The organism is Priestia sp. 40 (assembly GCF_049368575.1).
GTDB classification, from domain to species: domain Bacteria; phylum Bacillota; class Bacilli; order Bacillales; family Bacillaceae_H; genus Priestia; species Priestia zanthoxyli.
Map to the genome: position 1 here is coordinate 115,130 of NZ_JBMPZA010000025.1, position 57,671 is coordinate 172,800.

The 57,671-nt window shown below is 37.6% G+C and carries 47 protein-coding genes and 1 riboswitch (2 of these 48 running past the window's edge); of the genes, 14 read left to right on the forward strand and 33 right to left on the reverse strand.

Translation table 11 applies throughout. From position 1 onward, the window contains the following. The 3 genes from ACO1DI_RS25300 to ACO1DI_RS25310 all read right to left on the reverse strand — a co-directional run. Positions 1-592: the 5' portion of a sugar transferase gene (locus ACO1DI_RS25300; protein WP_208733498.1), read on the reverse strand. It extends 62 nt beyond the left edge of the window; only the first 592 of its 654 coding nucleotides appear in the window; it begins with the start codon at positions 590-592; the stop codon falls past the left edge of the window. Between the two features lie 56 nt (positions 593-648). After that, positions 649-1,542: a UTP--glucose-1-phosphate uridylyltransferase GalU gene (gene galU, locus ACO1DI_RS25305; protein ID WP_208732638.1), complete on the reverse strand. Its 894-nt coding sequence runs from the start codon at positions 1,540-1,542 to the stop codon at positions 649-651. An 883-nt stretch (positions 1,543-2,425) separates the two neighbouring features. Then, positions 2,426-3,820, reverse strand: a complete 1,395-nt coding sequence (locus ACO1DI_RS25310) for a glycosyl hydrolase family 28-related protein (protein ID WP_208732639.1) — start codon at positions 3,818-3,820, stop codon at positions 2,426-2,428. 987 nt (positions 3,821-4,807) lie between these two features. Here ACO1DI_RS25310 and ACO1DI_RS25315 point away from each other — a divergent pair. Beyond that, complete coding sequence (locus ACO1DI_RS25315; protein WP_244303091.1) at positions 4,808-5,257, forward strand: VanZ family protein; 450 nt, start codon at positions 4,808-4,810, stop codon at positions 5,255-5,257. Here the strand turns inward: ACO1DI_RS25315 and ACO1DI_RS25320 are convergent. Next, the gene (locus tag ACO1DI_RS25320) at positions 5,254-6,285 is read right to left on the reverse strand and encodes a serine O-acetyltransferase (protein ID WP_423145701.1); all 1,032 of its coding nucleotides are present in this window, start codon (positions 6,283-6,285) and stop codon (positions 5,254-5,256) included. The genes ACO1DI_RS25315 and ACO1DI_RS25320 overlap by 4 nt on opposite strands. A 310-nt stretch (positions 6,286-6,595) precedes the next feature. Here ACO1DI_RS25320 and ACO1DI_RS25325 point away from each other — a divergent pair, with 310 nt between their 5' ends. Then, on the forward strand, positions 6,596-8,578 hold the full coding sequence (locus ACO1DI_RS25325; protein ID WP_423145702.1) for an NPCBM/NEW2 domain-containing protein: 1,983 nt from the start codon (positions 6,596-6,598) through the stop codon (positions 8,576-8,578). Between the two features lie 45 nt (positions 8,579-8,623). On the opposite strand, the gene ACO1DI_RS25330 is transcribed toward ACO1DI_RS25325, so the two are convergent. The 5 genes from ACO1DI_RS25330 to ACO1DI_RS25350 all read right to left on the reverse strand — a co-directional run bounded on the left by ACO1DI_RS25330 (position 8,624) and on the right by ACO1DI_RS25350 (position 19,144). After that, positions 8,624-11,164: an Ig-like domain-containing protein gene (locus tag ACO1DI_RS25330; protein ID WP_208732641.1), complete on the reverse strand. Its 2,541-nt coding sequence runs from the start codon at positions 11,162-11,164 to the stop codon at positions 8,624-8,626. A gap of 289 nt (positions 11,165-11,453) precedes the next feature. Then, positions 11,454-14,492, reverse strand: a complete 3,039-nt coding sequence (locus ACO1DI_RS25335; RefSeq protein WP_208732642.1) for an Ig-like domain-containing protein — start codon at positions 14,490-14,492, stop codon at positions 11,454-11,456. 260 nt (positions 14,493-14,752) lie between these two features. Continuing rightward, a complete protein-coding gene (locus tag ACO1DI_RS25340) occupies positions 14,753-16,579 on the reverse strand; it encodes a hypothetical protein (RefSeq protein ID WP_208732643.1) in 1,827 nt (608 codons plus the stop codon). Positions 16,580-16,866: 287 nt separating this feature from the next. Further along, positions 16,867-18,579 (reverse strand): methyl-accepting chemotaxis protein, encoded by a 1,713-nt coding sequence (locus ACO1DI_RS25345; protein ID WP_423145703.1) that lies wholly within the window; start codon positions 18,577-18,579, stop codon positions 16,867-16,869. Between the two features lie 142 nt (positions 18,580-18,721). Further along, complete coding sequence (locus tag ACO1DI_RS25350) at positions 18,722-19,144, reverse strand: hypothetical protein (RefSeq protein WP_423145704.1); 423 nt, start codon at positions 19,142-19,144, stop codon at positions 18,722-18,724. 335 nt (positions 19,145-19,479) lie between these two features. On the opposite strand from ACO1DI_RS25350, the gene ACO1DI_RS25355 reads away from it, so the two are divergent. Both ACO1DI_RS25355 and ACO1DI_RS25360 read left to right on the forward strand, forming a co-directional pair. Further along, the gene (locus tag ACO1DI_RS25355) at positions 19,480-19,830 is read left to right on the forward strand and encodes a helix-turn-helix domain-containing protein (protein ID WP_423145705.1); all 351 of its coding nucleotides are present in this window, start codon (positions 19,480-19,482) and stop codon (positions 19,828-19,830) included. Between the two features lie 100 nt (positions 19,831-19,930). After that, a riboswitch (cyclic di-GMP riboswitch) is annotated at positions 19,931-20,017 on the forward strand. A gap of 20 nt (positions 20,018-20,037) precedes the next feature. Continuing rightward, entirely contained in the window at positions 20,038-20,160 is a 123-nt protein-coding gene (locus tag ACO1DI_RS25360) for an anti-repressor SinI family protein (RefSeq protein ID WP_080968635.1), read from the forward strand. A gap of 123 nt (positions 20,161-20,283) precedes the next feature. On the opposite strand, the gene ACO1DI_RS25365 is transcribed toward ACO1DI_RS25360, so the two are convergent. After that, positions 20,284-21,075, reverse strand: a complete 792-nt coding sequence (locus tag ACO1DI_RS25365) for a histidinol-phosphatase HisJ family protein (RefSeq protein WP_208732647.1) — start codon at positions 21,073-21,075, stop codon at positions 20,284-20,286. A 292-nt stretch (positions 21,076-21,367) separates the two neighbouring features. Between ACO1DI_RS25365 and ACO1DI_RS25370 the strand changes: the two genes are divergently transcribed. Next, a complete protein-coding gene (locus tag ACO1DI_RS25370; RefSeq protein ID WP_225519218.1) occupies positions 21,368-21,853 on the forward strand; it encodes an HPP family protein in 486 nt (161 codons plus the stop codon). A gap of 104 nt (positions 21,854-21,957) precedes the next feature. On the opposite strand, the gene ACO1DI_RS25375 is transcribed toward ACO1DI_RS25370, so the two are convergent. The 3 genes from ACO1DI_RS25375 to ACO1DI_RS25385 form a co-directional block, all read right to left on the reverse strand. Beyond that, positions 21,958-22,881 (reverse strand): TcaA NTF2-like domain-containing protein, encoded by a 924-nt coding sequence (locus ACO1DI_RS25375; protein ID WP_423145747.1) that lies wholly within the window; start codon positions 22,879-22,881, stop codon positions 21,958-21,960. After that, positions 22,854-23,414 (reverse strand): TcaA second domain-containing protein, encoded by a 561-nt coding sequence (locus ACO1DI_RS25380; RefSeq protein ID WP_423145706.1) that lies wholly within the window; start codon positions 23,412-23,414, stop codon positions 22,854-22,856. Before ACO1DI_RS25380 ends, ACO1DI_RS25375 begins: the two co-directional genes overlap by 28 nt. 61 nt (positions 23,415-23,475) lie before the next feature. Continuing rightward, positions 23,476-24,381: a zinc ribbon domain-containing protein gene (locus ACO1DI_RS25385; protein ID WP_423145707.1), complete on the reverse strand. Its 906-nt coding sequence runs from the start codon at positions 24,379-24,381 to the stop codon at positions 23,476-23,478. Between the two features lie 376 nt (positions 24,382-24,757). Between ACO1DI_RS25385 and ACO1DI_RS25390 the strand changes: the two genes are divergently transcribed. Genes ACO1DI_RS25390 through pcp form a run of 3 tightly spaced genes read left to right on the forward strand, consistent with a single transcriptional unit; the run spans position 24,758 to position 27,084 of the window. After that, positions 24,758-25,462 (forward strand): DUF969 domain-containing protein, encoded by a 705-nt coding sequence (locus ACO1DI_RS25390; RefSeq protein ID WP_423145708.1) that lies wholly within the window; start codon positions 24,758-24,760, stop codon positions 25,460-25,462. Further along, entirely contained in the window at positions 25,463-26,428 is a 966-nt protein-coding gene (locus ACO1DI_RS25395) for a DUF979 domain-containing protein (protein WP_328153214.1), read from the forward strand. Between the two features lie 14 nt (positions 26,429-26,442). Beyond that, entirely contained in the window at positions 26,443-27,084 is a 642-nt protein-coding gene (gene pcp / locus ACO1DI_RS25400) for a pyroglutamyl-peptidase I (RefSeq protein WP_423145710.1), read from the forward strand. A 116-nt stretch (positions 27,085-27,200) separates the two neighbouring features. Here pcp and ACO1DI_RS25405 read toward each other — a convergent pair whose 3' ends face one another. The 3 genes from ACO1DI_RS25405 to ACO1DI_RS25415 all read right to left on the reverse strand — a co-directional run bounded on the left by ACO1DI_RS25405 (position 27,201) and on the right by ACO1DI_RS25415 (position 29,569). Continuing rightward, entirely contained in the window at positions 27,201-28,205 is a 1,005-nt protein-coding gene (locus ACO1DI_RS25405) for an endonuclease (RefSeq protein ID WP_423145711.1), read from the reverse strand. 178 nt (positions 28,206-28,383) lie between these two features. Beyond that, on the reverse strand, positions 28,384-28,617 hold the full coding sequence (locus ACO1DI_RS25410) for a flagellin (RefSeq protein ID WP_423145712.1): 234 nt from the start codon (positions 28,615-28,617) through the stop codon (positions 28,384-28,386). 223 nt (positions 28,618-28,840) lie between these two features. Then, positions 28,841-29,569 carry a flagellin gene (locus ACO1DI_RS25415; protein WP_423145713.1) on the reverse strand — a complete coding sequence of 243 codons (729 nt, stop codon included), beginning with the start codon at positions 29,567-29,569 and terminating at the stop codon, positions 28,841-28,843. 301 nt (positions 29,570-29,870) lie between these two features. Here ACO1DI_RS25415 and ACO1DI_RS25420 point away from each other — a divergent pair, with 301 nt between their 5' ends. Continuing rightward, the gene (locus ACO1DI_RS25420) at positions 29,871-30,176 is read left to right on the forward strand and encodes a hypothetical protein (RefSeq protein WP_423145714.1); all 306 of its coding nucleotides are present in this window, start codon (positions 29,871-29,873) and stop codon (positions 30,174-30,176) included. A gap of 295 nt (positions 30,177-30,471) precedes the next feature. Here the strand turns inward: ACO1DI_RS25420 and ACO1DI_RS25425 are convergent, their stop codons facing one another. The 8 genes from ACO1DI_RS25425 to ACO1DI_RS25460 form a co-directional block, all read right to left on the reverse strand. After that, complete coding sequence (locus tag ACO1DI_RS25425; protein ID WP_423145715.1) at positions 30,472-31,593, reverse strand: class II histone deacetylase; 1,122 nt, start codon at positions 31,591-31,593, stop codon at positions 30,472-30,474. A gap of 38 nt (positions 31,594-31,631) precedes the next feature. Continuing rightward, complete coding sequence (locus ACO1DI_RS25430) at positions 31,632-32,504, reverse strand: carbon-nitrogen hydrolase (protein ID WP_423145716.1); 873 nt, start codon at positions 32,502-32,504, stop codon at positions 31,632-31,634. Between the two features lie 51 nt (positions 32,505-32,555). Continuing rightward, positions 32,556-33,935 carry an APC family permease gene (locus tag ACO1DI_RS25435; RefSeq protein WP_301858878.1) on the reverse strand — a complete coding sequence of 460 codons (1,380 nt, stop codon included), beginning with the start codon at positions 33,933-33,935 and terminating at the stop codon, positions 32,556-32,558. Positions 33,936-34,444: 509 nt separating this feature from the next. Further along, entirely contained in the window at positions 34,445-36,889 is a 2,445-nt protein-coding gene (locus ACO1DI_RS25440; RefSeq protein ID WP_243557366.1) for a sensor domain-containing protein, read from the reverse strand. 531 nt (positions 36,890-37,420) lie between these two features. Continuing rightward, complete coding sequence (locus ACO1DI_RS25445; RefSeq protein ID WP_115653236.1) at positions 37,421-38,350, reverse strand: NAD(P)/FAD-dependent oxidoreductase; 930 nt, start codon at positions 38,348-38,350, stop codon at positions 37,421-37,423. A gap of 48 nt (positions 38,351-38,398) precedes the next feature. Further along, a complete protein-coding gene (gene folE, locus ACO1DI_RS25450) occupies positions 38,399-39,043 on the reverse strand; it encodes a GTP cyclohydrolase I FolE (protein ID WP_045294699.1) in 645 nt (214 codons plus the stop codon). 57 nt (positions 39,044-39,100) lie between these two features. Then, the gene (locus ACO1DI_RS25455; protein ID WP_423145717.1) at positions 39,101-41,632 is read right to left on the reverse strand and encodes an EAL domain-containing protein; all 2,532 of its coding nucleotides are present in this window, start codon (positions 41,630-41,632) and stop codon (positions 39,101-39,103) included. Between the two features lie 290 nt (positions 41,633-41,922). Further along, entirely contained in the window at positions 41,923-42,684 is a 762-nt protein-coding gene (locus ACO1DI_RS25460) for an alpha/beta fold hydrolase (RefSeq protein ID WP_115653234.1), read from the reverse strand. A 535-nt stretch (positions 42,685-43,219) separates the two neighbouring features. Between ACO1DI_RS25460 and ACO1DI_RS25465 the strand changes: the two genes are divergently transcribed. Together ACO1DI_RS25465 and ACO1DI_RS25470 are read left to right on the forward strand one after the other, a co-directional pair. Beyond that, complete coding sequence (locus ACO1DI_RS25465) at positions 43,220-43,735, forward strand: cupin domain-containing protein (RefSeq protein ID WP_228307541.1); 516 nt, start codon at positions 43,220-43,222, stop codon at positions 43,733-43,735. Between the two features lie 152 nt (positions 43,736-43,887). Next, a complete protein-coding gene (locus tag ACO1DI_RS25470; protein WP_155010369.1) occupies positions 43,888-44,880 on the forward strand; it encodes a DUF3231 family protein in 993 nt (330 codons plus the stop codon). 154 nt (positions 44,881-45,034) lie between these two features. On the opposite strand, the gene ACO1DI_RS25475 is transcribed toward ACO1DI_RS25470, so the two are convergent. From ACO1DI_RS25475 to ACO1DI_RS25515, 9 genes are all read right to left on the reverse strand, one after another. Next, the gene (locus ACO1DI_RS25475) at positions 45,035-45,673 is read right to left on the reverse strand and encodes an SdpI family protein (RefSeq protein WP_328170553.1); all 639 of its coding nucleotides are present in this window, start codon (positions 45,671-45,673) and stop codon (positions 45,035-45,037) included. Then, entirely contained in the window at positions 45,674-45,937 is a 264-nt protein-coding gene (locus tag ACO1DI_RS25480; RefSeq protein ID WP_028407742.1) for an autorepressor SdpR family transcription factor, read from the reverse strand. It lies immediately after the preceding gene. A gap of 101 nt (positions 45,938-46,038) precedes the next feature. Beyond that, positions 46,039-46,212, reverse strand: coding sequence for a Fe3+ hydroxamate ABC transporter substrate-binding protein (locus tag ACO1DI_RS25485; protein ID WP_098966277.1), 174 nt, complete (start codon positions 46,210-46,212; stop codon positions 46,039-46,041). Positions 46,213-46,304: 92 nt separating this feature from the next. Continuing rightward, positions 46,305-46,478, reverse strand: coding sequence for a hypothetical protein (locus tag ACO1DI_RS25490; RefSeq protein WP_182028386.1), 174 nt, complete (start codon positions 46,476-46,478; stop codon positions 46,305-46,307). A gap of 166 nt (positions 46,479-46,644) precedes the next feature. Continuing rightward, on the reverse strand, positions 46,645-49,674 hold the full coding sequence (locus tag ACO1DI_RS25495; RefSeq protein WP_423145718.1) for an efflux RND transporter permease subunit: 3,030 nt from the start codon (positions 49,672-49,674) through the stop codon (positions 46,645-46,647). 332 nt (positions 49,675-50,006) lie between these two features. After that, positions 50,007-51,344 carry an MFS transporter gene (locus ACO1DI_RS25500; protein WP_098113785.1) on the reverse strand — a complete coding sequence of 446 codons (1,338 nt, stop codon included), beginning with the start codon at positions 51,342-51,344 and terminating at the stop codon, positions 50,007-50,009. A 130-nt stretch (positions 51,345-51,474) separates the two neighbouring features. Then, complete coding sequence (locus tag ACO1DI_RS25505) at positions 51,475-52,881, reverse strand: sodium:solute symporter (protein ID WP_186807043.1); 1,407 nt, start codon at positions 52,879-52,881, stop codon at positions 51,475-51,477. Positions 52,882-52,944: 63 nt separating this feature from the next. After that, positions 52,945-54,261 (reverse strand): aspartate aminotransferase family protein, encoded by a 1,317-nt coding sequence (locus ACO1DI_RS25510; RefSeq protein WP_209368400.1) that lies wholly within the window; start codon positions 54,259-54,261, stop codon positions 52,945-52,947. 73 nt (positions 54,262-54,334) lie between these two features. After that, positions 54,335-55,705, reverse strand: coding sequence for a sigma-54 interaction domain-containing protein (locus tag ACO1DI_RS25515; protein WP_098113783.1), 1,371 nt, complete (start codon positions 55,703-55,705; stop codon positions 54,335-54,337). Positions 55,706-55,895: 190 nt separating this feature from the next. Here ACO1DI_RS25515 and ACO1DI_RS25520 point away from each other — a divergent pair, with 190 nt between their 5' ends. The 3 genes in view from ACO1DI_RS25520 to menC are tightly spaced (at most 26 nt apart) and all read left to right on the forward strand, a layout consistent with a single transcriptional unit that may run on beyond the window. Beyond that, a complete protein-coding gene (locus tag ACO1DI_RS25520) occupies positions 55,896-56,702 on the forward strand; it encodes a MurR/RpiR family transcriptional regulator (RefSeq protein WP_243557374.1) in 807 nt (268 codons plus the stop codon). 26 nt (positions 56,703-56,728) lie between these two features. Then, positions 56,729-57,556: a GNAT family N-acetyltransferase gene (locus ACO1DI_RS25525; RefSeq protein ID WP_209368390.1), complete on the forward strand. Its 828-nt coding sequence runs from the start codon at positions 56,729-56,731 to the stop codon at positions 57,554-57,556. Beyond that, a protein-coding gene (menC, locus tag ACO1DI_RS25530; protein ID WP_014461249.1) for an o-succinylbenzoate synthase crosses the window boundary here: on the forward strand, positions 57,553-57,671 show its 5' portion. 991 nt of this gene lie beyond the right edge of the window; the window shows 119 of its 1,110 coding nt (coding positions 1-119); it begins with the start codon at positions 57,553-57,555; its stop codon lies off the right edge, out of view. Before ACO1DI_RS25525 ends, menC begins: the two co-directional genes overlap by 4 nt.

A 57,671-nucleotide genomic window follows, 5' to 3' on the forward strand; every position in this document is an offset into this window, starting at 1 on the left:
CCATTAGAGATCGTGTTGTTATGTATGTTAAATCTAATTCGACCATTTCTTCGAATCCTACGTTGCTTCTTCCACTTACTTGCCAAAGCCCTGTGCAGCCAGGAGTGACTAGTAGCCTTTGCATTTGATACTCTGTATATTCGTTTACTTCTCTTACAAGTGGCGGCCTTGGACCAACTAGACTCATATCCCCTTTTAAAACGTTGATTAACTGAGGAAGTTCATCAATACTTGTTTTACGGATAAATTTTCCTATCTTTGTGATACGCGGATCATTTTTCATTTTAAACATCGCGCCTGTAGCTTCATTCTGTTCAAGTAATTCAGCTAATTTTGCTTCAGCATCTGAAACCATAGAACGAAATTTATACATGTTAAACTCTTTACCGTTCTTCCCTACCCTCTTTTGAGAAAAGAAAATTGAACCTTTGGGGTCTTCGAGTTTTATTAAAAGACCAACAATAAGAAAAACAACAAACAAAACAAGTAAACCAACGGTTGCTCCTGCTATATCTATACATCTCTTAGCCAAAAGGTAAACAGCTTGATTGTTAGGCTTGACCTTTTCAGGTGTAACTTGTGTTTGTTGAATAGAAGTTTCCGTTTTAGATTCAGCACTTGATGGCAATGCAACTCACTCCCCCTATTCTACTCTATTTTTAGCGGTTTCTTCGTTTCTTTTTTCAACAAATCTTCCATAATAGTTAATAGATTATTACGAAGATCATCATGTTGAAGCGCAAACTCAATTGTTGTCTGAATAAATCCTAACTTTTCTCCTACATCATAACGCTTGCCTTCAAAGTCATACGCAAATACACGCTGAATTTCGTTTAGCTTTTGAATAGCATCGGTTAATTGAATTTCACCGCCTGCTCCGACTTCTTGTTCTTCTAAAAATTTAAAAATTTCAGGAGTGAAGACGTAGCGCCCCATGATTGCTAGATTCGAAGGAGCTGTACCCGCCGCTGGTTTTTCTACAAATGTATTCACTTGGTGACGGCGACCGTCGTGTGAAATAGGATCTACGATTCCATAGCGATGCGTTTGATTGTCAGGAACCGTTTGCACACCTATTACGGACGAAAGAGTTTGTTCATATTCATTCATTAACTGACGAAGACACGGTGTTTCTGCTTGGACAATATCATCGCCTAACAACACGGCAAATGGCTCATCGCCGATAAAGTTACGAGCACACCATACTGCGTGTCCTAGTCCTTTTGGTTCTTTTTGACGGATATAGTGAATATCAACATTTGAGGACTGACGCACTTTTTCTAAAATATCGAATTTTTCTTTTTCAACTAAATTATTTTCAAGTTCTGGAGCATAATCAAAATGATCTTCGATAGCGCGTTTTCCTTTTCCAGTTACGATGATGATGTCTTCAATACCTGATTGAACCGCTTCCTCGACGATATATTGAATAGTTGGTTTATCAACGATTGGAAGCATTTCTTTTGGCATTGCTTTCGTTGCAGGTAAAAAACGTGTGCCTAGACCAGCTGCTGGAATAATCGCTTTTTTGATCCCCTTCATTACTCATCCCTCTCTCTAATTTTAATTATGAATTCTGTTTATTGGTTTAGAGATATATAAACATTCATAACGAAATTATATTAGGATAACTTTGTTATGAATGCTTACATTAAAATATGGGCATTTAACCCTCCCTCACGCCGTACTTTTGACAACATATGCGTCTAAGGTAACTAGTTACCCACAATACAACCGAGTATCTCCATTGATAAAGGTTAGGAGACATCACCATAATCAGTAACTATTAATCTGTTTAATATCTAACCATAGACCAAACTAAACATTTGAAAAATCATTATATTTTTAAAAATATAATTAACAAATTATACTAATAACTTTATACTGTTCATGTTTCAAGGGTGAGTATTTACCCTTGAAACATGAATGAAAAAACAAACCAAAAGTCCTATATAAACAATAGCTTTAATGTTATCATAAAGATTTTTTGGGTTCAATGTCTTGTTTTGTCGAATGAATCATAAAGCATTACTTATACCCTTTATATGTCTTATTATGTCTTATTTTGTATACGAAATACTCTATCTAAAAGCTGAAGAATGTTTATATCAACAAAATACAAAAATTTATAAAAAAATACTTAAAAGGTATTTTTTATAATAAATTCCTTATAATTATCATATCAATAAAACAAGTAAGTATCTTGAGTCAACAGTATTATTTTTAATTTTCTTATTTTTTTAAAAAATATGTCTCGGTTTTAAATGATATCGTTTCCAACATTGGTAGTACAACAAATGCATTTTTTGAAACAAGATAGGACTTTATACTTATTTCACTACACTAAAAACTACAGAGAATATTACAAAAAGAGGATGAAATTTAATGTAACCAAATCTCGTCCTCTTTTTTATAATAAAATATTTTATTCCACTTTATTTTCCGTACCGTTATTTAATATAGATAACGGATTGAAACTAGACACAGCATTATTAGAAGTAGTCGAGTCTAGAACAATATTATATTCATGATTCTTTTTCTTATGTAGTAAAGCATCAGGTGAATCAGAATTTATAACTCTAATTAGCTTTGTATCTCTTGATAAAAATATATTATATCTATTTGATAATTCACTCAAATTATTATTAGTTGCGGAAGCTTCAATTAATCCTTGGGAGCTTTGACTAATCAACATACCGTATTCTAAATTTTCTGAATATACGCCGCGTATATTGAACCTAGAGCTATTGTTTATTACAATCCCTACCTTAGAATCAGTAACAACAGCATCTACGCCAAAGTTATCGGAATTTTCTATTGAAATACCAGCTTGATCGAATCCTTTCACTGTCCCCTGTACATTGAACTCTGAACTATCTTTTAAATATATTGCCGAGTATACATATCCATGGTAAGTATTACTTTCTAGTATAAAATTATTACAATTGATACCTTTTATGGCGTGTCCAATCTGTCTAACAGGTTTTTTTTTATCTGGAGTATATCCATTAAAATTATTTCCGTCTATTGTAAAGTAGGAAACACCTTGTAAGTTTATACCGTCTCCTTTTGAAGAAAAGCCTTTTAAGTAACTAGATGCCAAACCTTGATCAAATTGATTTCCAGTAATAGAAATATTATTTACACCTGATTGCTGAGGTTGTTCGTTATAAATTTTAATATGAGCTTCATTATTAGCAAAAAAATGATTATTTGTAATTAAAACTTTTCGAAAGTTGCTTCCCTTTATTGAAATTCCGCCACTTTTGCCTAATTCAACGGTATTTCCAATAAATTTTAATGTGATAAATTCACCCTTTAAAGCAATGTTTGTCTTACTGAACCAGCAATTTTTTATTGAAGCATCTACTACGCTACCTTTTGTAGAAATCGCACTAGCTTTTTTTGGGTCAGCGTACTCCATTTGAAATAATACATCGCTTAAATAAAATTTAGAACTTTTCGAGTTTTCTAGAGTTATTAATGAAAAATTAACAGGTCTATATTTTACCCCTTTTGCTTTAATTACACTCGAAAAACCCGATCCTTTAATTTTTATTTTCCCCTTATTTTTAATTAAAAGCGAATCGGATATTAAATAAGTTCCAGGCGGAAGATATACTATACCCCCTTGTTCATCCACAGCATCAATAGCCTCTTGTATAGCTTTAGTATCATCAGATTTACCATTCCCTTTTGCACCAAAATCTTTGACATTAATATTATTTTTATTTTTTGTTTCTGGCGAAAAAGTTGAGTTTAAAAACCAAAAATCTCCTTTTAATACTCTTTCACCTTGAAAAATAGCTAATACAAACAAGATACTTATTATTAAAATTATGAGCTTTTTGATACCCTTGTCTCCTCTCTTGTATAAGATATTATGACTAAAAATTATAAAACACTAAAAACTATAATTAACATTCTCTAAAAAATTAAAGTAACCGTAATTTCAAAACTACAATCAAATTTAAATGCAATAAGTTATCTAAGCTATTATAAAGTAGATGAATAGTCTAAATTCTTCATTTATCATAATAAGAAATACTATTTCCAACTGAAAATTATTAACCTTTTTAATATCAAATGTATGTATAATAGCTTTACAACTCTACTATTTTTTCACAATAATTGCATCCTTTGTAAGATATTTGCCTGCTCTTTCACATAAAATAATAATTCACTTCTACTTAAATTTAATTAGAAATTAGCGGAACTTTTTTGCACCATTCTTATTATATTATTAGAATTCTACCCCTGATTCTTAAAATATTTTCTGCATTTACTTATTAAAAGTTTAAATGAATTCAGTATTACTTTTGCAAAGTCTAAAATTCACTTCTCTAGTATATCTAATTAAATTATAAAAACCTTATATAGAGACAAAAAGGGGAAATATTCAATTCAAATTTCAATATTAAGCTCAGCTCTCACTATAAATACTCCACACCTAACCTTTTAGCACGTCACTAGATAACCTAACATAATCCAAATTGAAACATTATATTGTTAATATAAACAAAAATATGGAATATATCTAATAATCACTATTTTTACATATAATAACTTAATTAAATAAAATATAATAGAATAAAATTACATTATAACTAAAATTATAAAAACGCAAATGATACTAAACCAGATTGTTCTATCATCTTAAAGTTTAGAAATATATGTTTCAAATATTAAATTGAAAGTTGTGTTCTTTCCTTGAAATATTGTAACACTAACTCATAAATTCCTTGCAATTCAACTATTTTTCTCTTAAGATATGAAGATAAATCTAAAAATAAGAGGAATTTTTTGTATGATACTAAAAAGACTTTTTGTTATTGCATTGATACTTTCTATTACCTATTTTTCTCATACTCCCCACCTAAAAGTTACTAACCCCAACTCTTGGACTAATTCATCTGCTTGGGATTACAATGCAACCCTTTGGTCTATATTACATCCTGGTAGCCCTTTTTACACCTCGTATACTTATGGCTTTGATTTGGAGTTCATTCTGCGCAAAATTGCTCACATTTCTTTTTTCGGCTTATTAGCACTATTAATTTACTGGAATTTGAATAAAAGTTCTTGGAGATATGTAAAAGCGTGGGTTTTACTCGCTTGTTTTGCTTTTTTAGATGAACTGCATCAAGCTTTTATTATTGGACGGGATGGGCGAATTATTGATGTAGCTATTGACTCCTTTGGTGGTGCCTTGTTTTTATTTTTGCTTTACAGATACAAAAAGATCTCTAGAATTTAGAGATCTTTTTGTACCCTTCCACTATTCTTTTTTACATATTTCTCGTACTTCTCCATATCCGTACTAATAATCTGAGCCGGCACTCCTGCTACGACACAGTTACTTGGAATATCTTTTGTCACTACTGCATTGGCCCCTACTACCACATTATCTCCAATCGTACCTCCAATACAAATTGCCCCTGGAGCAATGTATACATTATCTCCAATAATCGGCTGCTTGCCGCGTGATCCTATGGTTACATTTTGTGAAATGGTACAGTTTCTTCCAATTTTTGCTGATTTTTGAATAACAACTCCAATGCCGCCGTAGCCTAGTTTTGTCCCTTCACCTATTTCTGCTGTGTATGGAATATAAGAGTTGAATTTATGACGAATAAAGTCTTTTACATATTCTGCTCCTTTTGTTAAACCATTTTCGTAAAATGTTCTGGATAATTTGTAAAGATCCATTGCAAGGAAGCGATGTAAGTTATTTGTCAGTATATTTGTTTCACTTACTTTTAAGGTATAGCTCTCAGTTTGATAATCTTCTAGTTCAAGACCTTCTAACGCAATTAACGTAACGTTTTCCCCTTTAATGTCTTCAAGACTTTCAACTGGAAAATCAAAAAAAGTTTGGCCGCAGTATTGATTGGTCGTATCAATAAAACTTCTAATTGTATTATGCTTTTCCATCAATAGTTTAATAAAAGCTGCGTTTCGGTGGACACCCACGATGGAATAAATCCCCTGTTGGTATACCGGGTGGTCTTTCGTTTCAAAATCTTTATAGCGAAAATCTTCGCTATTTTTTATTGTTCGTTCTCCTTCAGCATTTCGGATAAAGACTTTTACTCTATATCTTCCTCGTTCATGTAAGTTAAACGTATGTGAATGATTTCTAGAATACGGGATCTTTTCAATGACTTCTTGATCTTTGATTAAGTAATACGACACTTTTGTATGTTTGTGTTCTCCGTGACACGTTACTACAAGCTGATAAAAGTTTTTAAGTTCAAGGGTTAATTCGCTAGTGGATAGTTTCATGTGTAGCTCCTTTTGTTTCTTGGCTAAATGGAGACATTTTAGCTAAATACTCGTCTCCCTACCTATTGGCAAAATTTCTTCATTTCTATTCTATCTCAATCTAGAAAAAATGAAGAGAAAAATTTGGTTTTATCGTTACCGTTATAAATTAATCTTTTTTCTCGCTCTAGATTTAGGTCTTAATTCTTATATATTATCCATAAAAATAATTCTTTTGTCACATTTTGTCGAGTGAATTAAATTGCTTCATCCTTTTAATACTATTAAAATATTTAAATGGTAAAATATTTTAATTTAAGGAGACTTTAGTATGAATAAACAGGTTTTAAAAACAATGATTGCATTCATTGTCCTCTTCTCAGTTGCTGCTTACAGTAACTTTTTACCTAGTAAAGTTTCAGCAGCAACTTCAAGCGTACGTTTAAGTTCGTTATCTCCGGATTCAAAGGATGATTTTTACACTACTTATGGGTACGATGAGGAGAAATTCACTGATGTATATGGAAAAATAGTAAATGACGGATTAGGTTTTTATGGTAATTCCCCTTATGCAAGCTATAAGGTATCTGGGAAAGAATACTCTTCTTTTGAAGGGAAAGTCACTCTTGATTCTCGAGAAGTCAACGGTGATTATGGTAAATCTGTAGTGGGTTTTTATGCGGATGATCGTTTACTATACGAAAAGCCTCTTTCTAAAAGTAGCGGTGTTATAAATGTAAATGTGAAATTGCCTAAAAACACCAAAAATTTTTTCATTATTGTTAAAGAAGTAGAAGGAAGTAAAGGTAAACATCTTATCGTTGTACAAGACGGAACATTTGTTAAAGGTGGTTCTTATTTAAGTGTCCCTTACTCTTCCTATAGTTCTCTTATAACTATAGGAACCTCTAACTCTGAGCGTTATCATAGTACAGAGTCTTACCATGACCTAGAAGATATTAATGGTAATCTTATTACTAATGGATTTTCTTTAGATACTCCAGGCTACGAAGGCGGGTTAAGTTATTCAACATTTTCTATTGAAGGTAACGGCTACAACACGCTGGAAACATCTATTTCACTTGATGCAAGGTATGTAAATGGTGATTGGGGTAAGTCTGTAGTAGGTATTTACGCAGATGATTACCTTCTTTATGAAAAGGAATATACGTCTAAAACACCTATTCAAAAAGTGAAAGTATCTATTCCTAAAGGTACACATCACTTAACTCTTGTAACGAATCAGATTAAGGGTGCTAAAGGAACACAAGCAGTTACATTCAGTCAGCCCGTAGTATCAAAAGTGGGTTCGTCTTACAAATCGATTCCATACACGGCCTTGCCTTCTACCATCGGTGGTAATGCTAGTAACGGCGCATGGGAAACTAATTTATCACAATTTGGTGGGATTATCAGATTCTCTAACGGAACATTAGCAACTTCAGGATTAATCCTTGAAAGTGATTATGACGGTGATGCTTATGTTAATTACAATCTTTCAGATTCTGGAGTAAACTACTTTAAAGCAAAACTAGCTTTGGATTCTGCATACCTTCAAGGCGACTATGGGTCATCTACAATTCAACTTTTAGCAGATAATCGAGTACTGTATTCAAAAGCTTTAACAAAGTCTACAGGTATCGTAAATGTAGGTGTACAAATCCCATCAAAAGCGCAAGAATTTAAAATCGTGGTTAAGCAAAAAGAAGGCGCAAAAGGATATCACAACGTTGTGTTAGGTAACGCAGTATTCCAAAAGCTACCGGTATCGTCTAAACTATCCCCTTCTCGTGTATCGGTTGCTAACAACTACAACCAAAATGACGTTGTAACAGTGAAGTCATTAGCTAAAGGCGATGTAATTAAAGTGTATAATACTAAAGGTGCGTTATTAGCCACATCTAAACCCGTTACATCTAATTATGCTAAGATTTCTATTAAACAGCTTGGCACGGCAAAAGGAAACATTCTTGTATCACGTACCACATCAGGCGTTTTAGAAAGTGATTCGGTCTCTGTGCCTTATGCAGCAGAACCTGTTCCATCTCCTTCTGTCGCTGCCAAACAAGTAACGATTGAAAATAATAAAAACAAAAACGATTTAATTACAGTTAAATCATTAAGCAAAAATGATGTTATCAAAGTTTATAATTCAAAAGGAAGTCTGATTGCGACATTTAAACCTGTTGCATCTAACTACACTAAGATTTCTATTAAACAGCTTGGTACTGGAAAAGGAAATGTACTAATTTCTAGAATTAGCACGGGTAAAGTAGAAAGCGCTAAAACTTCTGTTGCTTATAAAGCAGAATAAAGAAAAGCCGGAACATGTGAAGTTTCACATGTTCCGGCTTTTTTATTAGCCTACCGTTAGAATACGATACGGGCTATATTTACCTTTTGGATTTTTAATAGTAATACTAATTTTTGTCTTGGCTGCCTGTGGTTTAATCGCTACATTAAAAGTTCCTTTACTATCTGCTACGCCTCTTCCAATTAGCTCCGATTCCTTTTTAATATAGACGATACTTTTAGCTTCTGTTGCACCTGTAACTGTTGTAGACATGCTACGAACACGATTTACATTAGGAGCAGAAGGACCAGAAGATACAACTGTTTTATAGGTGTAAGGACTATACCCGCCTTTTCCTTTTGCCGTTACGCCTAGTTTCGTATTCACTGCTTGCTTTGGAATGGTAACGCTAAATGCACCCTTACTATTTACTGTACCTGTTCCAATTACATTTGCGCCTACTTTAACATATACAAGGCTTCCTGCTTCAGTCGTTCCTGTTACCACTGTGGATTCGTCTGTCATATCACTAACGGCTGGTGCATTAGGTGCTTTGTATTTTGCCACTACTGTACTGTATGTGTACACACTGTACCCGGCGCTATTTTTTACCGTTACGCCAATTTTCGTTTTAGCAGGTTGAGATGCTATCCCAATACTATACGTTCCTTGCTTCGTTGCTACTCCTCTTCCTAGCACTGTTAAACCTTTTTTTACATACACAATACTGTTTGCTTCAGCTGTACCTGTTACGTTTGTATCTTGATCAGTCACTGTGTGAATAACAGGAGCAGCTGGTTTTTGAACAGTTTTTGAAACATTTATATACGTGTATCCACTATACCCAGCGCTATTTTTCACCGTTACGCCTAGTTTTGTATTAACGGCTTGAGGCGCTATTCCAATGCTATACGTTCCTTGCTTCGTTGCTACTCCTCTTCCTAACACTGTTGAGCCTTTTTTTACATATACAATACTGTTTGCTTCAGCTGTTCCGCTGACCGATGTATCTTGATCATAGATTTTATTAATGGTCGGTGCTTGTGGTTTTGTTGCTTTTGGTATAACTGTTTTATACGTGTACGCACTGTATCCCACACTATCTTTAATAACTACACCAATCTTCGTTTTAGCTGCCTGCGGTTGGATAGATACTGAATATGTACCTTGACTGGATACTGTACTACGCCCTAACAACGTTGAGCCTTTTTTCACATATACGATACTTCCAGGCGCTGCTTTTCCTGTAACCTTAGTATCTTCTGATGTAATGTCGTTTACTTCTGGGGCATTAGGAAGTACTTGATATACTCTTGGGTAAGCTGTGTCATAGGCGCTTGTTAAAAGAGTCGTAGGATAATAAAATGCGAGAATTTCTTGATAGTTTTTCCCTTGTTTTGCCATAGTGTTCGCACCAAATTGACTCAAACCAATTCCATGGCCAAATCCCTTACCCGTAATAACAATTGATGTTCCATTGTCATTAATATCCGTTACGTATTTACTTAGCATACTGCTCCCGTCAATTAGACGAATAACATCCTCTGCAAGACTTCCTGTTAAATCCCATTGCTTTTCAACAATTTGTCCATCTTTATCAAATTCATTTTTAACGATGTATTTAACGCTAAGGTCTCCTTTTGTCACGCGTTTACCAGAAGTAGGCTCGTAAAAATTTACTTTTGAAATACTTGTAATCTTGATATCTTTTCCTGTTAAATCCTTTTTAAGCATTTCACTTTTAATTCGATCTGTCATAGTTTTATCAGCTTCTTTTGTTGTGTCCCACCATTGTTCGGGCTTCTTCAAATCTTTTCCTGATAAATTAATTTGTTGCTTTTGAACAGTCTTTATCCATATTCTTTGAGGGTCATAAGGATCATCTTTAACTTGAGAATAAGTATTCACAGGAGTATCCCAAAAGTTTGTGTTCGATTCAATGATTCCTCCATTACTTGAAGAGTACACTGCATTTACAGTACTCCCTTTATATGTGATAACTTGTCCAAAAGTCTCATCAACAGCTTGAGATGTTCGAGCATTCCAATTGTATCCTCCATAAACTTGATAACGAGTTGAGTCATTAATTAATTTACCATGCAAACTTAATACATACGATCTTGCAGCTATAGCTTGAGATTTAAATGTATCTAATTCCCATGATGTATATACCTCTCTTGGAATTACTCCTTTTAAATAGTCCTCCATTGGAAGAGTATTAACTGGTCGAACATATTTGTTATTTTCATTTTTAAATAACATGTTTCCTAGATAAGGCTGTCCATTAATAGAAAGCGTAGCATCGTATGTAGAAGGTATAACTTCAAAGCTAGAAAACTCTCCAATTTTCTCTTTAGCTTGATATAAGGATACACCTGCGCCTGCTATTTTTACTTCATAGTCTTTGTTCGCCTGTAGGGTTATATCTTGGTCTTTAATACGATATAACGCTGAGGGGCGAATCGTAATACTATTTTCGCTACCTAAATCATTTGTCAACTCTACTGACACAAGAGGTTCTGTTCCTGCTGCTTCTGCTGTAGAGAACCAGGCTAGTGGAGTTAAAACAACAGCTAGTCCTAGTACAACTCTTAATATAAATTTCATTTTCTTTTCGCCTTACCTTTCTCTATTTTTCTAGTAATATTGCATAAAAAACACTCTTTTCTAATATCGGATACAATTTCATACTTGCCAGCGGCACGCTTAATTTTTTTACTTTTTTTTACTTAAGTTGATAAAATCCTTAAATCATCTACTTTTTCAACTTTTTGTTTATATTTGTCGAATCCTTATGCTATAATGTTGAAGATATGACTTTATATCATGCTTGATTTAAAACCTAATTAAAACCGAAAAAGAGTCCTTTTCTACAAGTAGAAAAGGACTCTTTTTTCTATTGAACTACGGTAACTGTTTTAGCTACACTTTGATTTCCACTTAAATCGGTTGATGTAATCGATAGCTTAGTTCCTACTTTTTGCTTTGCTATTGCGACTTTGAACTGCCCTTTGGCATCTGCTGCGCCGCTGCCAATCAGCCTAGTACCTATTTTAATTGTAAGTTTTGCATTTGCTTCTGTGGTACCTGTTACAGAAGTAGATTGGCTCGTGACCTTGTTTACTGCAGGAGGTGATGGCGCTGTTTTGTCTTGAACGGTAATCGTTTGAGCTGCACTTACATTTCCAGCTAAGTCTTTTGCTGTAACAAAGATTTTTGTTCCTGATTTTTGCTTAGGAATGGTAAGTTTAAATTCCCCTTTAGCATTAGACATTCCTGTTGCAATAACCGTCGTACCTATTTTTACATCTACTTGAGCATTAGGTTCCGCCGTTCCTGTGACAACTGTTTGCTGATCTGTAATGCTATTTGCTGTTGGTATAGAAGGTGCTGTTTTATCTTTAACCACAACTGTTGTAGGTGCACTTTCTCCCGTACTATTTTTGGCATTCACAGCTATTTTTGTTCCGGCTTTTTGCTTAGAAATCGTCATTGAAAATTGTCCGTTACTCCCTGCTTTAGTGCTTCCGATAACGACCGTTTCGACTTTTGCCGTAACCGTTGAATTACTTTCTGCTGTTCCCGTAATAGTCGTAGTATTGTCTCCTATTTCGTTAACTTTTGGAGCAGAAGGCACTTTCTTTTTAGCTGTAACACTTACATAAGCAGTCGAGCTCACGTTATTTGCTTTATCTGTTGCATATAGACTGATTTTTGCTCCAGCTTTTTGTTTTCTAACCCGTACTGAAAAGCTGCCTTTATCGTTAACCGTAGCTGTTCCAATTGTTATTGCTCCTACTTTTGCTGCAACACGAGAGTTAGGCTCAGCCGTTCCTGTTAAACTCTCATCTTGATCAGTTATAGGGTTCACTTTTGGAGAGGCAGGTGGTGTCTTGTCTTCAACGACTATTTCACTTGGTGTACTGCTATTACCCGCTTTATCTCGAGCTGTTACACTTATTTTTACTCCTCCGAGCTGCTTTCCTATTTTGATGGAAAAGTTACCTTTTATATCTGATGTTGCACTGCCAATTACTTTGTTATCAATTTTTGCTGTAATGAAAGCATTTGGCTCGGATGTTCCTGTTATTGTTTCTCCTTGATCAGTTAAAGAATTTACAACTGGTGTTGTAGGTGCAGTTTTGTCTTGTACAATGATTTCTACAGCTTTGCTCGTGTTATTAGCTGTATCTTGTACAACAATACTTAATTTTGTTCCCGCTTTTTGTTTAGGAATTTTTACGCTAAACGTACCTTTGCTTGTAGCTTTATTTTTCCCAACCACTTTACTACCTGCTTTTACGTAAACCGTTGCATTGCTTTCGGTTGTTCCTGTGACGGCAGTAGAAGAATCGCTAACGGCATTTACTTTTGGAGCTGCTGGTGGAGTCTTATCCTGTACAATAACTTGAGCTTCTCCACTCGTATTTTCGTAAGCATCTTTAGCTGTTACCGCAAGTTTGCTTCCCGCTTTTTGTTTCGCAATAGAAACTGTAAAACTACCATTTTCATTTGCTACTGCGCTTCCAATTGGTGTACTTCCTGCTTTTATACTGACCGATGACCCTGCTTCTGCTGTTCCAGTAACCGTAGTGTCTCGATCAGTAACTGAATTAACACTCGGCGTAGGCGGCGCTGTTTTATCATTTACCGTCACAACTGTTCGTTCACTTTGATTTCCTGTACCATCAATTGCTATTACGTCTAATGAAGACAGACTTCTTTGACGATCTATATTCACTTGGAATGAACCTTGATTATCGACCGTTCCTTCATAGGTGTTTGTTTCTCCTGTGACTCTAACAGTAGCTCCTGCTTCTGCTGTACCAGCAACAACCGTATCTTGATCTGTTACTGTATATACTTCAGGAGCAGATGGTGGCGTTCGATCTTGAACAGTGACTTCTGTTTGCTCACTTTCGTTGCCAGCTTCGTCTGTAGCTGTAAATGTTATTTTCGTTCCTGCTTGTTGACGAGGAATATACATATAAAACCATCCACCAGACTGCGCTTGTGTAGTTTCTATTACATTTCCGTCAATTCTTGCTGTGACCGTTGCATAATCTTCTGCAAAGCCTTGCACCAAGGAGTCCTGATCTCCAATGTCATAAACAGTTGGCTTAAAAGGTGCAGTGACATCCCGCTCTGCTACTGTGAAATCTCCTCCGCTTAGATCTGCATTCCCAAAATTATCTCCATAGTCATACAAAAAAGTCTGGTTATCAAATTTATCGATCAACGTGACAGATACACATTCAAACTGGCCTAGTCCCATATATCCATATGTAGCTAAATATAAATTCTGCAGCTTAAATTGATTACTTCCTATGTTGGTAGCGTCAAAAGAGACATACCCACCTTGAGGTATTTTGTACTCAACATTCACACGTTTTATTTCGCTATATTCATCATAAGCATTTACAATAACGTTTACTGAATCATATAAATTCACTTTTTTACTGTTAGCATTAATTCCGTTAAAAACTGGCCCAGCAGTATCGGGATAAGACGTGGTCTTAAAATTCCCTTCGTCTAACTCATAGAACCCTCCTTCTTCTACGTCATCATACATGCTAAAACGACCATCGTTATACTCAACCCATATAGAGGAAACTTTCCATTCTCCTTCTTTACTAAAAAAACTTCCAATACTTCCCTCGTACGCACCATTTCCATTGTTCAACAGAGAAACCTGCATGTATCCTCCAGCAGGAATCTTATAGTTAACGTATACTTGGCGAATCCTACTATTTGAATCAAATTTCATCGTAATGGTTTGATAGTTAGGAATTAATACCGTTTTTTCTGCCAGTGTAAATGATATTAAATCCTCTATTCTTCCATCTGCAATCTGTGCTTTTGCAGGCGTTCCATAATTTCCAATAGAGAACAAGCAACACATAATCAAACAAACTGTCAATATCTTTCTCGTCATTTTTCTTCCCCAGAATCAAAATACACTTTTTTATCTATTTAGTTGACTCCAATTAACATCTCTAGCGTTATTAGCTCCCCTCTTATAAGTTCAATTTAAACTTTTCAGCTAATTATACCAACTTATAGTTATTTATAACTACAACTTTAGTCATGAAATATTTTCATAATTCTTTTTATATTATATTAGTGACTTTACAAAGCACATTTTCCATAAAAAAAGAAGCCATGATTTAAGTGGCTTCCTTCACACAAGTTTTTTCACACAATAGGCTGTAGTGTTTCCTTTTCAGCGAAATACCAAAGGAGAATAGAATACACTGAAAATACTTTACGAATGTGAACTCTGCTGCTTAGATTTGGTGATCTCAGCAATCTAAATAGAATTTTACGATTAAACATCGCATCAATTTCTCTTGTTTCCATTGTTGATAGATACTCCAAACATTTTTCTTGCACGGAACCTAATTCAACGACTTGCCAAAGAGGTGCTCTAAGCTTTTTAGCTCTTTCAATATGTTCAGGCAGAGCCTTTGGGGCTTTCATACCTTCAACAGGCTTAACCATCTCGCTTAGCGCAAACTTCGGACGTCTTTCACTTTTAAACTCTCTTATGGTTACGTTTCCGCGTAGTTTAGAATACGTTTCTGTATAAATCTCTCGATCAAAAGGCAAAGTCGATAAATCAGAAAATAAACGATTCATCAGATCAATACCAACCACATTTGCAGAACGCATTTCCTGAGAAACAGATACCGCACACTTAATACCGTTTAGCGTATAAAGCGGGTCAAACCGCGCTCCAAAACTACTCCAGCGGTGAGAAGTCACTCCTACGTAATATCTGTTTCGAATTACGAGATACATATAATCTAAATATGCATCTTCCCGAAGACCATTTTCACGGCAATCATTAAAAAATTGTTTGATCTTTTGTGAAAAGCGCTTTTTAAATTTTTCCGACAGCAAAGCATTATCCTTGTCTTTATCAAAAAAGATTTTCCCCCACAAAGTTGGCATTAGAGAATCTACATCATGGATTTGCTCTAGCTCTGCCCTTGAACCGAAAAATGATCTAAAGCATTCACCGTAACCGCCGCTTAGCACAATATTCGAGTTCGTCTCATAAAAACGGTGCGGAGACGCAGCAAGAATACCGCTGGAGAAATCCAATGGCCATAAAAATCGTTCTTCTAACGTTTGTGGTGCCTTTAATGCATTAAAACCATTGTATTCTGTCATTGTTAATCCAAATTCAGAACATAGTCGTTCAGCCGTATATCGATCCGGCATATTTGGGCGGCCTGAACAAAAGAAACGATAAGATTGCCCTGAATCCGTGCCCAGTATACCAGCCAATACTAAGCGCGAATCAAACCCACCTGTTAAATGAGAAATTTTGTGCGCCGCATGTTTATAGTTGCTAACCGCTTTTATGTTATTTTTAATTTCCTCTACAGCAAGCGTAAGCTGCTCTTCATATGACTTATCACTTGAGAAGAAATCTTGTTTCCAGCTGTATTCATTAATCGAGAAACTATTGTTAGTAGACGTTACGTATTCAAAAGGTTTAAGCGCTTGAATCTCTTCATAGCTTGATTCAAAAAAGCCTCCATTCCCTGTTCCAATAACTTCATTCAAATAATCCATAGACTTTTGAAGTGAAATACCTACACTGCTTAACACGCTAACAATTGAATCAATATCGGTTGAGAAAACAGTAATTGAACGCGAGCGGTAATAGAAGACAATAGCGCTTCCAAAAGGATCTGGGATAATCATACTTTCTTGAGCAGATTTATTACTGATAAATCCACACAACGAACCTCTCATATCTCGACCGATAAAGTCACTTGAAATATGATGACCAGCTTCTTCTAAAGCAGTAACCCAGTCGCTTGGATTCATAATAAATTGACTTCTATATACTCCTGAACCACTGCTGTCTATTAAATAGTCAGCGTTTTTCACTTGTGTATGTACAGCTACGTTAGAAGGCATAAAATAGCAGCCTTCATAAATCTTGAATTTCATTAACTCTGGATAATCATTATTTGAAAAAATAAGTACAGGTGCAGTTTTAGGCAATAAAATCCCCTCGTTCCAATTAATATATAGTTTTGTCCTCAGGTTATAAGACCAAAGACCTTATGTAATATTTTGCAGCAAAACTATTTTATAACAAAACACATACTTTTGGTATATATATTTACTTATTTTTACTTAAAGTAGATAAAAAGTTTCACCCATCAACAAACCTATAGTTCTAAATAAATTGTAATATATCCAAAATATCTTTATCTTCCCTTCATAAATAAAAAACTGTTCCATCTACTTCATACAAAAAGCATGGAGCGAGTGCTCCATGCTTTTTCTTAGATTTTAAATCTCGCAATCAACTCTTGTAGTTCCTCTGACATATTTGCTAAATCCATTGCCGATGAAGCAATTTCCTCCATGGAAGCAAGCTGTTCTTCCGTTGTGGCTGATACATTTTGCGCACCGGCTGCCGCTTCTTCAGCGATACCGTTAACTTCGTGAATCGCCTGCTGGACTTCATGTGTGTCTTTGGCTAAATTGTGAATAGCGCTTCCGATCTGCTGAATTTGATTCACTACGTGCTGCACAGCTTCGTTAATTTGCATAAACGATGTACCAGCTTGTTCAACTACTGCTAGGCCTTCTTTTACTTCTTTAATGGTAATCGTCATAGAATGAAGCGTCCGGGCTGTTTCGCTTTGAATTAAGCTAACTAGATCTTTAATTTGATTCGCTGAGTTGGATGAGCCTTCTGCTAGTTTTCGTACTTCACTTGCCACAACAGCAAAACCTTTTCCATGATCTCCTGCTCTTGCAGCTTCAATAGCTGCGTTCAAAGCAAGCAGATTTGTTTGATCGGCAATGGTTGTGATGACATCGTTAATTTGACTAATTTTCGCTGAGTGTTCGCTAAGGCCTTGAAAAACAGATGAGAGTTCAGTGACATTTTCGTTGATTGATTTCATTTGTTTGGCTGCTGTTTCAACGGTCGCTGTTCCGCTATTTGAGATTGCAGCCGTGTCGAGAGCTCGTTTAGTGATTTGCTCGACGTTTTCAACAACTTCTGATGTTTGGTTCGTAATGCGGTGAATAATGGTGGAGCTTTCTTGAATTTGATTCACTTGATGGTTGGATCCTGAGGCTAGTTTTTCAGTAATGCTTGAAATATGTTCAATAGCACTATTGTTTTGTTCTGCGCTGGCGCTTAGTTCTTCTGAAGAAGCCGCAACCGTCGATGAAATATTTCCAACGGACATAATCATTTCTTTTAATCCCCCAATCATTTTATTAAATGATGCTGTAAGTAAGCCAATTTCATCTTTGGATTCGTAGGTGCCTTGCACTTGAAAATCTCCGTCTTTTGCTGTTTCCATGAGGTTTTTAATATCATTTAACGGCTTTGTAATCATGCGTGCAATCAGAAGTCCAATCCCTATTGTAAGTAGGATGACCAACGCGCTGACGAGTAAAAGAGTCGTAACGGCTGATTTTACGCTTTGCTTATTTTTTTGATAAATGCTTTTTGCTTCCTCATTGTTTATCGTTTGAAGATCATCTAGCGTGTTGTTTATGGTCGTACGCAGCGTGACGATTTGTTTAGAAAAAACGTTATAGGCTTCGTCTCCTTTTTCATCTTGAGCAAGCTGTATGGCTTCACTTCTTGCTTGTGTTAAGTTGCCAATATTCTCTTCATATACAGCTAATTTTTCTTTTTCACTATCTAGCAAAAATGTTTTTTTATACTGTGCCATGAGCTTGTTATTTTCAGCTTCTTTTTCTTGAATTTCATCGAGACGCTTACGCTGATAGTTTTCATCTTTTGATAAAATCATTTCAAGCGTATTTGCATCAATCGCTCGGTTATTTGTACGAATTTGCCCTAACTGTCTGATTGGCTGCAGGCGGTCATTATACATAGACTCCGAGCTGTCAGCAATTCGCTGTGTGTAGAAATAGCTGATGACTACTACTGTAATTAATGAAATCGTCGAAATGATAACCATGATTAATAGCTTTCGATAAATACTTAAATTGCGCAATACCCCCATACCATATCCCCTTTTCGCTGATTTGCTTTCCCTTGCACTTCGTTATATCTATCGGTCATGAGGCTTGTTCTATCCATAGTACATTTTTGAATTTTTATTGGCATAAAAAACGCGCTGAAGCAATCAGCGCGTCTTTTCTCCGTTAGTACACAATCCTTTCGGTCATATTGATGACGTTTGTTTCTACTTCTTTTAATCTCTTTTTACTTTCACTTTCCGTCTCTTGCTTTACTCCAAAATAAAACTTCACTTTTGGCTCTGTGCCTGAGGGGCGAATCGCAAACCAGGAGCCGCCTTGCAGCCAAAATTTGAGTGCATTTGACGAAGGCCAGTTCATTCTTTCTTGCTGAGCGGTGAGCAAATTGATTCTTATTTCGCGTTGATCATCTTCTATTTTCTCGACTGCCGCACCCGCTATTTCTGTTGGTGAATTCTCACGAAAGCTGTTTACAATACGATCAATTTGTTCGGCTCCGTCCTTTCCTTTTAAAGTGAAAGAAGTAAGAGACTCTTTGTAGTAGCCGTAGGTGTCATAAAGCTCTATTAGCCCATCATGAAGCGTCATGTTTTGCTGTTTGTAAAAGGCCTCTTCTCATTCACTTTTGGTCACGTTAGTCACTTGTTTGTGCACGTCACTTGGCAGCGCGCTGTGATGGCTCCATTTTGTCCACTCAGTTTTCCAGATCATGGTTATCTCTCCTGTCTTGTAGGTTTCTATCTTTATTGTGAAGGATTTCTATGAACCAACTATAAACTTCACTAGAGACTTTCGAACTAAAAAAGCTTCTAAAAACAAGAAGTCATTCGTTATAAAGAACCCTTTTTATAATTAAATACATAAAAATAAACTAATATGCGTTATAATGAACAAAAAGGATATAAGAAAAGGATGAACTTAACGTGATAGGAACCAAAATTAAAACTTTACGATTAAAAAACGGATATTCTATTACACGCTTAGCTGAAAAAGCCCGTATCTCAAAGTCATATTTATCTCATTTAGAAAAAGGCCTAAACAATAACCCGTCTATTCACATGCTAGAGAAAATAGCTTTTTCTCTTAATACAACAATTGATGAATTAATTGAAGCAGGAAGCAGAGATTTTAAATTTTCTTCAAAACTATCTCTAAGCAACGAGTGGCTTTCTTTAATAGAAGAAGCAATTAACGATGGAATGACCAAAGAGGAATTTACTGAATTTCATTCCTATTTAAAATTCAGAAAAAAAATGGATACATTAGTTGACTAATTATTTGATTTTTTTATGACAATCGACCTATTTCGACAGCATTCATGACAAACATACTATATAATGAACATAGGTTATATATGGTAACTATTACAAATTATCCAGACAAAGGCAAAATTATTGAAAAATAGTGACGCAAAGCTTCAGGTCTAAGGCCTCTTTTGGCTATGACGGCTGAGTTCCCTGGCAAAGGGTGGATGAATCGTAATGAAAGAAGAGAATGTACTGTCGATCGATCAGGAATGGATAAGTCTTATGCAAACAGCTCGCGCAATGGGGCTGACCATAGAAGAAGTCCGAACGTTTTTAAAAGAGTTTAAGCAGAATTGAACACAAAAAGCACGCTCAGATCAGAGCGTGCTTTTTGTATTTTATGCTCATTATTCTTCTACCATTTCCTCATAGAAACACGTGTATAAAAAACGTTTGAAGCAATTGTGAAACACAATTTTATTAAATACGAATTCCTTTTGGCTGACGCTGGTCAAACGTATAAATCTCCGTAAATCCGCACTGTTTCGCCATTTCAACCGCTTCTTTCATATGTGCTCCTACGGTTTCGGCAAAGTGTGAATCAGATCCGATTGTTAAGATTTCTCCGCCTAAATCGCGGTACAGGCCAACAACTTCAAGTGCCGGCAATGCTTCGCCCAGCTTTCCTCTTATACCTGAAGTGTTAATTTCAATTCCAATATTGCGATCAATTGCTTTTCTCAAAATATCCGCAAGAATATCTTTAAATTGATGAAAGTCGTAAATACCATATTGCTCAAACGCATAGCGCTTCATTAAATCTAAATGAGCCAATACGTCAATATCCGCTTCGCTTACTAGCTTATACATTTCATTAAAATAAGCGCGGTAAATTGCTTCTTTATCGTTCAGCTCCAAATGTTTACGAAGCTTGATGTTATTAATGTTATGAACCGATCCTAAAATAAAATCAAAGTGCTCCTGCTGCATGGTTTTTTGATACTTCTCTTTTAGATAGTGCGGTTCACAAATTTCAATTCCTTTTTTAATTACTAGCTGGCCTTGAAATTGATCTCTGCATTCCGCTAGTTCTCGTTCATATTTATCAAAATCCATATGACCGTACGTTGGCGCTAATGGATTTAATGAAAAGTGTTCGGTAAAACAAATTTCGTTTATGCCGTTTTTCACAGCCTGTTCGCACACTTCTTTCATGACTGCCTGTGAGTCGAATGAATTGTTTGTGTGATGATGGTAGTCTACTAGATACATAATTTAGTCACCTCTAGGTTTATTATACATCTCTCCTGTACTTACTGCACACGGAGACCCTTTTTCCCTCTATCACGCCTTTTTAGGTTCATAAAAAGAATTTCCACTAAAAAAAGTCGTTTTTCCTCTTTTAGTAATCCTTCTTTTCTTATAAACTAACTTATTATAGCAGATGTTCTGACAAACAGCTTTTACTTACACTAGGGAAAGGAACTAGGAAATGGAAGTTGAAAAAAGTTTTTCTCAAACAAAAAGCCCCTTTATGTCTTATTTAAGTTCTTATACGAAAAAGATGAAAGGAGAACTAAAAGAAGAACCAAAAATCAATTACAGAGATGCAGTCGTTTCTTCTATTGGAGGCTTAATTGCGATTATCATCAGCAGTGCGATTGCACTAGCGCTTGGTTATCCAATGGCACTCGCTCCAATTGGCGCAAGCTGCGTGCTTGTTTTCGGAGCTCATAAAGGGCCTTTATCACAGCCTCGTCACGTGCTTGGAGGGCACTTACTAGCAACGGTTTCTGCACTTATTATTTGGAGTTTATTTCACCGAAGCCTTATTACGATTGCGATTGTGCTTGCTTTTGTTCTTATTTTAATGATTCTTACTAAAACCGTTCATCCTCCCGCTGCGGCTAGCGCGATTGTTGCAATTAATACTCAAGCAGGCTGGGGATATTTAGGTATTATTATGATTTGTGCATGTGTGGTCGTATTGATTTCTACCGTATATAATAATTTATTTCAAGATCGGCAGTATCCCAGGTATTGGGTTTGATATTGGAATCATACATAAAAAAAGACGTCTTCTCATAGAAGACGTCTTTTTTTATTGTTTTTCCTTACTGAGTTTTTGCTGTTTCAGGGTCTATTTATCAGCTTTTACTTTACTTCAGTTGAACTAACAAGCTGATAAACTCCTAAGCTTCCATCAGATAACTCTTTTACTTTATGAATACTGTTGAATTTTTTATATTTAACAGAGCCGTCTCCGTACGAAATATCATACTCTTCTGTTGTATATACTTTATACATAGAATCATCGAGTTTTGTTACTCTATTGACGTTAAAGCTTAATAAATCCTCTGTTATGCCTTTTTTGATTAGGTAAGCTGTATAATCTTTTTGTTCCTTGTATTTTGGTCCGTTAGTATCGATATAAGGCGCTGCAATAGAGAAGTCTCCACTGTTAATTGAGGAAATTGTAGCGTACATATATTGTTCAATAAAACTAGAAACTTCACTAATAGATACTCCAGAATTGACTTCAGAACCTTTGTCCGTTGGTTCTTGATTCTTAGAAGGAGCCGATGCTTTTGCCGTAGCTTCTGTCGTATTTTCTTCATCAAAATTAAGCGCAACATCTTCCATGCCTTTTTTAATTGATACTTCTTCCGTTTTCTTTTCTCCACGTTTTGCATATAGTTTTACTGAACCGTCCATCGGCAGTGGGCCCAAATAATCAATATCGCCAATTTCTGTTTTTGTGTCTTTACCATTAACGTACAGCATCGCGTCATCATAATCTGAAGAGATGTATACTGCATGATCTGACCAATCAAACTCAACGTTCACATTTTCTCCGTTGGTAGCTTCAATCTCTTGTTCATTTTCAACTTTTCCATAATCATTTTGCACTTCACCTTTTAATGTATGCGTACCAGGTAAAAATGGACCAACCTTTTTAGAGGAGTCACTGCTTACCGTTCCAGCTTTTTGACCATCAATATATACTACTGTCGCATCTTCTGTAGACTGAGCTTTTGCATATACAGGGTTTATTTGTACCGTGTAATGATCAAAGATTCCCCATTTTTTCCGTCTTGTTCTAGCTTAGCGTATGAAGAGTGATCTTCGCTTGGAACTCCTGCTTCAAGCGCTCTGCTATCTGCCGCTAACCCTTCAGAGATTGATTTCATTACATCCGGATTTTCGTGCAGATATGTAATAAATGATTTTGTTTGCTCATCGTTGGCTTCTAGTTGAATTTGACCATCATTTACATATTTTTTTACTTTATCAACATCATTGCCCTTTACTGAAGCAATAAATTTTTCTGACACGGCTTTAGGCGCCATCATTGTTTTATCTATTCCGTAATAAGCACCGACAAGTATAGCAGCTGCTGCTATACCTGAAATCGCAATAATCTTTGTTTTTTTATTCGGAGGTTTTACCGATCCTCTCTCTTCCTCTACTGAACCTGATGCGGGTTCTACGTAACGCTGTGATTTTGCTCCTTGGCTAGAAGTCTCTTTTCTTTCGACGGGATGTCCACACTCTGGACAAAATTGATGCTCATTGGTTAACTGATGTCCACACTCTTTACAATATCCCAATTTCTACACTCCTTTATAGTGTTATGAAAAAGCATCCCTGTAAACGATGCTTTCTGCCGACTTAAAACAGATCATTTAATTCACTGCTGTTTCCCATTCTTGTAATAATGGTTTTGGCTTCTTCACCTAAACCATTCGCAATAAACGTCAGCACAATCGTAATTACTACGTACACAATAAGAGTGCTATAGATACGATCAAGCCCACTTGTTCCGCTTTGCTTAAAGCTAGCAATAGTAAATGGAACCACAAGGAAAATACTCAGCAAACCAAAATTCATAAAATAAGAGAAGTATTCAACGTGAAGAAATGCAAGCACAAGCCCAATTAAAAGAAGAGCTGTTGGAATAATTAAAAATGTGCCAAAGCGTGAGAAAAATTCTTTAAAAGAAACGTCTACCTTTCCAAACTTTGCTACAACATATGTTGCTCCAATAATAACTGCGAGTCCAATAAAAATAAAAATCCCTTGTTTAAAAACAAAATCCGTAAAATTAAAGTGAATGATGCTGTTGATATCTGTGGCCTTTATCAAATCAACGCCTGTATTAAAATCCTCCATGTCAGATGGAGCCAGCTCTTCACTGATAATAGGAAGCTTGAACATACTTCGAACAAATTGAATCAACAATAGCTTCCAGCCTACATACAGCATAATAGGTATACTAAGAGCATAAAGAATGACGGTGATAAGAGCATTAACGAATTGGCTTTCGCCTGCTGCTTGTGCTGTAGCTGTTGGATTTTTAATTCCTTCTGCAAAATAACTGAAAAATGATTTTGACACTTTTTTCGCCTGACGAACACGCTGATTAGGCTGTTGAGGCGCATACGCTGGTTGCGACTGAGGCTGATATTCAGATGCTGCTGCCGCCTGGCTGACAGCTGCCTCTTCTTGTAATTTATGACCGCACTTCACGCAAAACTTCCCGCCATCATTAAAATGGCCACAATTTGAACAATTCAAATACTCCTTCCCCCTTCAATAAATTGTTTAAAATATAGTCATATAGATTTATTTTGTTGAAATCTATATAATTCTATATTCATACCTTTTAGCATTATACACCATTTTTGGTATTTTAGGAGAAATGTTTTCAACGGATCAACTAAAAAAATTACTACCCAAACTCCCTAGCAGAATTCTTTCTGTTACTTCTGATTCCATGGACATTATATAAATCTTCCTCATATAATTTTGTTTCACCAATAAAACTATTTTATGTCTTAAGCATCTTGTTTTAATTTTCAGAATTGTTTATACTCGAAACATCTTTGTTTTTCTAGAAAAACAAAGGAGGTGAATTTGCAGCACGGTCTATACATACTCAAGGGGGATTTTTATGTTGAAATTAATTGGGGTTTTGCTAGTAGCAGTAGGTTTTTTATTTCGTTTAAATACACTGCTTGTTGTGACCGTCGCAGGCTTCGTGACGGGCCTTGTATCAGGTTTATCACTGCATGAAGTAATTACGATGTTCGGTCAGTTCTTTGTCGATAACCGCTATATGTCTATGGCTATTTTACTTACTCTTCCTATCTTTGGCGTATTAGAAAAATACGGGCTGAAAGAACAAGCGGAAGTACTAATCAAAAAAGCCAAAAACGCTTCTTCTGGAAATGTTTTACTTATATATCTTTTTATCCGTGAAATCTCAGCGGCAGTCGGCTTAAATATTGGAGGGCATGCTCAATCCGTGCGTCCTTTAGTGGCACCTATGTCTGAAGGCGCTGCTCGTGCCAAATACGGAGAGCTTCCGCCTAAAGTAAAAGAAGATATTCGTGCTCACGCAGCAGCAGCTGAAAATACGGGCTGGTTTTTCGGCGAAGATATCTTTATCGCAACGGGTGGGATTCTTTTAATGAAAGGATTCTTTGACTCTGTAGGTATTCACGTTGACGTCTGGGATATGGCGCTTTGGGGAATTCCAACAGCCATCGCAGCTCTGCTGATAAGCGCCATTCGTTTCCGTCAGTTAGACCGACGTATTCACAGAAAAATGACGAAGCACAAACCAACATCATCTTCTAAGACGGAGGCGAGTTAAATGAAAAGCATTTTGACGCTCGATACGATTTACTACTTACTCGGTATTATTGTTGCTTTTATCGCAATTCGAATCGCACGCGATCACAACCATCCTAACCGTTTAGGATCTTCTCTATTTTGGGCACTGTTTTCCATTACGTTTTTATTTGGCAACGTCATTCCACCTTTTTATATAGGGTGTTTAGTCATTATTATGGTACTGCTTGCTTCATTTAACCGAGTCACTAAATCGAATGAAGCCGAAACACCTGCTGAAGAACGCGTGGCTCACGCACAAAGATTAAAAAACAAAATTTTTTTACCGGCTTTATTTATTCCTATTTTTACGATTATTGGTACCCTTCTTTTCGGCAAAATTAAGTTTGGAAACTGGGCGCTAATTGATCCAGAAAAAGTTACGTTAATTTCACTGGCAATCGCAGCTGTTATTGCGTTCATCGCTTCAATGGGCGTCACCAAAGCAAAAATGGACGTGCCTGTTAACGAAGGAAGCCGCTTGCTTCAAGCAGTCGGCTGGGCGGTTATTCTCCCGCAAATGCTCGCAGCTCTTGGCGGCATCTTTTCAAAATCAGGGGTTGGAACAGTCGTTTCGGATATTGTAAGTGACATTCTTCCTACTAACTATGCGTTTGTTGCTGTGCTTGCTTATTGTCTAGGAATGCTGCTGTTTACGATCGTCATGGGAAATGCGTTTGCGGCGTTTGCCGTTATTACGGGTGGGATTGGCCTTCCGCTGATTGTACACATGCACGGAGGAAATCCAGCGATTATGGCAGCGCTCGGCATGTTTGCTGGCTACTGCGGCACGCTTCTTACGCCAATGGCAGCCAACTTTAACATCGTACCTGCTATGCTGCTTGAATTAAAAGACAAAAACGCCGTGATTAAAGCGCAAGTACCGATTGCGCTATCCGTTTTTGTTGTTAATACGTTACTAATGTACTACCTTGTATATCACTTTTAAAGGAGAGTAATAGAATGACAACTGTATTACTAACTGGCTTTGAACCATTTGAAGGTGAAAGTATTAATCCGTCGTTAGAAGCTGTAAAAGCTTTAGACGGCGTAGCTGTTGAAGACTATCAAATTATTGCTAAATCTCTTCCTACCGTGTTTGGGGAATCGCTCGCAAAGCTTCATACGTATATAGAAGAAATTAGCCCTTCTATTGTCATTTGCGTTGGGCAAGCAGGCGGTCGAGAAGGAATTACGGTCGAACGCGTTGCTATTAATGTAGACGATGCGCGAATTCCTGACAACATCGGCCAGCAGCCTATTGACCGCGCTATCATTGAAAACGGACCTGCTGCATACTTTTCGACACTACCCATCAAAGCAGCTGTCGAAAACTTGCGCCAAGCAGGCATTCCAAGCAGCGTCTCTCAAACCGCTGGAACGTTTGTATGTAACCACGTGTTTTACGGGCTCATGAACATGATTCAAAACTGCTGTATTAAAGGCGGATTTGTTCATATTCCTTACCTTCCTGAACAAGCCGTGAATCATCCAGGGAAAGCGAGCATGTCATTGGATTTGATTGCGGAGGGATTGCTGAGTGTGGTGAAGACGACGATTTTGGTTGAGGAGGATGTTGTGGTTTTGGGTGGGGCTACGCATTAAATAGTAGTATTAACTTATAGTTTTCCCTTAATAGAAAACTGAACCTTACTCCGCTTGTGAGTAAGGTTCTTTAAACTAAAAACAGCTATTTATATTTGTAAAATGTATTAACTCTCTTAGTTTTTAGTAGAAATTTGATACGATATCTTTCGCTCTCTTATTAAATTACTCCCTTCATTTCTCTGCAACATATAGCATAGTTCTGTTAATTGATTCATAGATAAGCCTGTAATTTCCCTGCATTCGTACAATAGGCGCAATTCATTTTGTTCTAATTGAATTTGATAACTCCTTCTGTCAAAACCAGTATTTTCAAGAAAGAATTGATGTTTAAAAAAGTAGTGATAGGTAACTCTATTTTGTAATTGTGGTAAAAGTTTTGGTAAATAACTAAGGAAGTGTCGTAAATCTTTTGTAGGTGAAGATATAGGAATATTCAGCGGTAGAGTAATAGTCGTTCTTTTATTTAAGTGAAACGATGGTGGTTTGTTTTTAGGTATATTAATCTTTCGAGACATACATGGATGAATGAACTCTCTAACTAAGCTGAGAAAATAGAGAATTTGCTTTTGATCATATATTACCAGCCTATTTTGACCATCTAAAGAAAATGAAAGGTGTAAATTTGTAAAAAGGATTTCAATTAGCTTTTTATTTTCATGATTGCTAAAGCTATCTGTAGAAAGAATAATTTTCTTGGTAGTAAAATTACTAATGTTTAAGGATCCATCATCTTGATACCACCATGCCAAAGTTAATGGCGAAAAATGAGCGTTTATAAATTCAAGTGGTAAAACTTTTTTACCTTTGGGATACCAAATTTCTTTTAATAGCGTACTGACTTCTCCGACTTTCGATTGTGTATAGTAGCTTTCGCTGTATCCATCTTCTAATCGCTGATCTAAAACCTTTCTATACTTAGGAAACGATAACTCGACATGACCTTTTAATTGCTCATAACACCAAAAAACCCACTCTTTATCTTTTAAGCAATGGCTGAATCGAAACCTTGGCTGGCGTCCTTTTTCAATAGAAATATTGCCATCACCTAATAACTTGCCTACTATCATACACAATTGATTGTACGGAATTAACTCGCTTAACTGTTTTTCTGCATCCACTTATGTTCACCATCCTTCAATAAGAACATTCGCTCTATTTTAATTGGGATCTTGTATTTTTTCAATATTAAAAAATATACAAACTCTCTTTAAAATTATTTCATTACTTTCATTTAAAAAGCTTCTTAAAAAAAGAGCCCTAGCAAAATAGCTAGAGCCTCTTCCAAATAATTTAAAATTAACGAAGAAGTTGTAATATTCCTTGTGGTTGTTGATTCGCTTGAGCTAACATTGCCTGTGATGCTTGAGACAGAATTGAATTCTTCGTTTGTTCCATCATTTCTTTCGCCATCGTGCGAACATTTACTTTCATAAATGACCAGACTATATCTTCACCCTCCTTTACGATAGGGGTCGGGCACTTCAGATTCACAATACTGATGGTTATTGTTTCACCTATGGATTTCATCATCATAGCTTTCGCCTTAGATGGTCTATCCTAGTCGTTGAACCTTCTCCACTCTTTCGAGACAGGAGCTTGGCTGCTGATTTCCCAATCTTTTCTTTTTTCTATCCATCACGCTTGTCGTTTCCAACTACGTTGTGGCAAGAGAAGCTCTAAGGGATTTCCAGCAATTCACCCGATAATAATCGCTAGCCGTTACCAGCTAGGACGACTGTGCTTGTTACTGTGACTAGACAGCTAAAGCATAATCTACGTCACGAACACGAGATTCCGCTGCAGTTAAATTTTCTGAAGCATTATTTAAGTTATTAATTGTGTGATCTAAACGATTTTGAAGCGCACCTAGATAAGAACGACCTGAAGATACAGAATCAATTTGAGTTTGAACAGCTGTAATAGCATCGCTAGCACCAGTTTGTGTCGAGATATCAAGCACAGATACTGCAGTATGAGCAGCAGTAAGATCTAGTCCAGCAGTTGTAAAATCAACATCGATTGTTTGACCTGCATCTGCTCCAACCTGAATCTTACCATTTGCATCTGAACCATCTAATAATTTTTTTGTATTGAACGTTGTGTTATCTTTAATACGCTCAATTTCAGAAGACAGTTGATCAAATTCGTCTTTTAAAGCTGTACGATCCGCTACTACATTTGTATCACTTGAAGCTTGAACTGCTAGTTCACGTTGACGTTGGAGTATATCATGAACTTCGTTAAGTCCACCCTCTGCCGTTTGAAGCATAGAAATTCCATCTTGTGCATTCTTAGAAGCCATATCCAGTCCACGAACCTGTCCTCTCATTTTTTCAGAGATAGCTAAACCAGCTGCATCATCAGCTGCACTATTAATACGCAGACCAGAAGACAACTTCTCCATTGATTTGCTTTGTGCATTGTTTGCATTGTTAAACTGACGGTACGTGTTCAACGCTGCGATATTGTGATTAATTCTCATTTTCCTCTACCTCCATATAATTGGTTTTACTTCTTGGTTACATCCTTGTATTCAAGAAGCCTCTCACTCAATAATTAATTAAGTGAGGAATGACAGTAATCAAACATATACCTCTAGGAAATATGTTCATACTATATATCGACATTGGGGGTAAGTTGTTTACACTCTATTTTTATTTTTTTAGAATTTTATTGATGCTGTTACCAGAATGAGATCTTAATTAGTCAGCCTTTTCTTATGCAACAATCTCTTGCATTATTGTATAATACTTGTAATCCATAAAAAGACAGGAGTCTTACTAATGCATAATTTGCACTACATTTTTAAAACTCATAATTTCGAACTAACAAACGAAACAACAAAAGGGCTTGAATACAAACATCAAGAGACTGAAGATATTATATATTTACTGCCAACAAAAGAAATAAACCTTGTAATAAGCCCTCTTTCATTCGATGTTGACTTAAGTCAAAGTAATGGAAAAGTTCATAGTACCACTTTGAAACATTTTCCAAAGCGGCTAAACGGGGGCAAACAACCAATTTCTTTTGGATATTCATTTAAGTTCTCAACAGAAGAAGCATTAAATGATTTTTACATATGCTAAATAATTAACAGCACAAAAGACAGGATAAATATCTATCCTGTCTTTTTACTAAGCTCAACTATAAAACTCGTTCTCTTCTATATGTTAATAGCGGTTGATTCGCTGCTTCTGTTACTTTTCTTTTTTTGTTCCCTGCGCCTTATTGTCAGAGCTACTACAAGCACTTCAGCTTATGCCAACATGAGGACAATAATAGCTAGTGCAACACTCTTTTTCATGTGCTCTTCCTTAATAGATAAAATAACCTACTTGTCTCCACCATATTTAAGCTATTAGCCCCTTAAACCTCTTCTTCTCAACAAAAGCTTTCCTCCTCAGCAAACTTCCAAAACTTTTTCTGATAGTTTATAACGTTATCTACTGCTTCGAACAAGGCTGATGGTGTTTTTCTTTGAGGCAAAACGTGCGGGTCTTTCCAGTTCACATCCACACCGGTAAGTCCTTCAATAACTCCCATAGTGGCTATAGGAAGGTATGCTAAGTTATATCCTCCTTCTTGTGCTACAATGAGCCTGCCGTTACAATGTGTTTCTGCTAATTCTCGCATTTTGTTTGCCATATATTTAAACCCTTCTCTTGTCACCATTAAACGAGAAATAGGATCCAATGCATTTGCATCTTGCCCGGATGATATTATGATAAGCTCCGGCTGGAATTGGTTAATGACTGGTGCGATGATAGCTTCAAATACATATTGATAGCCTTCATCTCCAGTCATGGGAGGCACGGGTATATTTATATTATATCCTTCCCCTTCTCCTTGTCCGATTTCATGTACCTGACCAGCTTCTAATGGAAAATAATCTTCTTCATGAATCGAAATAACGAATACATCGTCACGTTCATAAAAGATGTCTTGCGTTCCGTTTCCGTGATGAACATCCCAATCCAAGATAACAATCCTTTCTAAACCGTAATGTTCAACTGCATAAGCAGCGCCTACAGCCACATTGTTATAAAAACAAAAGCCCATTGCTTGGTCTGAAGACGCGTGGTGCCCTGGTGGACGTATTTGAGCATAGACTTTACTTATTGTTTCACTCTCCATTACGGTATCTACCGCTTTCATGACGGCACCTGCGGATAGCCTCGCGATCCCTTCCGTTTCAGCAGATGCATAGGCCTCAGGTCCAATCTCCCTTGTTCCTGTTTTGCATCCGTTTTGAATCCGCTGGATATGGCTTTTAGTATGAACGCGAAGTAAATCTTCGTCTGCTGCTTCATAGGGTGCTTGTCTAATTAAATGCTTCGCTAAACCACTTTTTTCAATCATTTCTTTGATCACAGTCATCCGGTGTTTGTTTTCAAATTCGTCACAAGGCTCTACTACTTCTCCACCTTCAAATATGTACTGAACTTTTCCTGTATCATGGTGCAGAAATCGTTCATTCCAAATCCAGCTTGTTTTAGATATCATATCATTTCGTTCCTTTCTTTATATAGTAAGGGTTAAATTTACACGTTTGAAGGTGCACGGAAAGCTTCTTTTTTTAATAATAATTCGTACGTATCTGGTCTTCTATCACGCATAAACTGAAGCAAATTACGTGTTGAATCAATTTCTTTTAAGTCAACTTCTTGAATCAGAATCCCTTCTTCATCCGTTAAAGATTGTAGAATTTCTCCCATTGGATTGCTTACAAAGCTTCCTCCGTAAAAGGTCATCTCTTTTTCAGTTCCCACCCGGTTCACCGCAGCAACAAAAACACCATTTGAAATCCCGTGTGCTGAAATAGCTTTTTCCCATGCAGGACGAGTTGATAGTTCAGGGTGATCAGGCTCTGAGCCAATTGCAGAAGGATAAAATAGAATATCCGCTCCTTGCAGTGATAATATTCGTGCTACTTCTGGGAACCACTCATTCCAGCAAATTCCTACTCCAATCGTTCCGTATTTTGTTTCATATACAGGGTACCCCGTATTTCCTGGAACAAAATAATATTTTTCATGATAGTTCGGCCCATCAGGAATATGGTTCTTTCTTGTAATTCCTAAGCAAGTTCCGTCTGCGTCGAATACGGCTGCACTATTAAAATAAACGCCTCTAGCCGCTTTTTCATAAAAAGGAACAATTAATACAACTTTCAGCTCTTCTGCAAGTTCTGCCATTTCTTTTAATACGGAGCTCTCTGCTGGTATAGCTAGTTCATATCCTGCCGGTGAAACACTTTGAGGGAAATACTGAGCATTAAATAGTTCTTGTAGGCAAATAATTTGAGCTCCATTTGACGTCGCTTCTTTAATTTTTTTGAGCGTATAGTTAATATTAGCTTCAACATGTTCTTCACATTTAACTTGAATAAGACCAACTTTTACTGTTTCTTTCATTTTTATCTCTCCTTTATATTAGAAATTTCGGATAATTACAGACGTACTTTATCAAGATATATGTTCCGTTTTGAATTGGTTTGGCTCTGTTTTTTCATCAAAAGCAAATTGCGGTGGTGCCTTTGTAAAAAATGACGTCTTGTATAATAGATAAATAAAGCCTATAACAACCCAAATACTCCCTAAAGAAATAGATTTTATATCTAAGCTTGTCCATAACCAAATTGTAAAGACCGCTCCAATAATGGGACTGATTAAATAACGACATGTGCTTTTAAAATCTCTTTGTTTTTCGCGGATATAATAGTGAAAGATAACGGAGATATTTACAAATGTAAATGCAATTAACGCTCCAAAATTGATAAAGGAAGCAGCTGTAACTACGTCCATTGCAAGTGCACTTAATGAAAGCAACCCAATAAATACAACGTTTCGCGATGGTGTTTTATATTTAGGATGTATATAGGCAAACAGTCTTTTAGGCAGCATTGATTCTCTGCCCATTGCATAAAGCAGTCGTGAAGCACTGGCGTGTGAAGAAATTCCTGATGCAATCGTTGAAGTAATAATTCCGGCAAGAAAGACGGATGAGAAAAGCGTTCCTCCAATATAAGCTGCTATTTCAAACGAAGCTGAATCTACCACTTTAAATGAATGATAATTTGGATAAACAAGCTGGGTAATATATGAAACGAGTATAAAAAGTATTCCTCCTATAAATGCTACAAGAAAGATAGCCTTTGGTACATTTTTCTTTGGATCAACCGTTTCTTCAGAAAGCGTAGTCACAGCATCAAACCCAAGAAAAGATAAACAAAGAATTGAAGCTCCTGCAAGAACAAAAGAAAAAGAATCCTTTGAGTCAAAGAGATGCAAAGAAGAAAAGAACAAAACCTCACTTTCTCCTTCTATCATTCTCTTAATGGATAAAATAACAAATAGAGCTGTTATAAGAAATTGAAAAAGTACAAGTATCCCGTTCACTTTTGCTGTCATTTGAATACCAAACACGTTTATACAAGTAATAATAACAATAAAAAGTAGAATCCAAAGAGACGATGGAATAGAAGGAAACGCAGCTGATAAAAAAGTTCCCGCTAATAAAAAATTAATCATTGGTAAAAAAAGATAATCTAAAAGCACAGACCAGCCGACAAGAAATCCTATATGAGGACTTATAGATTTTTGAGTATACGTATAGGCCGAGCCTGATAAAGGATATTCTTTAGCCATATGCCCGTAGCTGTATGCGGTAAATAGCATCGCTGCAAGAGCAAAAGCATACGCCATAGAAACCATACCATGCGTAGTTTGAGCCACAACTCCATACGTAGTAAACACCGTCATTGGAGCCATATATGCAAGTCCTAAAATGACGAGTGATCGAAGCGTTAGCGTACGAGCAAATGTAATATCTGAATTACCCTTCATCGTGTTTCACCTTCTGAACTAGTACATTTTTCATACACTACCCCTTTCTACTTTTCGTACCCATAAATGAATGACTATCATTCATTTATGGGTTTTAAAACTTGAATTTGTAAATAACCAACAGAAAAATGACTGACTATCATTCATTGTTCTTCTATTATAACCAATAGTTTTTTATTTGTCTTTTATTTTGTCAGAATTTTTAACATATTTAAAAATTGTTGACCTATACTACTGCGTAAACTCGTAAAATTCCAAGTCACCAGTCATTACTTTCCGCAAACCGTTCTCCAATGCTTATTATAGCTAACAGCACTTCTATAGGGTTCTGCTATAACTTATTTCATTTTCTTCTTCGGCTAGCTTAACAACCACTTCCGAAGCTTCCACTCTCAGCCCTCCTCACGTATTTGACAATCTATCAGTCTCTTTATATGCTTTATTACATTTGAACGCTTAGAAAACATATTGAAACCCAAAAAGGTGATGTCTCATTGAGACATCACCTTTTATAAAAATCGTTTCTTTAAATATTCTGCGATTTTTTGATGAGCAGCTGGCTGACTGACAATATAACCTTGAATAAATGAACATTCGTGCTTTTGTAAAAATTCAAGCTGCCCTTTTGTTTCAACGCCTTCTGCGATTACTTTCATGTTAAGAGCATGAGCTAAGTACAAAATGCTTTTTGTAATGGCCTGCTGCTTTCCTTTATCGATTGCGTGTTGAATAAACGTTTTATCGATTTTTAACGTGTTAAACTCGAAGTCTTTTAAATGTGATAATGAAGAAAAACCAGTGCCAAAATCATCTAAAGCAAACGTGACGCCAATTTTCTTTAGTTTTTCCATCACTTTTTTTACATGTTCTTCATGCTGAATAATGGAGCTTTCCGTCACTTCAAATTCAATAAATGAAGGGTCAATGTTGTAATGAGTTAACGTTTTTTGAACGTGCTCTGCAAACCCTCGTTTCAGCAAATGCTTAGACGAGACGTTAATTGAAACAGGAACAACTTGTAAGCCTTGACTCTTCCACTGCTGCAGCTGCTTGCAGACGTAGTCGATCACCCAGTCGCCAAGTTCAATAATTAAATTAGTTTCTTCTGCTAAAGGAATAAAGTCTTCCGGTGATACGCGCCCCCATTCCGGATGATTCCAGCGAATTAACGCTTCGATACTGTCAATCTCTCTGCTGTTTGTATGAACCTTTGGCTGATATTCAATAAAAAACTCATCTTGAAGAAGTGCGTTACGCAACCCTTTTTCTAGATGATAGCTTTTATACGTCTCGCTGTCCATTAACGGAGAATACAGCTCCCAGTCGCTTCGTCCGATTTCTTTCGCACGCCGCATAGCAAGGTTAGCATTGGTTAATAGCGTTTTTACATCTTCTCCGTCATGCGGGTAGATGCTGATTCCTATACTGGCTGTGACGTACAGAGAAAAATCGTCAATCGTAATTTCTTTTTCGATTTCTTGAAAAAGAGCAGCGGCTAGCTTTTGACATTGATTGATTTGCGCAAGAGATAAAAAGCAAATTGCAAGCTCGTCTTCTCCTACTCTGGCTAGCAGTACACTTGGCGTCACGAACTTTTTTAACCGATTGGCGATACACTGAAGAAAGCGGTCGCCTACGTCATGGCCCAATGTATCATTGATATGTTTGAAACGATTTAGCCCTAGATAAAAGACTGCTAATGAACATCTCTCTTTTTTCATCTGTCGAATGAACGTTTTTAATTCCCTTTCAAACTTTCGCCGATTCGGTAAGTTCGTTACATAATCATGAGTTGCAAGATATTCGATTTGATCTATATACTTTTTTTCTGCGGTAATATCTTCAATAATCCCATCTATGCGCACCAGCTTTCCGTTCTCGTCAAGCGTGGGAATGCATCGATCTTTTACCCATTTCATTTCTCCTGTTTTTGTGAAGATTCGATACTGCTGACGAATCATTTTTCCTTTTTGTAATTGATGCTGTCCTTTTGCCACAGCTGCTTTATCTTCTGGATGAATAAAGCTTTCCCACAGATCTCTATTTCCTAAAAATTTAGCCGCATCTTCTTCGTAAATATTGCTAACACCACTAGAGCAGACAATCATTTCATTGCTCTGCACATCAACGGACCATATTCCGGCCTCTAAATTGTTATAAATCGTTTGAAACTGCTGTTCTTTTTGCTTTAATTCATTCGTAATCACTTTCGATTCCGTAATGTCATGAACAACACCAATCAGCTGTATGACGTTTCCTTGCTCGTCTGCTACCGCATCCGCTTGTTCAAATACCGTACGTTCTTCACCGCTCGGCCGCAGCAGTGTATATTCAATTGTGTAGCTTCCTCCCGTCGAAAGTGCCTCCATAACGGCTTTTTCTAATCTTTTTTGGTCACAGCGATTGACGAATTGAAGAACGTTCTTTAAAGAAGGAGTAAAGTGCTGATTAGGATTTAATCCGCAAATATTATACAGCTGAGGCGACCAGTAGCTTTTATCTTCCGTCACGTCGTAATACCAGCTTCCTACATTCGCAAGCTTTTGCTCCATTTTTAAATGCGTCTCTAATTGAGAAATGTGATTGGAGCGCTCTTGCTCTTTTGAATCATCTCGGCATACGGCATAAACACCCGCTATTTGTTCATTTACGATAATAGGAATAAGAGTGATATATAAATGAAGTTCTTTTTTTGTTTTGTGATGGATTATCGTCGAAAACTGAACTTTTTCTCCTCTTAAAGCGAGTTGAAAGAGATCTTGTGCTTGTTGTTGTTTTGATTTATGTATAAGAGCTGTCAGCTGCTGGCTTTTTTCTTTGTGCTCGTTTCCTGTTAGCTTGAAGGCTGCTCGGTTGCTAAACATGATATCGCCTTCACAGTTGATTAAAAAAATACCTTCACTGTATTCTTTTAAAAGCTGTGTATTCAAACGATCAAGATGTTTGATTATCATGATCGACTGCTCCTTCTCCGTATTTTTATCTGGCAAGGTCTCATGCGGCCTCCTTTTATCTCTTTATCTATTTCTTCTATACTATTACAATAAGCTACATTTGAGATATATTTTACTCTACTTTCCCTAAATAAGGAACATATCAGGTAGGGATAATCAAAACGTTTTTTTCAACTTCAACATTTGGTAAAATAAAACATGTAAAGGAGGGATAGCGTGACTCACAGTGCTAAAAAACATGATCTATTTTCTAGAGGCTCTTTTCAAACCGCTACTTTTCTACTTCTTTTCTCGCCTCTTTTTACTCGTTTGTTTCAGCAGAATGTCTGGGCGTATATAATGGTGTCTTGCATCATCGTTTTTTTTAATTTCATCACCGAGTATATTCTAGTAAAAAGAATCAGCGCTGCTCCTAAAAACTACATTGCTTTTTTCCAAACGATTTGTCTGCCTGTGAACGTACTTCTGCTATGTTTCTTTTATTATGTTACGTAAAAAAGCATCTATCGATTTGATAGATGCTTTTTTATATTATGACTTTTTCAAAAGGCTCGATACATGCTTGGCTACAATCGCTCCTTGACCGGCTGAAGAGCTGATACTAGAAAACAAGGGAGTCGTGCACGCGTCTCCAATGGCATAAATAGCTGGGTTGCTGCTTTGATGCACTTCATTGATGACGATGAGTCCGCTTTGCGTAGTGGTGACTTTTTCTTTAATAAGTTCAACATTGGGCGCTACGCCTAGTCTGATCAGCACTGCGTCTACTGATAAATTCTCGCATTCACTGTTTTTACTTTTTAAATCGATCGATGTGACGTGATGCTTTCCATGGATAGCCGTCACTTCGGTATCTGTTATCACCTTAATACCAGGATCGGAAAGAACTTTTTCAACGTATTGCTCTCTTGCTTTAAAATGCGTAGAACGATGAATCAAATATACTTCTTTTGCTTTTGATGCTAAAAGATGTGCTCCTTCAAAAGCACGGTCTCCTCCGCCAATGAGAGCAACCCTTTTACCTTTTAACCGTTCTCCGTCTGCTGAAGCTGAATACACTTCTCCTCGGTCAATCATTTGCTGCTCACCAGGCACTCCGAGCTTTCGCTGACTAGAACCCGTTGCTAAAATAAGATACGTATAGCCAATTTCTTTTTCTGTTTCTTGCTGCTTTACTTTGACTGTTTTAGAACGTTCGTCAATAGAAATTACTTTTGTATTCGCTTCATATAAGCAGTCCATATCAATAAAATGCTGAACCATTTTCCGCTGCATCTCAATTCCATTTTCCGCTTGTATTCCGGGATAATCAATAATCTCATTATAAATCGTAAACAGCTGTCCGCCTAACTGTGCCTGCTCTTCAAGAAGCAAGCACTCAACGCCTAGCCTTTTACACCACACGGCAGCAGAAATACCAGCGGGTCCTCCGCCAATAATCAGTACGTCAACATGTTGCATACAGCTCACCTCGCTTCTGCTTCTCAGCTTATATGGCTTTTTGTTTCTTTACATTTGTCGCTGTAAAAGAGATAAAAATTCTCCTCGAACCTCTGGTTTTTCCATAAATGTTCCTCGAACAGATGAAGTGGCTGTAGAAGCTGAAGATTTTTTAATTCCTCTTCCGCACATGCACATATGCTTTGCTTCAATAACTACCATAACTCCTTTAGGCTCTAACACTTCTTCGATTGCATCTGCAATTTCATTTGTTAGGCGTTCTTGAACCTGAAATCTCTTTGCGTATCCTTCTACTGTACGAGCGATTTTAGATAAACCTGTAATTTTTTTATCCGGTATATACCCAACGTGGGCAACGCCAAAGAACGGCGCAAAGTGATGTTCACACATTGAGTGAAATTCAATGTCGCGTATTAATACTAATTCGTTGTGATTCACGTCGAATGTTTTTTCTAAATGAGCTTTCGGATCTTCTCGGTAGCCTTCCGTGTATTCTAAAAATGCTTTTAACACGCGGTACGGCGTCTCTTCAAGACCGTCTCTTTCCGGATTATCTCCGCATAAATCAATCAGTTCTTTCACCGCATTCATAAATGTGTCAGCTTGACCTATTTTTTTATCTATTTCAGTTGAATTTGTTCCTACTGTTTCTAAAAATTTTTGAGCAATTAAATTTTGTGTACTAAGTGCCATCTTTTTATGTCCTCTTCCCTTTTCTTAGTAATTTTATTTTCAAATGATGGTTTTGCTTCAGCTATTTAAAAACGCTGTTTCAAAATCTTTTGCAGCAAGTGGCTTGCTAAACAAGTATCCCTGCATATGATCACAGCCATTTTCCATTAAAAACGCTTTTTGATATTCTTCTTCCACACCTTCTGCGATTACTTCAAGCTTTAAGCTTTGAGATAAGCTGATAATCGCCTGGGCAATTTCACTGTTGCTGTAATCTTCTTGAATATCCTGGATAAAAGACCGGTCGATTTTCAAACAATCTATTGGTAATTTTTTCAAATAACTCAACGAAGAATATCCGGTTCCAAAATCATCGATAGAAATTGATATACCATATTTCTTTAATAAATGTAAAGCTTTAATCGTTTCTTCTGCGTTCGTCACCAGTGTACTTTCCGTAATTTCCATTTCAAACCATGTGGAATCAAATCTATGGAGCGAAAGAAATTGCTGTATTTCATTAACCAACACAATCGGATCTTGAAATTGCCGCGGAGAAAAATTAACCGCTAGCGTCATTTTTTCGTTTCGGTCCTTGTTCCATTTGCTAACTTGAGAACAAGCTTTCTTCATGACAACTTCCCATAAGGAGTGAATCAAACCAGCTTCTTCTGCTATAGGGATAAATACTTCCGGAGAAACAAATCCAAGCTCTGCGTCATTCCAGCGAACTAATGCCTCTACGCCGGTTATCACATTGCGCTTTGCTTCTATTTTCGGCTGATAGTAAACGTCAATGTCACTTTTTTGAATCGCTTTTCGCAAGCGCGTTTCGATTTGTACCCTTTCTGTCTGCTTCTTAATTAAAGAGTCGTGGTAAATCGTTACCTTATTTCCGCCGTTTCTTTTTGAAGCATACATGGCCACGTCTGCATACGTAATAAGCGTGTCTAAGTTCGTAGAATGATTCGGATAAAAGCTTAAACCGCTGCTCATACTGACAAAAATTTCGTCATTGTCAATGTAGCAAGGCTGCTGAACATATGCAAGCATCTTCTCGGCGATACACTCAACTTCGTTTGGAGCAAAGTCGCTAAACAAAATAACAAACTCATCTCCTCCTTGCCTTGTAAGAAAGCTGTTAGAAGAAGGCAAACATTCTTTAATGCGGTTAGCTACTATTTGAATGAGCTTGTCTCCTTTTGAATGTCCTAATGTATCGTTAATATCTTTAAATCGATCTATATCCATAAATAGTACGGCTACATGATCAATGGATTTATCCTTCGACTCAATTAATCGCCTGTTTAATTCTTCTTTAAAGTACCTTCTGTTTGGCAATCCTGTCAAAAAATCGTGGTATGCATGATACTCGCTTTCTTCCTGACTCTTTTTTAAATCGTCCACATATGTTTTCAAAAAATGAGAAAGATCGTTGATATTTGCCACGAGCCCTCCCAACTCATCTTTCCTTCTTGTATTCAGCACCTTGCCAAAGTTGCCTTTAGCGATTTGATTCACATGCCCCATGATACGTTTAATAGGCCGCGTGATGGATGTTGAGAAAATAGAGCTTGTAACGAGCACAAGAAAGATAAAAGGAAGAGACAATACTAAATGTTTGATTAATTCTTGCTGCAGTTCTTTTTCAATAAGTCCGTAGTCATAGACAACGCCTATTACATAGGTTGGAGAGTTCTTTTCTTTAATTGGTACTAATGTTTTTAGTATTTTTTTATGATTGATTTCAGTGAGATAACTTTCGGATTTCCCAGTTTTTAAGGCATTGTGAATTAACTTTTTGTCATGGGAGGTGTTTCGATACATATATGTTCCGTACCAAATGGGCCGATCATCTATTCTGATGTATTTATTTCCATTCAAATATACGTTTTGATTTTTCTCTCCGAACGTTTCCGGGTTAAAAACAGTTAGTTCAAGAACACCATCAAGTTTTTTGGTAAAACGGTTCATAACATTCGTTGGACCAAACTTTTTTTCAACATCAAACACATGATTATCGCGGAAATAAGGGTTTATAATATAATTAGTAGACCCGTCGTAATAATAACCCCATTTATCAATGTGATCAGGGTTACTAGAAGCCACTTCAATTGGCCCGCTCCAGAAATGAGGCAGAGTTACCCCTCGCGTCGTCGTAACTGGCTGCTTAGAAAGAAGCTGCTTAAAAGACGTATACCAAAATCCCCACTCCTTTGTAGACATATTGACTTCATCAGCATCAGAAGATCTGACGCCTACAATATCGTCTCCTACAGGGGCTAGTAATGTAATGTGGGATACCATTACCTTTTCAGCTAATTGTTTTAATTGTTCATTGCTAATATCATGGTAGTCAGCAGGTAACGAATTTTGTATCGCAATGGAAGCCGTTCGTAATTCTTGCCCCATTCGATCCTCTAAATATAAAGCACTGTTTTTGGAATTCTCTACTTCGTACCCAATTTCTTCTGTCACCAGCGTAATTTCCTTTTGGTTAAATTCTATCAATCTATTTTTTGACCGAATGTAGTGCAGCGTATTATTCGCCAGTAGAATACACAATACCAACAAAGTAAAAAATAGCGATAACTTTTTCTTTATCGACACTCGTGATGGCCTCCTGTTAGTAAAGACTTGATCTAATTCTTTTAAAAACATATTCATGTGTTCTAAATTCACATCGGACTATATGCTCCCATTTTCACTCAAAACAATGAATTCATGCAAAAAACCAACCTCGTTGGTTGGCTCAATTTAAAATCACTATAAAAAATGCAAAAATATATTAATAAAAACTTTTATTTACAGCTTTAGAACAAATTTATATTCTTATCATATTCTAACTGTTTTCTCTGAAATATCAAGGAGAAAAATTTGTCTGCTGCGTTTCTAAGGTTTTAAAAAGAAGGGTTTAACCCTATTTTCCCTAAAGACTGTTGACGAAGGAAACGTTTAAAAATCAGCATAAATTGAAGGTGCTGGTGGATGTGTGCGACATGACCAGCTCTTTTAATCTCTCTATATTGTACATGAGGGACGTATCGTTTTAAGTTCCCTAATGTTCCTTTATACAACTCATCGTACTCTCCCATTATCCACAAAATAGGAACGTTCACTTCACGCAATACAAATTCAGAGTTTACCTCCAAATTCAATCGCACTATTCTTTCAAACAAAGAAGGCTGAAGTAAACGTGCACTTTCCAAGAATATGGCTTCTGAGTCTTCTAGAATTTCTTTTCGATTCGGGTTAAGCGTTCGAACGCACTCTTTTAACCACTCATTGTAACTAAGCTGTCTTCTTCTATTCATCAGCTGAAGAAGGTTTGTATGATATACAGAGGGAACATTACAACAGTAACCTCCTATAAACGTTAAGCTGGCAACCATATGCGGATACTTTTGTACAAATGACAAAGCAATAAGACAGCCAAAACTCAGTGCACACAAATGAGCTTTTTTAATATTCATTTGTATGTAGTGCATATAGAGCTGATCAACAAACGCCTGCAATGAAAACGAATCATCCAGGTTTATATTTTTTAAAGGATAAAAATCATATGAAGTGCAGTAATAGTTTTTCTTTAATACGTCCATCTCTTTAGCGAATACACTTTGATTTCCTACAATTCCGTGCAAAAAAATAATGGCATCTTTCATTTTCCGAGTACCTCAGCTGTCGTATTTTCACTATATTAGGTCAAAAGTCATTTACACCTACAACCTATGGTATAAATAATTAAATCACGAAATAAAACGTTCAAAAACACTGTTTTTTTAAAAAAATAATTCTATATACTCATTTATCAACGGTTACTATTATACTACTAACAAAACAAAAAAATAATACAAAAAATGCTTAGACAGCATTTTTTGTATTATTTAATGTATTTGTCTCGGAACATTGCATACTGCTTGTTTAAAAAACTTCATAAAAACTCTCCTTTTACACCTTATCCATTTAACGAGTCTATATTTATGCTAGCATATTGGGTGGTTTTGGAAAATAGATAGGGGAAATTCTTAGTGTATAAATTGAATAAAGATTTCATTGAGCGTCCCCTACCGACAACAATAGAACTATAAAAAGATAATAAATGTAAAAAAATAATTCTTTTTAACTATTATTCCGCACACAAAACATTCATATTAGTATACAATAATCTCAAAATATGTTTTTTAAGGAGATAAAAGGATGACAACAACTCATAATCAGCTAACAAACGCTTTTCACCGTACCCCACACGATCAAAACACATTTCATTTTCTTGATGAAAAAGTAACGCTTCTTGTATCAGGTGAAGATACAAACGGAGCTTACGCCGTGGCGCACGTAGTGAAACCAGAAAACCAAGGTCCCCCTCTTCACCTTCACGAACATGAAGACGAAACGTTTTATGTAAAGCGCGGCTCAATGATTTTCTACATAGGAGAAGAAATAATTGAAGCAAAAGCGGGCGATTATGTTTTTGCTCCTCGAGGTATTCAGCACCGCTTTGTGACCGGACCAGAAGAAACAGAATTTATCCTTACTGCTTCTCCTGCCGGCTTTGATTCATTCGTTAAAGAACTCGGTACTTCCGTTCCCAAAAATGCTCCTCTGCCGCAAGTGGGACCACCTACTGAAGAAGAAATTATCCGCTTAGTTACCGTCTCTAAAAAATACGGCATTACTTATCCTGAAATTGAAAAAGAAATGAATAAAAAATAAACCAATACATAAGGATCTGCTCTTTACCGGGCAGATCTTTTTCTATTTTGATTCCAATTCATCAATGGAATAATTTAACACACCCTTGTCCACACTATACTTATCTGTTTTTTATAAATACGTACCATTTTTATAGATAGGAGGAAAGCCAATTGAACGCAGAAAGCAAGCGTTTGACTTCGCCTGAAATAACGAGTCTATGCGCGCAGTATCAGCAGGATACGCTGGCGGCTTGCGTAGCAAAATACGTTCTTGCAACGGTAACGGATGCAGAGATTCGGTCGCTATTTGCCTTTTCGCTAGAGCTATCGAAAAAGCATATTGAGCTGCTGACTGCCATTTTTCATGCTGAACATTTTCCGCTGCCAAAAGGTTTTACAGATGAAGATGTGGACTTGCACGCACCTCCGCTTTTTACAGACTCGTTTTGGCTGAAGTATCTTCATGACATGACGATTCACGGCTTGTCAGGGTATGGCATTTCATTTAGCGTTTCGGTTCGCCGAGATCTTCGAGATTATTACCATCAGTGCAATTTAGATGCGATGGAGATCTATAATCGGTCGCTCGATCTGCTTTTAGCAAAAAATCTTTATGTACCCGCTCCTTATTTTTTAAATCCGAAAAAACAAGAGCCGATCACAGATTTGACTTACGCTCTTGATTTTGTAGGAAAGCAGCGCCTTTTAAACGCAACGGAAGCCGGTAATATTTATTTTAACTTACGCAAAAGCATGGCAACCAAAGCGCTTTTAATTGCTTTTAAACAAGTGAGCAAACGAAAAGACGTGCGGAAGGTCATGGAGACGGGGCTTGATGTGGCACACAAGCATATTGAGCTTTATTCTTCCATCATGCACGAAGAAAACCTTCATACTCCTCCGCTTTTGGATAATGAAATCACAACGTCTACGCACGCGCCTTTTTCAGAAAAGCTGATGACGTTTCATGCAGGAGCGATGTTTAAAGTAGCCATTACCTATTACGCAACGGCAATGACTACTAGCATGAGGCTTGATATTGTTGGGCACTGTGAAGCGTGTATTTTACGAGACTTAAAAGTAGCGGGGCGCTGCAGCGAAGTGATGATTAAAAATGGATGGATTGAAAAGCCGCCTGAAGCAAGCGATCGTAAGCAAATGTAAGTTTTTTCATAGCAGCTCTTGACCTGAAACGCGTTTCATACTTTATGCTGTATTTATTCTCATCAGCCGGCGTGACACGAACGGTGGCGTTACGGCTGATATGTTATGTTATCCATAAAAAAATCCGGTGTGTTCACCGGATTTTTTTGTATGCTTACATATTCATTTCTTTTTTATACGCCAAGTACGAATACAGATAAGGAATCGCCACGCACAGAACGATACTCCCCCACATGATAACTGACTTGTATCCATCAGGTAAAAAAGCGCTAATAAGAATCAGCAGTCCGCCGATAAAAAAGACCTTTCCGGATAAACGGTGCGTCTTTTTCCATACGTTTTCATTGCTCAATGTCCACGGTGTACGAATCCCCATAAAATAGTTAGAGCGCACGCGCTGCAAGTAGTTTCCGATAATGATAAAAACGAGTCCAGCCATAATCGGAGCAATGTACGACATCGGCACGTTATAGCCCAGCCCCTGTAAAATAGTGCTCATATTTACAAAAAAGAATAATAGCAGTACGGCGTTTAACAGGATATTATACGTTTTTGAAAAGTACTTATAATTTTCTTTACGCGGGTCAATTCGCGGCACAAATGCGATGACAAAATAAATAAGTACCATGATTCCTACTGTTAAAATCATTGCATTTATCTTTGTGGCAAATCCGTCTGCTTCTCCATTCGCTCCCCAGTGAATGGGCATTGTAGCTGGAAGATGCGGCAGTGCAATCAGCCATGCAAGTAGTGTTAAAAGAGTAATACCTAAAGGAAATACGTGTTTTTTCATTTACTTTTCTCCTTTCTGAAAGCTGAAAAACCAGCCGATTAAATCTTGAAAAACGGTTGTATTTAACGAATAAATCACAAACTGCCCTCTTTTTTCATCTTGAACGAGGTCCGCTTGCTTCAAGATTTTTAAATGATTTGAGATGCTTGGTTTGGTCATGTTAAAATACTCGGAAATTTCTCCTGCGGTTAAGTCCCGCTCTTTTAGCAGCTCTAAAATCTTCCTGCGAGTAGGATCCGCTAAAGCTTTAAACGTTTCATTCAATTAAAGTTCATCTCCATCACATTTAATTATTTAGATAATTATCTAAATATTAAACTATAAAGTATACTATGTCAATATGTTGAAAAGAGTACGGCTTTGACTCATTTTTTTGTTTTTTCAAAGCAGTCCATGCATACAAACTGCGCTTCTTGATGTAAAAAAGCTTTGATTTCGGTCATTCCTCTTCTACTCGGATACTTCATTCGCATCCATACCTCTTCATTCGGCTGAATTTCTTTTTGACAAACGTAACATCGCTCTTTTATTTCGAACATATTATCCCCTCCATTTCTTTATCTAACTATACGTTTTACTAGCCAAAAGGTTTCATAAAAAAGAGGCTGGAACGTAACCAAATCAATTCCAGCTAAAGACAAACAAATGAGAGAATGAGCTGAGCCGCTTGTGACACCGCAGTTGATTTCCGTGCAAGGCTTCGCTTTCCGCGGGCGGCTGCTGAGCCTCCTCGTCGCATATGCTCCTGCGGGGTCTCACCTGTTCCGCTTTTCCCGCAGGAGTCTTCGCCTTGCCCTCCAATCAACTGCTAGAAAGACTTACACACATGAAACCTATGTTTACCCTAACAAGAAAACCGAACCACGAATCAAACATCTTGATTAATGGTTCGGTTTTCACTTTGTCTAAAATCCTTTTGTCCCAGCCTCTTCCTTCAACTAAATTACTTATGTTCTAGCCTCTTTTAAACATTATAGCGGCGTTACGTCTTCCTGCTGTTTTTGCTGTATTCTTTGTTTTTTCGATTTTCTGAAGTGAAGCAGTTCATATACAACTGGAATGACTACAAGTGTAAGCAGAGTCGCAACGGCCAATCCTCCGATTACAACGACTGCAAGACTTTGAGAAACGAGGCTTCCGCTTTCGCTTTGTTTAAATAAAAGCGGCAGCATCGCACAAATCGTAGCAGCAGACGTCATGACAATTGGACGCATACGCGTAGCCGCTGCTTCAACAATGGCATCGCGCATAATCATTTTCTTTTCATTTTGCTTCACGCGGTCTAATAGTACAATCGCATTCGTTACAACAATACCAATCAGCATCAGGGCTCCAAGTAAAGCCGTTACGTCTACTGGGATACGGCTGATTAATAACCCTAAAACGGCACCGATCGCTGCAAGCGGAAGTGAAAATAAAATGGCAAACGGGGTGCGGATTGTTTTAAACGTAATGACCATAATTAAGAACACAATACCAATCGACACGAGCATCGTAATGAACAAGTCAGAGAAATCTTCTCCTTGCTGAGTGCTTGCTCCGCCGATTACAACGTCAACATCTTTTGAAATCGACAGTCCTTTATTCTTACCGTCTCCAAAAATGGTTGTTTGAATGTCTTTATTAATTTCTGAAAGCTTTTCTGGATTGACATCCGCTGTTACTTGAATATACGGGTCTCCATTTTTATGAAACTGATTTGTCGGCTTTTCAGCTTGCGTTAGCGAAGCCACTTTTGAAACAGGCGACGGTCCTGTCTCTGTCATAATAGAAATATCTTTTAACTCTTTTGGTGATGTTGGATTTAAGACAGATTCAAGAAGTACATTTGCTTGCTTGCCTTCTAAATCTATCGCTCCAATCGGCGTTTTATTCAACATAACGCCAAGCTGCTGCGCTACTTGCTGCGTGTTTGCTTTTGTTGGATCTACGTCTAAAGAGTAAATCGTTTTCTTTTCGTCTTGGTTCGTAGAAACTTTGTCTACTCCTTTTATATCGCTGATTTCTTTCTTAATGCTGCTTGCCGTTTTTTCTAACTTGTTCATGTCGTTTCCAATTACATCAACGGTAATGGAAGTAGTGGACGCTCCCATTAGTGAAGCTGCACTTACGCTAAGATCTCCTCCGTCATAGAGTTTCTTTTGATTTTGGATTCGTTTCATTAGCGAATCAGTGTTTCCGCTGTCTTTTACGGTAATCGTATACGTAGCTTCAGTAGGCGAACCAACGTCTCCCCACTTGGCTCCTTCATCCGTATTACCTAGCTGCATATATACCTCTTTTACTTCTTTTTGAGCTAAAATGTAGCGTTCAAGCTGCAGTGATTTTTCTTCTACGGTTTTAATTGGCGTGTTATTTGGATAGCTTAACGTTGTGCCTACAAAGTCAGATGAAGAGTTATCCACCGCTCCTTTAGGCATCATCGTGTACGCGCCAATAGATCCGACAAATAAAAGCAGCGAAAGCAGCAGTACAACCCATTTATGATTAAGCGACCATGTTATAACCTTTGTAAAACGAACCGGCTGCTTGTGCTTGCGAAGTTTTTCATTTTTTAATAACCCGGCACTCATTAACGGTACAACGGTAAGCGCCACAATTAATGAAGACAGCAGCGAATAGGTCAGCGTTAGAGCGAACGGAAGCATAAAGTCTTGAAGCCCTCCGTTTACAAGGCCGATTGGTAAAAAGACAGCTACTGTCGTTAACGTAGAAGCAGTAATAGCAGAGCCTACTTCTTTTGTGGCATCAAGAATCAGTCCAAGCGAAAACTCTTCTTTTTGCATTTTGCGGAAGATGTTTTCAATGACAACGATACTATCATCTACCAATCTCCCAATCGCTACCGCTACTCCTCCAAGCGTTAAAATATTGAGCGTGACGCCTGATTTGGATAATAAAAAAAGCGTAAAGCAAAGCGATAGCGGAATGGATACAATTGTGATAAACGTAGAGCGAACGCTGCGTAAAAACAGCATGATGACAACGGTCGCAAAAAGTGCGCCTAGCAACACTTCTTTCATCATGGAATGAACAGAGTTTTGTACGCTGTCCCCTGTTGCAAAAAATACAGAAGCATTCACATTGTTATAGTCTTTGTTAATTTGCTGAGACAGTTTTTTTGCTTCTTTTGTGATGCTAACGGCGTTTGAGTGACTGTCTTTTGTAACAATAAGTAAAAGTGCATCTTTTCCGTTAATATGCGTCACGACGCCTTCAGGCTTTTTCACCTCTACTTTTGCAAGGTCGCCTAGCGTTACATCCTGTGCAACCGGCAGCTTTTTCACTTTGTCCAAGCTATCAATTTTACCAGTTACGTTGATATTGCTCGACTTGTTATTAATGACTTTTTCTCCAACTGCAAGCGACGTGTTTTTTCCTTCTAACACGCTGATGACTTTATCAATAGTCACGTTCTTTTGTGACAATTTTTTATTATCAACTTTAATAGACACGTAGGAATCCGCTGTTCCATACGTTTGAACACTCGCAATGCCTTTAACGTCTTTATATTTAGGGATCAGTTTTTTCTCTGCAAGATCCAGATTGTCTCTTGTTAATCCTTCTTTAAATGTGAGTGAAATATCTGCGATGGGAATCATAGAGGTATTTAATTGAATAACATTAGGCTTTGATACACTGGCTGGAAGCTGCACCGAAGACAGCGCTTCTTGGACGTTTGTTTTTGCTTCTTTCATATCCGTTTTGGATTCAAATGAAATATCGATTTTGGAATAGCCGTCTCCCGTCGTTGAATACACGTTGCTTTTTCCTTTAACACCGGCGACCGCTTCTTCAATCGGTGACGTCACTTGTTTTTCCATGGAGTCTGCATCCGTTCCTTGCCCCATAACTACTACTGACACTTGAGGCTGATCAGCGGTCGGCAGGAACTCCATCGGAAGTGTAAAATAACTAATGACTCCTAAAGCTAAAATTAAAATAGACATAATGGTAATAGCCGCTTTGTTTTTAAACGACCATTTGGTGAGCCATGACATGAAATATCCCCTTTCACTTTTTCGTACAAACTCAGTCAAACATTTCTAAAATATGCTAAATAACCACTAAATTATACCTAATGTTTCTTACCATTTAAAGACTTATTTTTGTGAAAAAGTCCCATTATTTGAACAAAATCGTTTATGTATATGCTTTTGCTTAGATAATCAGTCTCTTTACAGCACAAAAAAAAGACGCCGATACCCGGCGTCCCACATGTAGTAAGTGAAAGAAGAAGAAGAATATGCCTACGATTTCTCAGGCAATTCTATGACCTTATTTGGTTTCTTCCCGTTTTTTTATGAAATAAACATATTTAGCATAAATTCCCTTAACTAGCAGCTCGACTGTGCTTTGTTTCCGTATCGTTTTGAATCTTTAACGACGTTAATAAAGCCACGATACTTCCGGCAAAGCCAAATAAAAACAAGTGATGAATGCCTGCCATAAAGCTTCCGCCTGAAGTCAGCAACGCACCCATAATCGTAACGCCGATTGCTGTTCCCATGTTTCTGCAAAACATAAAAAATGACGTTGAAATACCTCTTTCATGTCCTCCTACTAATTGCTGTACACCAATGACTCCAACCGTAGACAGCAGACCAAACGATAGCCCTTGTACAATCATGACGCAAAACACATAAAAGAAACCGTGACTTTCATTTAGCATCAGCAGAAGTGTTCCTGAGCCAACGAGCAGCACATTTCCAATTAACAACAGCTTTCTGTAGCCATGTTTTAAAATCCATTTACCTGCAGGCACGGACACAGACATCCATCCGACCGCTGTTCCTAACAGCGCAACTCCGCTCATAAACAGTGACAAATGCGCTACTCGCTGTAAAAATAACGGAATGTAGCTTGACGTTCCGAATAAAGCCACCGTTCCAATAAACGCATTGATATTAATCCATGACAGCGTTTTGTTTTGGAACATAGACAGCGGTACAATCGGAGAAGCATGTTTTCGTTCATGGAGATAAAAAATGACCAATAAAATAAGTCCAGCGACTGCATACACAACTCGGTTTTGTTCCACTACCGTCACGAGCAGCAGTGACGTAACTCCTGCTCCAAACAATATAGCACCGATGTAGTCGACTTTTGCTCGTTTCGGCTCATAGCTTTCTTGATACGGCATTAACGTCAGAAATGAAACAATACATACGGGTAAATTTATAAAGAAAATCCATCTCCACGTTAAATAATCCACAAAAAAAGCGCCTAAAAGCGGAGCCAACACAGCTGATAATCCCCACATCGTTGTAAAGAGCGCCTGAATTTTCCCTCGCTTCTCAACTGGAAATAAGTCTCCGGCAATAATAGCGGGAAAGGCCACCATAAACCCGGCTCCTATTCCTTGAACCGCACGGAAAAGAACAAGCTGAATCATCGTATTTGCCACGCCGCAAAGCATCGAACCAATTAAAAAAGCAATAATTCCAAACCCAAATACTTTTTTGCGGCCAAATAAATCCGATAATCTTCCCGCTACCGGAGATAAAATCGTACTTGCAATCATGTACGAAGCAAACGACCACGCGTACAAATCGAATCTTCCAAGCTCTTTTGCAATAACGGGCATCGTCGTATTCATAATCGTTGAATCAAGCGAAGCCACTAGCATTGCCAGTACAATACTAACCATTACGGACGTTCTGCTTTTCATTTGACAATCTCCTTATCTCTATAATCTGAGCGTCTAGTGTACTCCTCTCTGCCGTTTGTTGTCTATACTTATGCACACAAAATGCTAAAAAGCTTCTCACTTTACTATGAGAAGCTTTTTACCCCCTTATTCACATATCTTCTTGAACCTTTTCTTGATCAGACAGTTCTTTGTTTCGAGCCATAACCGCAAATCCAGCCATTACGATGATGCTGCTTGAAATACCGTATAGAATTGGAGTGGTAGAAGAAAGCCCTTCAATTAATAGACCTCCAAGTACTACTAGCGTACTGACAACAATCGCTGAAACTCCTGCTTTTGGATGAATGTCTTTCCAAAACAGCGACACAACAAACGGAACAAAAATCGCTCCTGATAAAATCGCATACGCAACGTCTAGAGCAACAAGCACGTCTTGAATCCAAAGAGCAAAAATAATAGCAAGCACGCCGACAATAAGTGTATTAACACGGGTTAAAATTAAATAGTTTTTCTCTGAAATATTTTTAAGCCACACTTTTTTAATAATATCGTTACTAATCAGCGTAGAAGACGCAAGCAGCGTTCCTGAAGCAGTTGACATCAGCGCCGAACAAACGCCTGCTAGTACGAGACCTAATAACCCTTGAGGCAGGATTTGAACTGCAAGCGTTGCAAAAATGCTTTGACTGCTTTCTGCGTTTGGCAGCAGCAAATATGCACACATTCCAATTACACTTCCCGCAATCGCGTAGGCAATGCTGTACACCCCTGCAAAAATGGAGCCGTTTCGCGCAATTTTTTCTGTTCGCGCCGTAAATACTCGCTGCCAAATATCTTGAGACACTGCCATACCAAGCGTATACAAGAGGAAATACTGAAAGATTTGACCGTACCCAATCGATGAAAAATCAAAATACGATGATGGTAAATCTCCGGTAAGGGCTTTGAAACCTCCTGCTTCTGATACGCTCATCGGAAGCATAAATCCAAAAATTGCCACCGTCATCACAACAAATTGAATAATATCAGTAACCGTTACGCTCCACATTCCGCCTAAAATCGTATAGAACAAAACAATCGAACCGCCAATTAACATCGAGGCCGTCATGTTCCATCCAAGCAACGCATGAATGATCGTTCCCATTCCAATCACTTGAGTGACTGATACCATGAGTGTATAAATCGCGGCAACAACGGCGCTGATAATTTGCGCTTGAGCGTTATATCTTTTTCCTAGCAGCTCACTGATAGTCGTCACTTTCAACGACGAAATCCGCTTAATAAAAATCGTGCCAAGCGTAATGATTCCAAGTCCAATCATCGTCACAAACCAAATGCCAGACAGTCCGTGCTCATAGCCAAGCTGAGCGGTTCCAATCGTTGACGCTCCGCCTAAAATAACGGCTGATAAACATCCTAAATACATAAACATCCCTAAGTTTCGCCCGGCTAAAATAAAATCTTCTGATGACTTTGCTTTTAACGAGCCAATGATACCCGCTACAACCAATACGCCAAAATAGACAAACATAACCGTCATATCCAGTCCGTTCATAACAGATTCCTCCTTATTATGGGTCAATTTATCTTTTGTTGAAACAAAGAGCTTCTTAAAGCTTTAGATCACGTGAAGACTTGTGATTTCTGTCAATGCTTCGTCTAACACGCGAAGCCCGGCATCAATTTCTTCCTTTGTAATCGTTAAAGGAGGAATCATTCGAATCACTTCTCCGCTATTTCCGCAAAGGTAAAACAGCACCCCTTTTTCCAAACATTTGTCTAAAATCTCAAGAAGAAGATTTCCGTCACCTTGCTTTGTTTTTCGATTAATAATTTCAATTCCAATCATTAGTCCCACTGAACGAATGCTCCCGATAACTTCATGCTTCGCTTTCAAATGCTGAAGCTGATCCGCTGCATATTTCCCCATTGCTTTTGAGTTTTCAATCAGCTTTTCTTCTTTTAATACGTCCAATGTCGCAAGTGCTGCTGAACAAGCAATGGGATTGCCTCCAAAAGTTGTTCCATGTGTACCAATCGGCCACTTTTCCATTAGCTGCTTGGAAGCTACAGTAGCACTTAGCGGAAGTCCTGATGCTATGCCTTTTGCGATTGCCATAATGTCAGGCGTTACATCAAAGGTTTGAGCTGCAAACCACTCGCCGGTGCGTCCAAACCCTGTTTGCACTTCGTCAAAAATAAGCAGAATGCCGTGTCTATCACATACTTCTCTTATTTTTTGCAGCCATGCTTTCGGAGGGATTACGTAGCCGCCTTCTCCAAGAACCGGCTCTACAATCATGCACGCCACTTCTTCCGGCGTTACTTGATGCTTAAACAACGTGTCAAAATCTTTTTCTAACTTTTCCACGCAGTAGATTTCCGGATCTTCTCCTTTTGGACACTGAGCCACGTCTGCATAAGGCACTTGATACGTTAAGCCCGATGGCTGAAGAAATTTCCGGTATTTGCTTTTTGATGTCGTCACGCTAAGCGCTCCGAGAGAACGGCCGTGAAAGCAGCCCATAAACGAAACCGTATAAGGTCTTTGCGTCACGTATTTTGCTAGCTTTAACGCTCCTTCTATTGCTTCAGTTCCGCTGTTGGCAAAGAAAAAGCAGTCGAGGCCTCTTGGCAATACTGTTTTTAATTCTTCAGCAAGCTGTAAAATAGATTCGTACATAATCACACCTGACGGGCCGTGCATAAGATGATCAACGCTATCTTTAATCGCTTGTACAACTTTAGGGTGACGATGACCTGTATTCGCTGTTGCAATACCTGATGTAAAATCTAAATACGTTTTTCCGTCCGCTCCGTAGTAGTAGCAGCCCTCAGCTTTTACCACCGGTAAATTAGGGTGATCTTTCGCCATGCTTGGTGCTAGTAAATCCGGTAAACTGTTCATTAACTGTGTAAGTGATGCCTGCGTCATCTGACTTCCTCCTCGCAATCTATCAAGTAATGTGTTTGTACTTGTTTTACATGCAAAGAGCGTGCCAAAGACGTTAAAAAACGGAATGTTTTTTTAATTTTCTAACAACTGAAGGCTGACTGATTCCGAGTGCTTCACCTATTTCTGTTGTCGTTTTATACTGTTTTTTTGCTCTTACTAATATCTCTTTTTCCAGCTCGTTTAACGCGTCATTAAGCTTCATTTCCCCATGTTCTTCAACGTGCTGAACCCGTTTTTTCCTATGCAGAGAATGCGGCAAATGCTCCATTGTAATCAGCGTTTGTGAAGATACAACCACCGCGTGTTCAATCACATTGATTAACTCTCGTACGTTTCCTTTCCACTCGTGGGAAAGCAGTGCGTGAATAACCGCATTATCAAACGTTCTTTTTCGGTTATATTTCTTTTCAAACTGCTCGGCAAAATGTGTGAGCAGCGGAAAAATATCTTCAGGGCGCTCGTTCAAAGATGGAATGGTAATCGGTACGACGCTTAAACGAAAATATAAATCTTCTCGAAATTCTTTTTCGGCAACGGCTTTTTCTAAATCTTTGTTCGTCGCTGCAATTAAGCGAAAGTCCACGGTTTTAGGCTTTCTTCCTCCAACGGAATAAAACTGTTTTTCTTGAATGAGCTTTAAAATTTTCACTTGATGCGCCGGTGACAGTTCTCCCACTTCATCTAAAAAAAGCGTGCCCCCGTCTGCTAATTCGACCAGCCCCACCTTTCCATTTTTAGATGCACCGGTAAAAGCCCCTGCTTCATAGCCAAACAGTTCCGCTTCAAATAAATGATCTGGAATTGCCCCGCAGTTCACTTCAATAAACGGCCCTTTGCTTCTTGTACTTTTGTTATGTATCAGCTTGGCTAAGTGCGTTTTCCCTACTCCTGACTGCCCTAAAAGTAAAATATTTACGTCCACGTTCGAAACGTGAACGGCCGTACGAAGAACGTGCTGCATCTTATCGCTGTTGCATACAATTCCTTCAGTTGATAGGTTTTGGTTTCTTAGCAGCATAAGCTCGCTCTTTACGCGCTGCATTTCGCCTTCCATCGCATCAAGATATGTCTTCATTTCCATAAGCTCCGTCACATCGTGAGAATAGCTGACGATTCTTTTAATCTCTCCTTTTTCATCTTTGACAGGAATGCCTGTAACGAGCACTTGCTTGCCTTGTTTAGTTGTTTGTACAAGCGTAATTTTCTTCTTTGTTTCAAGCACAATTGGGGTAACGATTGGCGTAAACAACCCTTGTTTTTCAAGTTCATACACAGACTTTCCGAGCAGTTTTTCAGCTTTTACATCGTAAATGTTTCCCGTTCCTTCATGTATTCGGACAATGATGCCTTTTTCATCCGTGACAAGCAAATCATCTTTTAATGAATGAAGGATCCACTGATTTTCATTCCATTCTGAATTCATGTATGCTCCCCGCTTTCTATTCACTTTTGAATAAAATACAATTCGTTTTTGAATAATGGCATTTATTTTTGAATAATCAATTTATTATATCACGAAGGCTTCTTTTTATTTTGAAACAGTAATTGAAATGAAGTTTAAAATGCATTAATATATTTTTATGAAGTTATAACTTCTTTTTTTAGGAGGCTATATGAATCAATCATTTCAAGAATTAATTAAACATAAATTCCCTGACCTTTCTCGCGGTCAAAAAAAAGTGGCGGAGTTTCTCGTTAATTTTATGGAAAAAGGCTCGCTGTACACGGCCGGGCAAATTGGCAAAGAAGCAGGTGTCAGTGAAACAACCGTTATTCGTCTAGCTTACGCACTTGGTTTAAATGGTTTTTCAGATTTGCAGGAGCTAATGCGAAAAGAATGGCTTTCTTCTGCCGAATCAAAAGAAGCAGCTAAAAAGCATGCAGCTGATTCTGCAGCGGAAGAAAAGAAACCCTTTAGTGAATGGCTTTCCCCCGTTGACGAAAAGGAGTTATCTCAAGCTGTAGATGCGCTTATCAAAAGTGATCAAGTGTATATTGCGGGTTTCCGTGAATCTCATACGGCAGCCTACTGGCTGTATTATAAAATGAATCAGCTTCGCAATCATGTTCTTTTATCTTTTCCAACTGGATTCTTGCTTGAAACGCTATGCAATCTCACGAGCGCATCAACCGTTGTGGTATTTTCACTGCCGCGCTATACAAAAGAAGCGCTTGAAGTAGCTCAGCAGGCTAAAAAACAAGGAGCAAAAGTCATTGCCATTACAGACCGCCGTCTGTCTCCGGTAGGCCAAATCGCTGATATCACGCTTTTAGCCGGCACAACCGAACATATTTTATCACTTCTTGCCCTATCGCAAGTTGTAATTAGCAGCATGCAAAAAAGAGATGAAAAAACGGCTGGAACACGACAAGAACACTTGGAAAAGCTCTATGCCGAGCAAGGCATCTTTTTAGAATAAATGATCAAAAGAAAGGAAGTAAATATATGACTGAAGCTTTAACGATTCGTTCACTTACAACAACCAATGAACTAGAAGAAGTACGCGCATTAGAAAGCCGCGTCTGGGGAGAAGAAGAAGCAACGCCTGTTCACCAAACTTTGACCGCTGTTAAAAACGGAGGTCTTGTTCTCGGTGCGTTTCTAGATGAAAAGCTGATTGGCTTTCAATATAGCTTTCCAGGGTTTGATGGAACTTGCGTCTACTTATGTTCTCATATACTAGCAGTTGACCCTGCCTATCGCAGCATGGGCATTGGCGCTAAGCTTAAGCATGCGCAGAGACAGGAAAGTAAAAAAAAGGGTTATTCATATATCAGCTGGACGTACGATCCGTTAGAAAGCGCCAACGGGTATTTAAATATTGGAAAGCTTGGAGCCGTTTGTTCTACATATATTGAAAACTGCTACGGAGACATGAATGATCCGTTAAATGCTGACTTGCCTTCTGATCGATTCGTTGTAGAATGGGCATCTGTAGAGGATACAAAACGAGCTCAGCCTCTCTATACGCCAGATCAAATAATGGAGGCATCGCTTACTCAATGGACGTTAACGGATGAAGGGTTTCCTTCTGTTACAAATATTGATGAAAAACTGTTAAATGATGAGGTTGTAGCTGTAGCTATCCCATCTGCTTTTCAGCAAATGAAAGAAGTCTCTCCTTCTCTTGCATTGGACTGGCGGATGCGTACAAGATACGTATTTCAAGCGTGTTTTGCAAAAGGATTTGAAGTAACAGGTTTTATGAAGCATCCAGAAAGCAGCGCACCCGTTCATTTTTATATTTTAACGAAAAAAGAGGTGCAAAAATGAAGATAAAACACGTCATTTTACGGCATTTAAAAATGGATTTACTTCATCCGTTTACGACAAGTCTTGGAAAAGAAGTGGATCGAGATTTTATTTTAGTAGAAATTCAAGACGAAGA

Excerpts from the sequence above, each read along its gene's own strand:
- galU (WP_208732638.1), bottom strand. The coding sequence starts at position 1,542 with ATGAAGGGGATCAAAAAAGCGATTATTCCAGCAGCTGGTCTAGGCACA.
- ACO1DI_RS25315 (WP_244303091.1), top strand. The coding sequence starts at position 4,808 with ATGATACTAAAAAGACTTTTTGTTATTGCATTGATACTTTCTATTACC.
- ACO1DI_RS25320 (WP_423145701.1), bottom strand. The coding sequence starts at position 6,285 with ATGAAACTATCCACTAGCGAATTAACCCTTGAACTTAAAAACTTTTAT.
- ACO1DI_RS25325 (WP_423145702.1), top strand. The coding sequence starts at position 6,596 with ATGAATAAACAGGTTTTAAAAACAATGATTGCATTCATTGTCCTCTTC.
- ACO1DI_RS25330 (WP_208732641.1), bottom strand. The coding sequence starts at position 11,164 with ATGAAATTTATATTAAGAGTTGTACTAGGACTAGCTGTTGTTTTAACT.
- ACO1DI_RS25335 (WP_208732642.1), bottom strand. The coding sequence starts at position 14,492 with ATGACGAGAAAGATATTGACAGTTTGTTTGATTATGTGTTGCTTGTTC.
- ACO1DI_RS25345 (WP_423145703.1), bottom strand. The coding sequence starts at position 18,579 with ATGGGGGTATTGCGCAATTTAAGTATTTATCGAAAGCTATTAATCATG.
- ACO1DI_RS25350 (WP_423145704.1), bottom strand. The coding sequence starts at position 19,144 with ATGACGCTTCATGATGGGCTAATAGAGCTTTATGACACCTACGGCTAC.
- ACO1DI_RS25360 (WP_080968635.1), top strand. The coding sequence starts at position 20,038 with ATGAAAGAAGAGAATGTACTGTCGATCGATCAGGAATGGATAAGTCTT.
- ACO1DI_RS25365 (WP_208732647.1), bottom strand. The coding sequence starts at position 21,075 with ATGTATCTAGTAGACTACCATCATCACACAAACAATTCATTCGACTCA.
- ACO1DI_RS25370 (WP_225519218.1), top strand. The coding sequence starts at position 21,368 with ATGAAAGGAGAACTAAAAGAAGAACCAAAAATCAATTACAGAGATGCA.
- ACO1DI_RS25390 (WP_423145708.1), top strand. The coding sequence starts at position 24,758 with ATGTTGAAATTAATTGGGGTTTTGCTAGTAGCAGTAGGTTTTTTATTT.
- ACO1DI_RS25395 (WP_328153214.1), top strand. The coding sequence starts at position 25,463 with ATGAAAAGCATTTTGACGCTCGATACGATTTACTACTTACTCGGTATT.
- pcp (WP_423145710.1), top strand. The coding sequence starts at position 26,443 with ATGACAACTGTATTACTAACTGGCTTTGAACCATTTGAAGGTGAAAGT.
- ACO1DI_RS25410 (WP_423145712.1), bottom strand. The coding sequence starts at position 28,617 with ATGATGAAATCCATAGGTGAAACAATAACCATCAGTATTGTGAATCTG.
- ACO1DI_RS25415 (WP_423145713.1), bottom strand. The coding sequence starts at position 29,569 with ATGAGAATTAATCACAATATCGCAGCGTTGAACACGTACCGTCAGTTT.
- ACO1DI_RS25420 (WP_423145714.1), top strand. The coding sequence starts at position 29,871 with ATGCATAATTTGCACTACATTTTTAAAACTCATAATTTCGAACTAACA.
- ACO1DI_RS25425 (WP_423145715.1), bottom strand. The coding sequence starts at position 31,593 with ATGATATCTAAAACAAGCTGGATTTGGAATGAACGATTTCTGCACCAT.
- ACO1DI_RS25430 (WP_423145716.1), bottom strand. The coding sequence starts at position 32,504 with ATGAAAGAAACAGTAAAAGTTGGTCTTATTCAAGTTAAATGTGAAGAA.
- ACO1DI_RS25435 (WP_301858878.1), bottom strand. The coding sequence starts at position 33,935 with ATGAAGGGTAATTCAGATATTACATTTGCTCGTACGCTAACGCTTCGA.
- ACO1DI_RS25440 (WP_243557366.1), bottom strand. The coding sequence starts at position 36,889 with ATGATAATCAAACATCTTGATCGTTTGAATACACAGCTTTTAAAAGAA.
- ACO1DI_RS25445 (WP_115653236.1), bottom strand. The coding sequence starts at position 38,350 with ATGCAACATGTTGACGTACTGATTATTGGCGGAGGACCCGCTGGTATT.
- folE (WP_045294699.1), bottom strand. The coding sequence starts at position 39,043 with ATGGCACTTAGTACACAAAATTTAATTGCTCAAAAATTTTTAGAAACA.
- ACO1DI_RS25460 (WP_115653234.1), bottom strand. The coding sequence starts at position 42,684 with ATGAAAGATGCCATTATTTTTTTGCACGGAATTGTAGGAAATCAAAGT.
- ACO1DI_RS25465 (WP_228307541.1), top strand. The coding sequence starts at position 43,220 with ATGACAACAACTCATAATCAGCTAACAAACGCTTTTCACCGTACCCCA.
- ACO1DI_RS25475 (WP_328170553.1), bottom strand. The coding sequence starts at position 45,673 with ATGAAAAAACACGTATTTCCTTTAGGTATTACTCTTTTAACACTACTT.
- ACO1DI_RS25485 (WP_098966277.1), bottom strand. The coding sequence starts at position 46,212 with ATGTTCGAAATAAAAGAGCGATGTTACGTTTGTCAAAAAGAAATTCAG.
- ACO1DI_RS25495 (WP_423145718.1), bottom strand. The coding sequence starts at position 49,674 with ATGTCATGGCTCACCAAATGGTCGTTTAAAAACAAAGCGGCTATTACC.
- ACO1DI_RS25500 (WP_098113785.1), bottom strand. The coding sequence starts at position 51,344 with ATGAAAAGCAGAACGTCCGTAATGGTTAGTATTGTACTGGCAATGCTA.
- ACO1DI_RS25505 (WP_186807043.1), bottom strand. The coding sequence starts at position 52,881 with ATGAACGGACTGGATATGACGGTTATGTTTGTCTATTTTGGCGTATTG.
- ACO1DI_RS25510 (WP_209368400.1), bottom strand. The coding sequence starts at position 54,261 with ATGACGCAGGCATCACTTACACAGTTAATGAACAGTTTACCGGATTTA.
- ACO1DI_RS25515 (WP_098113783.1), bottom strand. The coding sequence starts at position 55,705 with ATGAATTCAGAATGGAATGAAAATCAGTGGATCCTTCATTCATTAAAA.
- ACO1DI_RS25520 (WP_243557374.1), top strand. The coding sequence starts at position 55,896 with ATGAATCAATCATTTCAAGAATTAATTAAACATAAATTCCCTGACCTT.
- ACO1DI_RS25525 (WP_209368390.1), top strand. The coding sequence starts at position 56,729 with ATGACTGAAGCTTTAACGATTCGTTCACTTACAACAACCAATGAACTA.